General features: G+C 35.0%; 52 protein-coding genes (1 of these 52 running past the window's edge). 22 read left to right on the top strand and 30 right to left on the bottom strand.

All coding sequences use genetic code 11. The features are described from left to right. Positions 1 to 899: 899 nt before the first annotated feature. From EHC72_RS09410 to EHC72_RS09420, 3 genes are read right to left on the bottom strand one after another with little or no spacing between them, the layout of a single operon-like run. Entirely contained in the window at positions 900 to 1,793 is an 894-nt protein-coding gene (locus EHC72_RS09410) for a DUF6263 family protein (RefSeq protein WP_131537434.1), read from the bottom strand. A gap of 27 nt (positions 1,794 to 1,820) precedes the next feature. Continuing rightward, entirely contained in the window at positions 1,821 to 2,597 is a 777-nt protein-coding gene (locus EHC72_RS09415) for a M90 family metallopeptidase (RefSeq protein ID WP_131537435.1), read from the bottom strand. Positions 2,598 to 2,602: 5 nt separating this feature from the next. Further along, positions 2,603 to 3,628 carry a Gfo/Idh/MocA family oxidoreductase gene (locus EHC72_RS09420; RefSeq protein ID WP_131537436.1) on the bottom strand — a complete coding sequence of 342 codons (1,026 nt, stop codon included), beginning with the start codon at positions 3,626 to 3,628 and terminating at the stop codon, positions 2,603 to 2,605. 103 nt (positions 3,629 to 3,731) lie between these two features. On the opposite strand from EHC72_RS09420, the gene EHC72_RS09425 reads away from it, so the two are divergent. Continuing rightward, positions 3,732 to 4,076 carry a hypothetical protein gene (locus tag EHC72_RS09425; protein WP_131537437.1) on the top strand — a complete coding sequence of 115 codons (345 nt, stop codon included), beginning with the start codon at positions 3,732 to 3,734 and terminating at the stop codon, positions 4,074 to 4,076. Between the two features lie 76 nt (positions 4,077 to 4,152). On the opposite strand, the gene EHC72_RS09430 is transcribed toward EHC72_RS09425, so the two are convergent. From EHC72_RS09430 to EHC72_RS09445, 4 genes are all read right to left on the bottom strand, one after another. Then, positions 4,153 to 4,830 carry an OmpA family protein gene (locus EHC72_RS09430; RefSeq protein WP_170311721.1) on the bottom strand — a complete coding sequence of 226 codons (678 nt, stop codon included), beginning with the start codon at positions 4,828 to 4,830 and terminating at the stop codon, positions 4,153 to 4,155. 166 nt (positions 4,831 to 4,996) lie between these two features. Further along, positions 4,997 to 5,689 carry an ABC transporter ATP-binding protein gene (locus EHC72_RS09435; protein ID WP_131537439.1) on the bottom strand — a complete coding sequence of 231 codons (693 nt, stop codon included), beginning with the start codon at positions 5,687 to 5,689 and terminating at the stop codon, positions 4,997 to 4,999. 4 nt (positions 5,690 to 5,693) lie between these two features. After that, positions 5,694 to 7,166 carry a DUF5687 family protein gene (locus EHC72_RS09440; RefSeq protein WP_131537440.1) on the bottom strand — a complete coding sequence of 491 codons (1,473 nt, stop codon included), beginning with the start codon at positions 7,164 to 7,166 and terminating at the stop codon, positions 5,694 to 5,696. A gap of 124 nt (positions 7,167 to 7,290) precedes the next feature. After that, positions 7,291 to 8,571 carry a replication-associated recombination protein A gene (locus EHC72_RS09445; protein WP_131537441.1) on the bottom strand — a complete coding sequence of 427 codons (1,281 nt, stop codon included), beginning with the start codon at positions 8,569 to 8,571 and terminating at the stop codon, positions 7,291 to 7,293. A gap of 123 nt (positions 8,572 to 8,694) precedes the next feature. Between EHC72_RS09445 and EHC72_RS09450 the strand changes: the two genes are divergently transcribed. Then, on the top strand, positions 8,695 to 9,075 hold the full coding sequence (locus EHC72_RS09450) for a VOC family protein (RefSeq protein WP_131537442.1): 381 nt from the start codon (positions 8,695 to 8,697) through the stop codon (positions 9,073 to 9,075). Between the two features lie 72 nt (positions 9,076 to 9,147). Here EHC72_RS09450 and EHC72_RS09455 read toward each other — a convergent pair whose 3' ends face one another. The 6 genes from EHC72_RS09455 to EHC72_RS09480 all read right to left on the bottom strand — a co-directional run bounded on the left by EHC72_RS09455 (position 9,148) and on the right by EHC72_RS09480 (position 14,588). Further along, positions 9,148 to 9,933, bottom strand: coding sequence for a TerC family protein (locus EHC72_RS09455; protein WP_131537443.1), 786 nt, complete (start codon positions 9,931 to 9,933; stop codon positions 9,148 to 9,150). A 97-nt stretch (positions 9,934 to 10,030) separates the two neighbouring features. Then, a complete protein-coding gene (locus EHC72_RS09460; RefSeq protein WP_131537444.1) occupies positions 10,031 to 10,591 on the bottom strand; it encodes a TlpA family protein disulfide reductase in 561 nt (186 codons plus the stop codon). 70 nt (positions 10,592 to 10,661) lie between these two features. Then, the gene (locus EHC72_RS09465; protein ID WP_131537445.1) at positions 10,662 to 11,972 is read right to left on the bottom strand and encodes a gliding motility protein GldB-related protein; all 1,311 of its coding nucleotides are present in this window, start codon (positions 11,970 to 11,972) and stop codon (positions 10,662 to 10,664) included. Between the two features lie 109 nt (positions 11,973 to 12,081). Further along, positions 12,082 to 13,371 carry a hypothetical protein gene (locus EHC72_RS09470; protein ID WP_246029411.1) on the bottom strand — a complete coding sequence of 430 codons (1,290 nt, stop codon included), beginning with the start codon at positions 13,369 to 13,371 and terminating at the stop codon, positions 12,082 to 12,084. A 139-nt stretch (positions 13,372 to 13,510) separates the two neighbouring features. Next, positions 13,511 to 14,038, bottom strand: a complete 528-nt coding sequence (locus EHC72_RS09475; RefSeq protein ID WP_233166897.1) for a hypothetical protein — start codon at positions 14,036 to 14,038, stop codon at positions 13,511 to 13,513. After that, positions 14,031 to 14,588 carry an RNA polymerase sigma factor gene (locus tag EHC72_RS09480; RefSeq protein ID WP_211660302.1) on the bottom strand — a complete coding sequence of 186 codons (558 nt, stop codon included), beginning with the start codon at positions 14,586 to 14,588 and terminating at the stop codon, positions 14,031 to 14,033. The genes EHC72_RS09475 and EHC72_RS09480 overlap by 8 nt, the downstream gene beginning before the upstream one ends. A 173-nt stretch (positions 14,589 to 14,761) precedes the next feature. Here EHC72_RS09480 and EHC72_RS09485 point away from each other — a divergent pair, with 173 nt between their 5' ends. The 3 genes from EHC72_RS09485 (at position 14,762) to aspS (ending at position 17,500) form a co-directional block, all read left to right on the top strand. Further along, positions 14,762 to 15,166 carry a nuclear transport factor 2 family protein gene (locus EHC72_RS09485; protein ID WP_131537447.1) on the top strand — a complete coding sequence of 135 codons (405 nt, stop codon included), beginning with the start codon at positions 14,762 to 14,764 and terminating at the stop codon, positions 15,164 to 15,166. Beyond that, entirely contained in the window at positions 15,166 to 15,624 is a 459-nt protein-coding gene (locus EHC72_RS09490; protein ID WP_131537448.1) for a DUF4265 domain-containing protein, read from the top strand. The genes EHC72_RS09485 and EHC72_RS09490 overlap by 1 nt, the downstream gene beginning before the upstream one ends. A gap of 130 nt (positions 15,625 to 15,754) precedes the next feature. After that, the gene (gene aspS, locus EHC72_RS09495) at positions 15,755 to 17,500 is read left to right on the top strand and encodes an aspartate--tRNA ligase (protein WP_131537449.1); all 1,746 of its coding nucleotides are present in this window, start codon (positions 15,755 to 15,757) and stop codon (positions 17,498 to 17,500) included. A 147-nt stretch (positions 17,501 to 17,647) separates the two neighbouring features. On the opposite strand, the gene EHC72_RS09500 is transcribed toward aspS, so the two are convergent. The 9 genes from EHC72_RS09500 to EHC72_RS09540 all read right to left on the bottom strand — a co-directional run bounded on the left by EHC72_RS09500 (position 17,648) and on the right by EHC72_RS09540 (position 27,488). Further along, positions 17,648 to 19,072, bottom strand: coding sequence for a RagB/SusD family nutrient uptake outer membrane protein (locus tag EHC72_RS09500; protein ID WP_131537450.1), 1,425 nt, complete (start codon positions 19,070 to 19,072; stop codon positions 17,648 to 17,650). A gap of 21 nt (positions 19,073 to 19,093) precedes the next feature. Then, a complete protein-coding gene (locus EHC72_RS09505; RefSeq protein ID WP_131537451.1) occupies positions 19,094 to 22,078 on the bottom strand; it encodes a SusC/RagA family TonB-linked outer membrane protein in 2,985 nt (994 codons plus the stop codon). A gap of 319 nt (positions 22,079 to 22,397) precedes the next feature. Continuing rightward, positions 22,398 to 22,829 (bottom strand): hypothetical protein, encoded by a 432-nt coding sequence (locus EHC72_RS09510; RefSeq protein WP_131537452.1) that lies wholly within the window; start codon positions 22,827 to 22,829, stop codon positions 22,398 to 22,400. After that, the gene (locus tag EHC72_RS09515) at positions 22,816 to 23,199 is read right to left on the bottom strand and encodes a phage holin family protein (protein ID WP_131537453.1); all 384 of its coding nucleotides are present in this window, start codon (positions 23,197 to 23,199) and stop codon (positions 22,816 to 22,818) included. The genes EHC72_RS09510 and EHC72_RS09515 overlap by 14 nt, the downstream gene beginning before the upstream one ends. Before the next feature lie 51 nt (positions 23,200 to 23,250). Beyond that, a complete protein-coding gene (locus EHC72_RS09520; protein WP_131537454.1) occupies positions 23,251 to 23,517 on the bottom strand; it encodes a YtxH domain-containing protein in 267 nt (88 codons plus the stop codon). Between the two features lie 75 nt (positions 23,518 to 23,592). Further along, positions 23,593 to 24,642, bottom strand: coding sequence for an AI-2E family transporter (locus EHC72_RS09525; RefSeq protein ID WP_131537455.1), 1,050 nt, complete (start codon positions 24,640 to 24,642; stop codon positions 23,593 to 23,595). A 69-nt stretch (positions 24,643 to 24,711) separates the two neighbouring features. Next, entirely contained in the window at positions 24,712 to 26,124 is a 1,413-nt protein-coding gene (locus EHC72_RS09530; RefSeq protein WP_131537456.1) for a sigma-54-dependent transcriptional regulator, read from the bottom strand. A 162-nt stretch (positions 26,125 to 26,286) separates the two neighbouring features. Continuing rightward, on the bottom strand, positions 26,287 to 27,066 hold the full coding sequence (locus EHC72_RS09535) for an enoyl-CoA hydratase/isomerase family protein (protein WP_131537457.1): 780 nt from the start codon (positions 27,064 to 27,066) through the stop codon (positions 26,287 to 26,289). 2 nt (positions 27,067 to 27,068) lie between these two features. Further along, positions 27,069 to 27,488 carry a cobalamin B12-binding domain-containing protein gene (locus tag EHC72_RS09540; RefSeq protein WP_131537458.1) on the bottom strand — a complete coding sequence of 140 codons (420 nt, stop codon included), beginning with the start codon at positions 27,486 to 27,488 and terminating at the stop codon, positions 27,069 to 27,071. Between the two features lie 117 nt (positions 27,489 to 27,605). Between EHC72_RS09540 and EHC72_RS09545 the strand changes: the two genes are divergently transcribed. Then, entirely contained in the window at positions 27,606 to 29,264 is a 1,659-nt protein-coding gene (locus EHC72_RS09545; RefSeq protein WP_131537459.1) for a glutamine--tRNA ligase/YqeY domain fusion protein, read from the top strand. An 861-nt stretch (positions 29,265 to 30,125) separates the two neighbouring features. Here the strand turns inward: EHC72_RS09545 and EHC72_RS09550 are convergent. Continuing rightward, a complete protein-coding gene (locus tag EHC72_RS09550; protein WP_131537460.1) occupies positions 30,126 to 30,962 on the bottom strand; it encodes an N-acetylmuramoyl-L-alanine amidase in 837 nt (278 codons plus the stop codon). A 111-nt stretch (positions 30,963 to 31,073) separates the two neighbouring features. Between EHC72_RS09550 and EHC72_RS09555 the strand changes: the two genes are divergently transcribed. Both EHC72_RS09555 and EHC72_RS09560 read left to right on the top strand, forming a co-directional pair. Further along, a complete protein-coding gene (locus tag EHC72_RS09555; protein ID WP_131537461.1) occupies positions 31,074 to 32,753 on the top strand; it encodes a dipeptidyl-peptidase 3 family protein in 1,680 nt (559 codons plus the stop codon). A 261-nt stretch (positions 32,754 to 33,014) separates the two neighbouring features. Further along, positions 33,015 to 35,462 carry a TonB-dependent receptor domain-containing protein gene (locus EHC72_RS09560; protein WP_131537462.1) on the top strand — a complete coding sequence of 816 codons (2,448 nt, stop codon included), beginning with the start codon at positions 33,015 to 33,017 and terminating at the stop codon, positions 35,460 to 35,462. Between the two features lie 64 nt (positions 35,463 to 35,526). On the opposite strand, the gene amaB is transcribed toward EHC72_RS09560, so the two are convergent. Further along, positions 35,527 to 37,068 carry an L-piperidine-6-carboxylate dehydrogenase gene (gene amaB / locus EHC72_RS09565; protein ID WP_131537463.1) on the bottom strand — a complete coding sequence of 514 codons (1,542 nt, stop codon included), beginning with the start codon at positions 37,066 to 37,068 and terminating at the stop codon, positions 35,527 to 35,529. Between the two features lie 136 nt (positions 37,069 to 37,204). Here amaB and EHC72_RS09570 point away from each other — a divergent pair, with 136 nt between their 5' ends. Then, positions 37,205 to 39,712 carry a M1 family metallopeptidase gene (locus EHC72_RS09570; protein WP_131537464.1) on the top strand — a complete coding sequence of 836 codons (2,508 nt, stop codon included), beginning with the start codon at positions 37,205 to 37,207 and terminating at the stop codon, positions 39,710 to 39,712. A gap of 83 nt (positions 39,713 to 39,795) precedes the next feature. On the opposite strand, the gene EHC72_RS09575 is transcribed toward EHC72_RS09570, so the two are convergent. Further along, entirely contained in the window at positions 39,796 to 40,251 is a 456-nt protein-coding gene (locus tag EHC72_RS09575) for a nuclear transport factor 2 family protein (protein WP_131537465.1), read from the bottom strand. Positions 40,252 to 40,500: 249 nt separating this feature from the next. Between EHC72_RS09575 and EHC72_RS09580 the strand changes: the two genes are divergently transcribed. The 7 genes from EHC72_RS09580 (at position 40,501) to EHC72_RS09610 (ending at position 46,593) form a co-directional block, all read left to right on the top strand. Beyond that, positions 40,501 to 41,904, top strand: a complete 1,404-nt coding sequence (locus EHC72_RS09580; RefSeq protein ID WP_131537466.1) for a tetratricopeptide repeat protein — start codon at positions 40,501 to 40,503, stop codon at positions 41,902 to 41,904. A 60-nt stretch (positions 41,905 to 41,964) separates the two neighbouring features. Further along, the gene (locus EHC72_RS09585) at positions 41,965 to 42,732 is read left to right on the top strand and encodes a phosphosulfolactate synthase (RefSeq protein ID WP_131537467.1); all 768 of its coding nucleotides are present in this window, start codon (positions 41,965 to 41,967) and stop codon (positions 42,730 to 42,732) included. 93 nt (positions 42,733 to 42,825) lie between these two features. Then, positions 42,826 to 43,569, top strand: coding sequence for a shikimate dehydrogenase family protein (locus EHC72_RS09590; protein ID WP_131537468.1), 744 nt, complete (start codon positions 42,826 to 42,828; stop codon positions 43,567 to 43,569). Between the two features lie 71 nt (positions 43,570 to 43,640). Beyond that, positions 43,641 to 44,240 (top strand): gliding motility lipoprotein GldD, encoded by a 600-nt coding sequence (gldD, locus tag EHC72_RS09595; protein ID WP_131537469.1) that lies wholly within the window; start codon positions 43,641 to 43,643, stop codon positions 44,238 to 44,240. Between the two features lie 6 nt (positions 44,241 to 44,246). Beyond that, complete coding sequence (locus tag EHC72_RS09600; protein ID WP_131537470.1) at positions 44,247 to 44,885, top strand: MBL fold metallo-hydrolase; 639 nt, start codon at positions 44,247 to 44,249, stop codon at positions 44,883 to 44,885. Positions 44,886 to 44,971: 86 nt separating this feature from the next. Next, a complete protein-coding gene (locus tag EHC72_RS09605) occupies positions 44,972 to 46,207 on the top strand; it encodes an ABC transporter permease (protein WP_165585800.1) in 1,236 nt (411 codons plus the stop codon). A gap of 2 nt (positions 46,208 to 46,209) precedes the next feature. After that, entirely contained in the window at positions 46,210 to 46,593 is a 384-nt protein-coding gene (locus EHC72_RS09610) for a hypothetical protein (protein ID WP_131537471.1), read from the top strand. A 72-nt stretch (positions 46,594 to 46,665) separates the two neighbouring features. Here the strand turns inward: EHC72_RS09610 and EHC72_RS09615 are convergent, their stop codons facing one another. From EHC72_RS09615 to EHC72_RS09625, 3 genes are all read right to left on the bottom strand, one after another. Next, the gene (locus EHC72_RS09615) at positions 46,666 to 48,366 is read right to left on the bottom strand and encodes a sodium:solute symporter family transporter (protein WP_131537472.1); all 1,701 of its coding nucleotides are present in this window, start codon (positions 48,364 to 48,366) and stop codon (positions 46,666 to 46,668) included. 133 nt (positions 48,367 to 48,499) lie between these two features. Further along, positions 48,500 to 49,831, bottom strand: coding sequence for a xylose isomerase (gene xylA, locus EHC72_RS09620; protein ID WP_131537473.1), 1,332 nt, complete (start codon positions 49,829 to 49,831; stop codon positions 48,500 to 48,502). Between the two features lie 12 nt (positions 49,832 to 49,843). After that, complete coding sequence (locus EHC72_RS09625) at positions 49,844 to 51,325, bottom strand: xylulokinase (protein WP_131537585.1); 1,482 nt, start codon at positions 51,323 to 51,325, stop codon at positions 49,844 to 49,846. A 200-nt stretch (positions 51,326 to 51,525) separates the two neighbouring features. On the opposite strand from EHC72_RS09625, the gene EHC72_RS09630 reads away from it, so the two are divergent. From EHC72_RS09630 to EHC72_RS09650, 5 genes are all read left to right on the top strand, one after another. Then, a complete protein-coding gene (locus EHC72_RS09630; RefSeq protein WP_131537474.1) occupies positions 51,526 to 51,861 on the top strand; it encodes a tRNA-binding protein in 336 nt (111 codons plus the stop codon). A gap of 26 nt (positions 51,862 to 51,887) precedes the next feature. Continuing rightward, a complete protein-coding gene (locus EHC72_RS09635; RefSeq protein WP_131537475.1) occupies positions 51,888 to 52,355 on the top strand; it encodes a nucleoside deaminase in 468 nt (155 codons plus the stop codon). Positions 52,356 to 52,678: 323 nt separating this feature from the next. Next, positions 52,679 to 53,287, top strand: coding sequence for a superoxide dismutase (locus EHC72_RS09640; RefSeq protein ID WP_131537476.1), 609 nt, complete (start codon positions 52,679 to 52,681; stop codon positions 53,285 to 53,287). A gap of 100 nt (positions 53,288 to 53,387) precedes the next feature. Continuing rightward, entirely contained in the window at positions 53,388 to 53,840 is a 453-nt protein-coding gene (locus tag EHC72_RS09645; protein ID WP_131537477.1) for a hypothetical protein, read from the top strand. Positions 53,841 to 53,857: 17 nt separating this feature from the next. Further along, positions 53,858 to 54,115, top strand: coding sequence for a hypothetical protein (locus EHC72_RS09650; protein WP_131537478.1), 258 nt, complete (start codon positions 53,858 to 53,860; stop codon positions 54,113 to 54,115). Positions 54,116 to 55,029: 914 nt separating this feature from the next. Here EHC72_RS09650 and EHC72_RS09655 read toward each other — a convergent pair. Together EHC72_RS09655 and fcl are read right to left on the bottom strand one after the other, a co-directional pair. Beyond that, the gene (locus EHC72_RS09655) at positions 55,030 to 55,962 is read right to left on the bottom strand and encodes a hydrogen peroxide-inducible genes activator (protein WP_131537479.1); all 933 of its coding nucleotides are present in this window, start codon (positions 55,960 to 55,962) and stop codon (positions 55,030 to 55,032) included. Between the two features lie 121 nt (positions 55,963 to 56,083). Further along, entirely contained in the window at positions 56,084 to 57,010 is a 927-nt protein-coding gene (gene fcl / locus EHC72_RS09660) for a GDP-L-fucose synthase (RefSeq protein ID WP_131537480.1), read from the bottom strand. A gap of 141 nt (positions 57,011 to 57,151) precedes the next feature. Here fcl and trmB point away from each other — a divergent pair, with 141 nt between their 5' ends. Then, on the top strand, positions 57,152 to 57,671 hold the 5' portion of the coding sequence (gene trmB, locus EHC72_RS09665) for a tRNA (guanosine(46)-N7)-methyltransferase TrmB (protein WP_131537481.1). Its footprint extends 131 nt past the window's final position; 520 of the gene's 651 nt are visible here — the first part of the coding sequence; its start codon is at positions 57,152 to 57,154; its stop codon lies beyond the right edge, outside the window.

Raw genomic sequence — 57,671 nt, forward strand, 5'->3', positions numbered from 1 at the left:
AGCAGAGGTCTGTTACAGGTTTTAGATCTTAAATCTGGATATGAACATAGTTCACCTCTGCTTTTAAGGTTTTCTTTATCAAATTTAAATCTTTGATAATCTTTCTCAAACCTAAGGGATGTGAGTGAATGCCACCTATTTTTTATCGTGGCAGTAATGGGAGCGGGGGCTGATGTTTCTTAAGTATTACTGTCTGTTCTTTTCCAAATCAATTTACTTCAGTTTTAAGCAATAAGTAATTTCTGTAAAGCTAAGCCTGTGGTTCTTTTGAAACAGGGTTCCTGTTTTCCGCTGTATCCCCAATAGAAAAAATCGGGGGATGCCGCTACACCCAGGTTTAAAAACTTAGGTTAAACGCAGATTAAGGTTATATAACCCCAACATTGGCGTTGTATAACCCTTAATTATACGCTCCAGATATATGTCGCGGGGTTCCTAACTGATAATTATACGTTCAGGATACCAACGATAGGGTTGTATAACCCCAAAATATGCGTTTACAACCCCAAAATTGGGGTTATATACCCCGAATTATACGTTCCGAACCTTAGCGTTATGCTTATGTAACCCCAAATTATATATCCAGAACCTTAACCGAGTATTAAATTAACCTAACCAGGTAGTAAATTAAAAGAAGAGATATGCATTTAATAGCATCGGATTAGTTTAATAACCCAAATTATATGTGTACAACCTCAAATTAATTGTTAGATACCTATAATTATATATCTACAACCGTAACACAAGGGTTTTTCGAAAAGTAGCTTTAAAAAAGAGCAAAAAAATAGCCACGGAATCACGAAATGAACACGAAATATTTTCCGTGGTTTCAGTGTTTCCGTGGCAAACAATTGCTAACGCAAGCAACGATGTATTTCTACCTTCTAAAGCTTAAACTTTTAATTTAAAGCCTTACCAATAATTTTATTAATTCCTTGAATTTCGAAGTCAATATTCTGCCCCATAGTTTTAACAATACCAAACATTTCAATACGCAGGTGGCTGTTTAAAATCATTCCGGTTTTAACATCAAGCTGAACATCACCAGAATTTGTTCCTTTTAAATCAGTTTCCATATTATTTCCCATAGTTTCAAAATTACCTTTAGAAACCAAGGTGCCTTTAACATTTAATGTTGCTATGCCATTACTAACTTCTTTAAGCACATAAGTTGTATTGGTTTCAATGGGCATGCTCATTTGCATTTTGGTATCAACATTCCAGGAATCGCCAATTTTCACAGGTTTATCTGGGTAAAGTTTAAAAGATGATTCCATGGTTTGCTTCATGGCTTCGGCATTAAACTGCTTACTTAATGAAGTTTTAAGTTGTTTCAGCTGACTACTATCCGTCGTCATTTTAACAACCATTCCATCTAACATTTCACTAATTCCAGTAACTGATTTGATTTCACCGTTAGCGCCAAAAATCATATTAAAAGTAGCTCCCTTTAAGCCTGAAAATGGATTTTGCTTATCGGCATTATCTTGCTCAGAATCCATAACCATAGAATTGCCCATCGCTACAGATTTCATCGTAATGCGATTATAGATTACTTTAACATTTTTGTCGCCATTTTTACCGTCAGTAATATCAAATGTGTAATCGGTGCCAATGTTTTGAGTAAGATTTATTTCCTGTCCGCTTATTTTTTCTTTTATAATTTGATCGGATGTAATGTTATAATCATACTTTTTACCCACTGGGTAGTTTTGCTTAATTATATATGTTTTTTGAGCAAAGCTGCAGATCGAAATTAGCGAGCAGATTAAAGTAGCGGTTAAGAGTCTCATAGATTTTATTGATATTTATTTTATAATTTATGCAGCTGGGTTTTGAGCAAAAATGCGACTTAATTGCGCATATAAATCCGGATGTTTTTCTTTTAATAATTCTGGTTTTTCGAAAAAATATTCTGACACAACCGCAAAAAATTCTGCTTCATTTGTAATGGCGTAAGGATTAATATCCGATTTATTATCTTCTATTCGACCAATTTCTTCGTGTATCATTTTAATCCAGGGCAAGGTATATTCGTGTCCCATTAAATTCTCCGGAACGCCATCTGTTGCCCCATCAGATTTATCAAGCAAGTGCACAAACTCATGAATGGCGGTATTTTCTTTTCCTGCACTTTTAGAAAAACCATGTCTTAAAGCTGATTGTGATAAAATCATTTGCCCATTCATATACCCTGTTCCAACCATCCCCATTATATTTCTGTCGCCACCACCTTCAAATTGAAAATCCTTATTAAAAGTATCTGGGTAAAGCAAAACACTACTTAGGTTTTTATACTGCCAATCTTCGAAACCAAAAATTGGAATTACAGCGCTCGAAGCAATTAGAAGCTCATCTAAAGTAGTCATCTCAACACCAACACCTTCAATTTTAACTGAGCTAAAAAATGCTGCTACCTTTTGTTCAAACAGCAGCTTTTTTGTTGCATCTAATTTGTGGTAATAATCAACATAATCATCTAATATTTTTTTATCCGTTTCGGTTAAAGGCTCAATAGCTGGCTTTTTCTTGCGAAGAATAAAGTATAATGTAAGGATAAATATGGGTATGAGGTATGCAAATGGTAATGAATTCATATAATTTAACTTTCTAAAATCTCGAGTTGTGTTAATACATTTTCTCTTGTAACTGGATAAGGCTTGTTATGTACTAAAGCCTGATAAGCGGCTTCAAACAGAGGTAAATAACTGCCTGTTTCTGAAACAATAAGCTCATTCTTTTTATGGCCTCCTTCATCAATTGTTGTTAATAAACCGGCTTTATCCTCGGCTTCCTTACCATAAACATCATCGGTAATCTTTATTCCTGCTAACAGCTGTTCTTCCTGCACATCAGCACGTTGCTTAATGAAACTTCCATTTATACCGTGTAAAACAAATGCTGCCTGGGGATTAACAACCAGCATGCTTGAGGTTACAAATACATTTACACTTTGTGGATAGGTAAGCTGAATTGTAAAATAATCATCAACCAATGTATTTTCCCGATTTTTACTTAGTACTTTATGGAAGCTTAAAGGCTTGCCAAATAAACTAATTATCTGATCTAATAAATGAGGACCAAGATCGTACAATAAACCACTGGCTTCACCAGGATTTTCCTTAAATGCTTTGGGCCCAATTACATTTCTATATCTATCGTAGCGAAAATGTGCTTCGATTAACTTACCAAGCTTACCGCTATTAATTACTTTTTTCACGGCTGTAAAATCACTATCCCAACGGCGATTTTGATAGAATATAATTTGTTTGCCTACGCTATCTGCCAGATCAAAAAGTTCTTTTGCCTGAGCACTTGTTGCAGTAAATGGCTTTTCAACTAAAATATTTTTGCCTTTTTGCAGGGCTGCTTTTGAATGTTGGTAATGTAAATTATTTGGTGTATTGATAACAACCAATTCAATTTCATCATCATTTAGCAACTCATCAATATTGTTGTAACTGGTAATATTGGGGTAATCAAGCTGCGCTTTTTTATGGTTTCGTTCTACTACAGCTTTTAAATTAAAACCTGTATGTGCATTTAAAAAAGGGGCATGAAAAACCTTGCCACTCATGCCATATGCCAATAAACCTGCGTTAATTATTTTATTTGAATTTGTATCCATAACTAATAAATGTGATCAAAAATACAATTATGATTGATCTTTTATGTCAAACCATAAACCTTTTACCTTAACGTCTATTCCTTTTTAACGCTATCTTTGTTTCATGAAACCGTCGGAGATTAATGCAAAGTGGAAAGTTTTACAGGAGAAAATTTCTCAAGAATTTGATTCAGATTTTCCTGACTTAAAGGTAATGTTATTTTTAATTGGAGTACAAGAATTAGGTAAGGGACCGAAAAAATACAGCAAGCGCCAAAAAGAGGAATTAATGCACATTGCCACGTGCCGACTATTGAGTGAGATGGATTTTTATGAGCTGGAAGGTGTAGATCAGGATGGCTGGCCGCACTGGAAATTAATTAAAGCTATACCACCTTACACTATGTTGGAGCAAGAAATGCTAATGAAATCATTAGTAATTGGTTATTTCGCAGATATTTATTCGTAATAAAAAAGCCCTAATGCAAAAGCATTAGGGCTGAAGGTATGTTGATCTTCCTAGGTAGAAGTATAGATCCTTGAAATTATCCTTGTTTTTCTGCTGTTGCTTTTAATGCATCGTTTGCTACGATTACAATCTCAACACGACGGTTGGCAGCACGGCCAGCATCTGTATCGTTATCAGCAATTGGTTCAGCAAAACCTTTACCAATGGTTACTAACCTTGAAGCTGGCACACCTTGAGAAACTGCATAAGCTTTAACTGCCGCTGCTCTTCTTTCTGATAAACCCATGTTATAAACTTCAGTTCCTTTATTATCAGTATGTCCAATAATTTTAATATCAGTATCAGGATATTGGTTTAATGAAGCGGCTAAACTTTGTACGTTTGTTTTTGCTGCATCTTTTAAAGCTGTTTTATCGAAGTCGAATAAAATACCACTATCAAACTTTACAATGATACCTTCTCCTTCACGAATTACTTCTGCATTAGGAATTGCTTTTTGAATTTCCGCTGCTTGTCTATCCATTCTACGACCAATAAAAGCACCAGCTGTACCACCAATAGCACCACCAATTAAAGCACCAACGGCTGTGTTACCTGCTTTTTTACCAATTAAAGCACCAAGTACACCACCAGCTGCGGCACCAATACCTGCACCTTTTTGTGTTTTAGTTAAACTATCGCAACTTTGAAGTGCCATTGCACCAATTGCTAATCCTATACTTAGTGTTGCTACTCTTATTTTTGAAATACTCATAATAATCTAGATTAATAATTCTATTCGTTCCTTATTCAAACACGATGCCAAAAATAATTTCTAGCTGTATTTATTGGTTTTAGAGTGAAAAATAATCCCTAAAAACAAAAACAGGGCACTTGCTGCTGCATATGCCCTGTTTAAATGTATCATTCTTAGTACAATTTTATGCTGAGAAATAACTTTCTAATTCTTTAAGTGTATTCTCATCTGTTTTAAAATCTTTAATAACCTGTCCTTTTTCTACCAGGATAATTCGGCTACACACATCTGTAACATGATTTAAATCATGGCTGGAAATAAAAGTAGTCATATTGCCTGTATGTTCTTTCAGTAATTTCTTTAAACGGATTTGAGTAGTTGGATCTAAATTAGCAAAGGGCTCATCCAGAATTAATATTTCAGGATTTTGCATTAAAGCAGCAGCTATACCTACTTTGTTTTGGTTTCCTTTACTAAAATCACGAATATATTTGCCGCTATTTATAATCTCTCCATTAAAAAACTCAACATATTGTGTTAAATAATCGCTAACATCAGCAACACTTAAGTTATGTAAGCTACCAATAAAGGTAAAATATTCTTCGGGTGTAAGGTAATCTATCAAAAAACCTTCATCCAAAAATGATGCGGTATAGTTTTTCCATTCATCATTTTGCATTACATTTTTCCCTTTTGATAAAACTTCGCCTTGCGTTGGACGGATTAAATCAAGCAGCATTCGGAAAAATGTAGTTTTACCCGCTCCGTTATTTCCAACCAAGCCAACCGTTTCTCCAGCAGCAATTTGTAGATCTTGTATGTTTACAACGGTTTTATCGCCATAAACTTTCTGTAAATTTTTTACTTCTAAAATCATAATATTATTCTCTAAAGCCTTCGGCTATTTTATATCTTTTTAATTCGAATTGTTTTGTAATGAAATTTACCCAGAAGCCACGCATTAAAAGCATCGCCAAACCAAAAATAGAAACTGCAATTAAGCCCCAATATGGCTTATTAAGCATCCCAAATGGCACATAAATTAAAATTGGTGTAAGGGCATATGGAAACATTAAAAGCCATTGTGTAGCGCCAGTTCCTTGGTAATTAAAGCTTGCCGCTTTTTTAATATCAAGTCTTTTATAATTAAGGGTGGCCAAATAAAGTACCACAACTGTACCGAAACCAATGTTGTATAAATATGCAGCTACATGGAGCAACAACAACTTAGGACTTAAAAAGCCGTAAAAGCTTGCCAACACGGTAATAAACGTACAGGAAATTGTAAAGAGCAGGAATTTAGCTTTAATAAAATCTTTAAAGTTTATTTTGCTACTTAATAGGCCATCAAAGTGAGCACTTTGCCAAGCAAACATAAATTGGCCGTAAATGATAACTGAAATACCCGTCATAAAAATTGCTCCAAACATCATTTGTCCAAAAGCATCGCTATTAATTGCTTTTTCTTTATAGAAAATGAATCCGTAAAAGAGGAAGAAAAAACCTAAAATGACAGCAGAACGTGGGCGTTTATGGCGAAGAATTAATTTTAATTCAAGTGCGGCAAGTTCTCCAACTTTACCAAAGCGATTTAGAAAAGCATAATCTGTACTTACTTTTTTCTCTTGCTTACCACTTAACTCTTCTATATAAAGGTTGCGGCGTAAAAAATTAGAATTAAAGGTAAAGATACCAAAGGCGAGTAATGTAAAAGCAAAGCCCAGGTATGGGTGTGTTGCAATGATCCTGAAAACATAATCAGAACCTTTCATAATGGAAATTACCTTATAATATTCTAATCCGGCGAAGGCAGCAATAATTACTAAACCTACAAACGTATACATTACGTTGGTGATAGATTTGCGCTTAATATACAATACCAGATAGTTATTAAAAACCATGATGGAGAATATAGAAACAATGTACATTAAGGTTGTTAAAGCGCCATAAGTTGGTCCAATTTTAACAAAGCAGAAAGGTAGAAATATAAAGAATGGCCAAAGATTAAAGGCTGAAAATAGTGCTTTAACATTTAGAAACTTAATAATTTGGTTTCTGCCAATTTTAAGGTGCAGGTAAGGAATTATGCTTAGAGTGGGCAATTCCTGAAGCTGTAACCTCATAACAAAATCAAGAGCAAAGTAATAAAGGATAATTCCATTAAAACTGGTTATCGCATCCTGATTGGGGAATATTTTTGGGAGCAAAGGTGCCATTCCAAAACCAACGCCAGCGGCGATAGCCAGAAAATAAAGCATAAAAAAGCCCAAAACAATTTGGCCGGCAATATTGCCACCTTTGCTTCGGGAGCGCCAAAATGATTTCCATTGATGATCTAAAAAGGTACTGAGCATATTAGTTATTGGTTTGTTTGGTAAAATATTAAAAGCAATTATTTAATATTCGATTGATTAGTATGGGTAATGGGCAATATGTTACATCAATTGAAAAACTATTTTTATTTTTTCAAGTTAATCTTTAATAATTGTATTTATCCTTCCAGTTTTGTTTAAGCTTTTCTCTCAATTTTTCTTCGGCAGCATTTTTTCCAGGATCATAAAGTTTCGTTCCACTTAACTCTTCAGGGAAATATTCTTGTGGCGAAAAATTACCTTCATACCCATGAGAATACTGATAATCTTTACCGTAACCAATATTTTTCATCAGTTTAGTTGGGGCATTTCTAATGTGAAGAGGCACAGGTAAATTTCCTGTTTGTTTTACTAAAGCCTGAGCCTTATTAATGGCTTCGTAAGATGCATTACTTTTTGCTGAACTTGCTAAATAAGTTACGCATTGCGATAAAATAATTCTTGCTTCAGGGTACCCGATTACATTAACAGCTGTAAAACAGTTATTGGCGAGCAATAATGCATTAGGATTCGCATTTCCAATATCTTCAGAAGATAAAATCAATAATCTGCGGGCAATAAATAAAGGGTCTTCACCACCTTCAATCATTCTGGCAAGCCAATAAACCGCGGCATTGGGATCGCTACCACGAATAGATTTTATAAAAGCAGAAATAATATCATAATGTTGCTCGCCAGCTTTATCATACAGCGCCAGGTTTTGCTGTGCGTGTGCTAAAACATTGTCGTTAGTAAGTGTGATTTTATTCCCACCGATACCATTAATTGCAATTTCCAAAACATTAAGCAATTTCCGTGCATCACCTCCTGAAAGGCGAATTAATGCTTCATGCTCTTTTATGGTAATTTTCTTTTCCGCTAAAATTTGGTCTTTCTTAATCGCAGTTTGCAATAAACCCGCAAGTTCTTCTTCCGTTAGGGATTTTAAAATATAAACCTGACACCTGGAAAGTAAAGCGGAGATAACTTCGAAGGAAGGATTTTCTGTTGTAGCACCAATAAGCGTTACTAAACCTCGCTCTACAGCGCCAAGTAAACTATCTTGCTGTGATTTACTGAAGCGATGAATCTCATCGATAAACAAAATCGGCAGGCCCAAAAAGCTATCTTTAAGTTGTGCAGCTCTATCAATAACCTCCCTAATATCTTTCACGCCGCTATTAATGGCACTTAAATTGAAAAAAGGGCGATCCAAGGCTTGAGAAATAATATATGCCAGTGTGGTTTTACCTACACCTGGAGGGCCCCAAAAAATCATTGATGGAAGTTGACCGCTTTCTATTGCCTTACGCAAAACTGCACCCACACCCACCAAATGTTGCTGACCTACATATTGATCGAGGTTTTGAGGGCGCATTCTTTCGGCTAACGGCGGTAAATTTTGCATAATGGTAAAGATATAAAATTCAGTTAATTTGTTACGGGGATTAAGGCCTTGAAACAAGACAATTACGTTAACTTTAACGTACTACCAAAAACAAAGTTTACACCATATTAGTTCTATTTTATTATGGAAGTTAAAAATTTAGATCATCTTGTACTTACCGTTGCGAACGTAGAAAGTACCTGTAGATTTTACAATAATGCTTTAGGCATGGAAATCATTGAATTTGGTGATGCCAGAAGGGCTTTAAAATTTGGCAACCAGAAAATCAATTTACACCAGTTTGGGAATGAATTTGAACCCAAGGCTTTTAAACCCACACCTGGCAGTGCCGATTTATGTTTTATTACAGATTTACCAATTGCGACAGTAATGGAAGAGTTGAAAGCTAAGTGTGTAGAAATAGAGGAAGGCCCGATGGAGCGGACGGGTGCCAATGGCAAAATTATTTCTGTTTACTTACGGGATCCTGATTTGAATTTAATCGAAATCAGTAATTACTTATAAAAATTAATTGATAAAAAAATGTGCTTATCCATTACAGACAAGCACATTTTTACTTTCGACTTTTTACAAAGCCTATTTTTTATCTTCTATTTTAGGGTCATTTAATTCTACAATGCGTCCTTTTTGCTGGCGCTTTCTAAAGATCATATTTAAAACTTCTACACCAACTGAGAAAGCCATACCGAAATATATGTAGTTTTTAAGGTGCATTTCGTGTGCTGCTTTGGCATCCCAACCTTCGATAACAAGGCTTAAACCAATCATAACTAAAAATGATAGAGCCAACATTTTTAACGTTGGGTGTTTGTGAATAAAGCCTGCAATTTTAGGGCTAAACGTAAACATAATAATCATCGCAATCACTACTGCAATAATCATAACTTCTACATGTTTTGCTGTACCACCTGCCGTAATGATGCTATCAAAAGAGAAAACGGCATCAATTAACATGATTTGAAAAATAGCCTGACCGAAACTTAATGGTTTTTTATTTTCTGCATTTAACGCTGGATCTTCGCCTTCTAGTTTGTGGTGAATTTCCATTACCGATTTATAGATCAGAAATAAACCACCCAATAACATTACGATACTGGCTAAATCAAATCCTTTACCAAACCACGATTCAGGGATAATATATTTTCCTTTTTGAGATAGTAACCAACTTAATCCAAAAAGCATTAAGCAGCGAGAAATAATACCTGTAACCATCCAAACGATACGGGCCGTTTTTTGCGATTTCTCTTGAACTCGGTTTAAAATAATGCTCACAAAAATCACATTATCAATACCGAGCACAATTTCTAAAAGTGTTAGTGTAAAGAGTGATATCCAGGCCTCAGGGCTTGTTAATAGTTCCATAAATTTATTTATCTGATAAGGCGAAGATATAAAAAAGCAGATTGATTTATGAACAGATTTTCAAGGATTTAGTTTGCTTGTGATTAAATTATAATTGCTATTTAGCTGTTTTGGCAAGTTCAGCTTGTAGTTTTTCTTCTAGCAAAACTGATTTGACTTTAAATGCTGGCATATCATCAGAGAAGGAAATATTTGCCGTTGCATAAATAATTTTCCCATCCTTACCGATTAAGATATTGGAAGGAAAACCATGATTAATATTCAGTTTTCTTATTTCATCCATGCTTAAAGAAACAATTTCATATTTATAACCACTTTTATTTTGAAATTTCCTGGCTGTGTTTGGTAAATCGTAGGTAATGCCTATAAAACGAATCCCTTTTGCAGCGTAGCGCTCAACTAATTTATTCAATTCGGGCATTTCTTCAATACAAGGTGGGCACTTTTCAAACCAAAAGTTAATTAGTACAATCTGATTTTTTAATGCAGAACTGTTAAAAGACTTTTTATTAACAGTTAAACCTTTAAAATCTGGCAAGGTTTTTCCTTGGAGTTCTTCAAAAAAAGTTTCCTGCGTTGCCCACTTTACAGGTTCATCCTGTGCCTGCACATAAAATGATAAACCTGCGAGGAGCAATAAAAGTAAATAAGTTTTCATAACGGACTATAAAGATAAAAAAAGCCTCGTCAAAAATTGGCGAGGCTTAATATTTGTAGTTTTTATCTTTTTACTTGGTTTTGAAGTTAACTGGATACTCCACAAGTGGAAAACCTTCTTCCGACTGAAAGCTTCGATCGGTAATTATAAAATCATAAGATTTTCCTGGTTTCAGGTCAATTTTGATGGTAAATGTCATTCTGTCTTCAGAGAAACCAACAACCTTACTCAACGGAAAAGTCTCTTTGCCACCTGGCCCATAATTTATGGAATACAATTTTTTCATTGGTTTTGAAAAATGAAACTGCATTTCTTTCAAATCAGGATCAACCGTTGTGTCTCCGCTAGCAAATGGACTAATTTTGGTAACAACGGGTCTTTTACTTTCGTAAGCTTTTATTATTTCTTCCTTATTAAATCCTTCTTCAAAGTAATTTGTCTTTTTCAGAAAATTTTCAACCGCAACATCATCGCCATAATCCAACTCAATTAATTCTTTAATTGCGGCTTTTTTATCTTTAGTTTGATTATAATACGTTTTACATATAGAATAACCCATATAATAACCTAAATCGGCAATACCAAAATTATTTGAGGAGCCATTGTAAAGCCAATCGCCATAATTACTTAAAAACATTTGGGCTTTAAATTTTTGTTTCAGTTCAGTTTCGTTCTTTTTACCATAAGCCATATAAGGCATTCCGGGTACTTTTCCTGTAATTAATTCGGCAACAAAATCTGCTGTACCTTCAAAAATAGTTTGTCCTAATAAATTATTTCCAGATCTTTTTTCTTGCGTGTGCACATATTCATGCATATTCAACAATACAATATCCTTAAAAGGGTTAGTGCCAAAATAGGTGGTGAGCCAGGTTTTGATATTCTTTGGCAATTCAGAAATGTCAACATCAGGATCGCCTGTTGCTAATTCTGCTCCAATTAATACTTTATCCCCTTGGGTGGTACCTCCAGAACGCATAGCGCCAATACAAAAGTAAATATTAGCAGGTTTTAGTTCAGGATAAAGCTGTTTAAACTTTTTAATGTATGGATCAAATTGTTTACTTAAGCTCTTAACCTGATACGTTTTTTGCCTTATGGATGCCCAATATTTGGGATAACTACGAATACATTTTAACCACGCAGCTGTAGTGTAACCTTTTGCTTCCATAAAAGCCTTTAACCCCGGCGTTCCTTTATCTACATATTGGCGTTGTAAAATATCGAGTTGTTTTAAACTATCATTAGTGGTTTTTAGTTGATCAAAAGCCAACCAAAAGTTATCAATATCGGTTGTAATAATGGTTTGTTTCGATTTTTGCGCATAGGTAATCGAAATCATTAGTAAACTAAAAATTAGTAAAGTGAAGAGTCGTCGCATAATTATGTTTAGGTTTAGTTGAGGTAATTATGATCTATTGAAGATAAATTTTAATCATAAAAAAGTCCTGACTATAAAGTCAAGACTTAACTTGTTTGGTTTTAATTTTTTATTTAAAGACGATAGAACCGTATTCAGATTTTATGGTAACGGTTGATGAGCCACCAGAACCGATTTTACCTGCATATCTTTTCACTTCATCATCATCGCCTGCTGATCTTGCAGTAACATTTGATCCATACTTAAATCCTGCATAAGAGGTAGTAATATTAAAGTTAGCATTATAATTATTGCTAAATCCTAAACCAACACTCACATATTCACCATTAAAGGTAAATGTTTTACAGGCTGGGGTAATTTCAGTCACACTTAAGTGGTTATAATCCATATCTAGGTTGGCATCTCCATTTAAGGTGCCGAGCGTAACGTTTGTATATTCTGTTTTTAAGGTAAGTTTACCTACACTACCAATAGAAAGGCTACCATAACCTTGCTTAACAACCGTATTACCTTTAACACCACTGATATTTACTTTTGCATATTCAGTATTCAATAATAAGTTACCACCAATATTGCCTACGGTTAAGCCACCACCATATTCTACTTTAAGATCGGCAGATTTTCTGATTGTATTTACCGTTACGGCAACATATTGTGCATCTAAATCCAAAGTGCCAACAGCACCAATGGTTACACCGCCACCATATTCGTGTTTTACAACAGCAGCATTTAAATCCTGAATATTAGCCTTGCCGTATTGTACGTTTATATAGTTGTTGCTGTTGCTTAAATTTCCGGCAGTAAGGTTACCATATTGCACTTTTAAAGAGGTTGGACCTGAGAAGTTACCTAAATCTACATTCCCATATTGTTGCTGAACAGTTAGGGCATTGTTTGCAGGCATATAAACAACATAGTTTACTTTAATTTCTCTGCGCCATGTGGTAACGCCATTTCTAACGCCTCTACCATAACGCCCGTTTCTATCGCCCATTATTGTTTTAACGGAAATTAAATCGCCACTTTTAACGGCATCAATGCTAACTTCATCCAACAATTTCTGCACATCGCTACTCGAATTGCTATACGCTTTAATGTCTACATCTACGCGAAATTCTTTTTTATCCCAGGTTTTAATAACGATAGAACCGTACTGATTATTCAAACTAATTTTATCGCCACCATCAACATTGAAGCTTTTACTAAATGCTTTCGTTTTTTCGGCATCGCCGCCAGCCTGTGTATCCTGATCCACTACTGTAGATGTGTTTACAGATGCTGAAGTAACCGTATTTACGGCATAACTTTCTGGTACAATGCTTGAAACACTTACCTGTTGTGCATTCGTTTTTACGGCGATGAAAGCCATAATGGCTAAAAATATTTTAATTGTTTTCATGTTTCTAATTGTTAAACATTTAAAAACTCAAACCTGCCGGCTGGCTTAAGTTTATAAATTAGTGAGCGTATTTATTAGCAGATAATGTATTCAGGTATCAAGATTTTACCATCACTATCTTTTGCATCTACTATAAAAATTAAATTTGATTTACTTTTTTGTAATCATCAACCTGATTAATAATCATCAACTGTTGTTTTAATAATTGCAGCTGAAGCTCGCGGTTTTTTACCATTGCCTTAACAACAAAAAGTTGGTTTGGCGTGGTTGGTAATTCAGCTTTTAATCGTTCGTAATCTTCATCAAGCTTTTTTAAATCGCTGGTAAATTTTTTATATAAATCAGGGTTTGCTGAGGCGAAAATTGCCAAACTATCGCGTTTTTCGGTAATTAAACCTGCAAAATGAATCTCTTTTTTTGCAATGGCAGCATTAACATCAGCAATTTCTATATCGCGATTTGTTGTTCTTCCTACGTATAGCCAGGTTAAACTTAAAACGATTACTATAGATGCCGCCGCACTGATCCACAGATACAGGTTTATTGGCTTTTTTTTCTTTTTGCTATCCAGCTCCTGTTCTATCTTTGCCCAAAGACCTGCTGATGGCTCAAGCACATCAAATGATCTACGGTTCTCTTTAACAAAGGTTTCTAATCTATTATTCATCTCTCATCCCTTTCGATTCTAAAATACTTTTTAACTTTTTCTTGGCTCGCATGTATTGGGTACGACTTGTGTTTTCACTTATTTTTAAAATATGCGATATTTCTTCATGGTCGTAACCTTCCAGCAAATACAAACTTAATACCACTCTATATCCATCTGGCAGTTCGGTAATGGCTTTTCTAATTTCATCTGCCTGCAATTTAATATCGTAATCATCGGCACTTAATTCATCTGGCACCTCAGCAATTTCATCTGTACCTACAAATTCAAATTTGCGTTTGCGTAGGTAATTGATGGATTTATTAATTACAATTTGCTTCAGCCACAATCCAAAAGTAGTTTCTTGCCTAAAATCAACAATTCTGGTAAATGCATCTAAAAAAGCCTCCTGTAAAACATCTTCAGCCTCTTCTTCATAATTTAAAATGCGCAGCGCCACATTATACATCGCCTTGGCATACAGTTTATACAATTCAAACTGCGCTGCCCGACTGCCCTGCATGCACTCTTTCACTAATTGAAGGTTCTTATCGAAGTATACGGCTTCCAAAATTTTGTTGATTCTGTTTATAAGACATAGGGAAAATTAAAACGTTGCATCAAGGTATAAAAAAATTTATTAATTGCTTTAGGCTAAGCTTTATCGGCAATAGTTTTGTGGAAAATCATCTTCTTAATCATCGTAAATTTGAAATCACTGAAACAAACAATTAACTTCATGCCATGGAAACCGATTTAATCATAAAAGTAATAGACGAAGCGCACAAAAACATCAACGAGGCGTTGATAAATAAATCTGCAGCGGCGTATTTGGGTTATTTTGATGAGAATTTAAGATATGTGGAGGCCAATGGCGAAATTCTAAATAAAAAGCAATTGGGTGCAGAAATTGATCGATATTTCAACAAAACTAATAAAATCGACACCACTCATTATCGCATTAAATTTTCATTTGAAGAAGGTACTTTTACAGAAAAAATTGCTAGAAAATCGGTTATTCAAGTGAAAAAGCTTTTGTTCTTTTCTAAAAAACAAACTATCCAAACAGAAGAAATTTATCACTGGAAAAATATTAATGGTAATTGGAAAATTATCAGTGTCGAAATCCCACTAGAAGAAAAGTATTAATGGAAGACGTTAGAATACTTTTTAAATTTTATAGTGACGCCCTGGAGGATTGGACAGTAGAGAGCTTGTGGGCACGAGTTTTTGACAAACAAAACGGATATTATATAATAAATAACATTCCTTTTTACGCACCCTTTTCTTTCGGCGACATCGTATCCGCAGCATATGATGAAAATGAGGAAATGCTAACTTATCAGAAAACTATTAAATATTCAGGTAACTCGACCATTCAGATTATTATGATGAAAAAAGATGTTCATATAAATGAAATTAGAGAAATTTTTAATCAATTAAGTTGCGAAACCGAGAAGTTTAGCGCTGGTTATTTTGTAATAAATGTTCCAAATGGCGTAAATTATAAAGCAATCAAAGCCAAATTAACAGAATTGGAAGATCAGGAAGTTATTGCCTACGCAGAATTATGCTTAGATGATCAACACAACACCCAAACCTCTTAATTCTGGAATCTTCAACTTAAAATTATATTATATTCTTTATTGGTGCTTCCTATTAAAATTTCCTTAAATCTTCATTCCTAAACTTTAAAACAAAATCGGTATTTTTGCCGCTCAAATTAGAATTATAATTATGTTAAGAACAGTAACTTGTGGTGCATTAAGCCTTCAAAATTTAGGCGAAAGTGTAACCCTATGTGGTTGGGTACAAAAATCAAGAGATTTAGGCGGCATGACATTTATAGACATCCGCGATCGTTATGGTATTACTCAGTTGGTTTTTAACATGGATGATAACCGTGAGCTTTGCGAACAGGCCCGTACTTTAGGTCGTGAGTTTGTAATTAAAGCCGTTGGTACCGTTGTAGAAAGAAGCAACAAAAACCCAAAAATGTCCACAGGTGATGTAGAGATCAAAATTACCGCTTTAGAAATTTTAAATCCGGCAAAATTACCCCCATTCCTTATTGATGATGAAACGGATGGTGGTGATGAATTGCGCATGAAATATCGTTACCTGGATTTACGTCGTAATCCGGTTCGTAATAACTTGGTTTTACGTCATAAAATGGCTCAATCGGTTCGTCGTTATTTAGATGCCTTAGATTTTATTGAGGTAGAAACACCAGTTTTAATTAAATCCACACCAGAAGGTGCAAGAGATTTTGTGGTACCTAGCCGTATGAATGCAGGTGAGTTTTATGCCTTACCACAGTCGCCGCAAACTTTCAAACAGTTGTTAATGGTTTCGGGTTTTGATAGATATTTCCAAATTGTTAAATGTTTCAGAGATGAAGATTTACGGGCAGATCGTCAGCCAGAATTTACGCAAATTGACTGTGAAATGTCGTTCATTGAGCAAGAAGACATTTTAAATACTTTCGAAGGTTTAATTCGTACCCTATTTAAAGAAGTTCGCAATTACGACTTACCGGAAGTACCTCGCATGCAATATGCAGATGCGATGCGTTTATATGGTTCTGATAAGCCAGATACTCGTTTTGCCATGCAATTTGTTGAGCTTAATGATTTGGTAAAAGGAAAAGGATTCCCTGTATTTGATAATGCCGAATTGGTTGTTGGTATTAACGCAAAAGGTGCAGCAAGCTACACACGTAAGCAATTAGATGAGTTAACAGATTTTATTAAACGCCCACAAATTGGTGCAACAGGATTAATCTATGCTCGCCACAATGAAGACGGAACCATTAAATCTTCTGTAGATAAATTCTTCAACGAAGAAGATTTAAAGCAATGGAGCGAGGCATTCGAGACTGAAAAAGGGGATTTACTTTTAATTTTAGCAGGCACAACTGATAAAGTACGTAAACAGTTAAATGAGCTTCGTTTAGAAATGGGTAACCGCTTAGGCTTGCGTGATAAAAATACATTTTCTGCTCTTTGGGTTTTAGATTTTCCACTTTTAGAATGGGATGAAGAAACTGAACGTTATCATGCCATGCACCACCCATTTACCTCGCCAAAACCTGAGGATATTGCTATGCTCGACACTAATCCTGGTGAAGTGCGTGCAAATGCCTATGATATGGTAATAAATGGAACTGAAATTGGTGGTGGTTCTATTCGTATTCACGATAGAGAATTACAGGCTTTAATGTTTAAGCATTTAGGTTTTAGCACAGAAGAAGCTCAAAAACAATTTGGTTTCTTAATGGATGCTTTCGAATTTGGTGCACCTCCCCATGGTGGTATTGCCTTTGGTTTCGATCGTTTAACATCAATTTTTGCCGGTTTAGATTCAATCCGCGATGTTATTGCGTTCCCTAAAAACAATTCAGGTCGTGATGTTATGATTGATAGTCCGAGCACAATTGATGATAAACAGTTAAAAGAGCTTAAAATTAAAACAGATTTATAGCTGGTTATCTTTTTGATATAATTAAAATCCTGATTTGCTAAAAACAAATCAGGATTTTTTTTTATGATGTATGAACCTAATAATTCATATCAACAAAAAAGGTTCTGTAAAATTTACAGAACCTTTTTTGTTATTGAAAGCTAAATATTAATAACCAGGGTTATTTGGTTTAATATTTGGATTAGCATCCACCTCTCTTTGAGGAATTGGATAAAGTTGTTTATTATCTGTTACGGCAATATTTGTACTTGCGTTATTGCTCAATGCGCCGCTAATTTGTGGACGTGCTATAGGCAAGCCATTTCTGAAATTATCTGGCCATTGAAAACCTTCAAATGCAAACTCAAGATTTTTCTCTGCCAATACATTTGCTAAAGTTGGAGTTCCAGTGTATGCAGCTAAACCTCTCATAGTACGTACTGCAGATAAATCACTTGCAGGTGTAGCACCTGTTGACGTTCCTAATTTAACATTCGCTTCTGCACGAATAAAATACATTTCAGATAAACGTAAAAGCTTAGGGCTGTATAAGCCTGGTATGTTATCTTGTTTATAAAACTTAGTTGTAATATAGTTTCCAGCGGTTGCATCAACTTTAATTACTTGTGTTTTACGAACATCAGCATCATCATAGCTATTTCTGAAAGCTGGGTTAACACGGATATCACCATAACCACCTAATTCTTTAACGTACAATTGACCATAGTTATCTGAACCTAAATCTTGAAACTGAGATATTTTCGCAGTGAAAATTTCTTCACCCTGACCTGGGTTAGCCCAAAAAATAGTACCAGCATAACTAGATGCAGTAGTCATTGTATACCCTGCCCCAATTACATTGGTTGCCTCAGTAATTGCTAAAGCATTGCTAGCAGCATCACCTTTATACAAGTATACACGAGCCAATAAAGCAGAAGCAGCAAATCTGGAAGCTCTAAATTTATCCGTTAAGTCTGTTGGTAGAGCTGGTTTAGCTTCAGTAAGATCCTTAATAATTTGAGCATAAACTTCGGCAACAGTATTTCTCTTAGGTTGAGTAATACTAGAAGTTAAAACGATAGGTACGCTTAAAGAACTTCCGTTACCAACGTAATATGGCTGACCAAAAACACGCGTCAAATCAAAATAAGCCATTGCTCTAACAAATTTTGCTTCAGCAATTAAACGAGCAACTTCAGTTGCATCACCATCTTTTACAACACTTGATCTTATAATTACATTATTTGCTCTTACAATAGCTTTGTATAAAGTATTCCAAGTTTCTGATACATCTGCATCAGCAACAGTGAAATTATATTGATAAGCAGGTCTTAAACGGTTTGAGTTAGAAGCAGCAATAAACATATTTGAACCTCTTAACTCAAGCATAGTAGGATAGTTTCTTCCGTACCAGTTTAAATCAGTTAATGAATTATAACAACCCATGGTAGCCGCCTGCAAAGTTTGGAAATCAGTAATGGCAGTTTCATCAAGTAATGAACCATCTGGTTGTTGATTAAGCTCTTTCTTACAAGAGCTCATGAACGCACTTCCTATAAGAAGAAAAAGTGCTACGATATATATTTTTTTCATGATTTTCTTATTTATAGGGCCTTAAAATGTTGCATTTATACCGAAAGTATAGATTTTTCCTACTGGATATTTAAAGAACTCTGATCCTGTTGCATCAACTTCAGGATCTATACCAGTGTAACCAGTCCAAGTTAATAAGTTATCTCCTTGACCAAAGAATGTTACTTTCTTAATTCCAGTTTTACCTAAAATACTTGTTGGCAGTGAATATGAAAGTTTAACATTTTTCAAACGTAAATAATCTCCTTTTTCAAGGTATCTTGAAGAAGCAGATGATTCATTTTTATTTCCTCCAGCGATTGGTTTTGGTCTAGAAACGACATCGCCTGGCTTTTGCCAGAAATCTTCGCCTGCTTGTACAGAGTGATTAAATCCACTGTTAATATAAGCAGTATTTTCTACGTAGCTACGTGTTTGGTTATAAATTTTATTACCAGTAGCTCCGTAAAACAAGAATGATAAGTCAAATTGTTTATAGCTAATTTCGTTGGTTAAACCGAAAGTATATTTTGGTAAAGCCTGGCCAATAATTCTACGTTCAGCTAAGTTATAATTATTTGTAGTAGTACCATCTGCTTTATACCAAAGTGGATCTCCATTTGCAGGATCAACACCAGCCCACTCTCTCATATACCATGAACCAACAGGCAAACCAACTCTTGTAATGTTCAAACCACTTACTAAATCCTGACCGTCTTTAGTTTCGTTAACTTTGTTTTTGCTAAATGAAACGTTGAAATTAGTTTTCCATTTTACCTCTCCATCTAAATTAATTGTGTTCAACCCAAATTCAAAACCTTTATTTTGAACCTGACCTATGTTAACAGGCATTGTTGTAAATCCACTAGTTGAAGATATTGGTAAAGAAAATAACTGTTGGTTTGTTTTTTTGCTATAATAATCAGCTTCTACAGTAATTCTGTTGTTTAAAAATCCTAGTTCTAAACCTAAGTCAAAACTGCTAGTTTTTTCCCAACGTAAGTCATCATTACCTAATTGTGTTGGAACTAAACCTGGGTTATCATTATAATTAACAGGACTCCACAAAGTATAAGACACAAAATCAAGTAATCCATTTAAATTTCCTGAAGTACCATAACTCGCACGAAGTTTAGCATTAGAAAAAATCTTTTGATCTTTCATAAAGTCTTCACTGATAATTCTCCATGCACCACCTACAGCGTAAAAAGTTTCTGCTTTATTGTTTTTAAAGTTAGAAGCTTCATCACGGCGTAAACTTACATTCAAGTTATATTTAGATTTGTAAGAGTAAGTAGCGTTACCAATGTAAGATAGAATTGCTTGTGTTGAAGAAGTACCACCCACACTAACTGGTAAAATAGCAGCATTTAAAGATCTGAAACGATCGTTTGCGATAATTGATTTTCCGTTAGCATTAATACCTGCATTTTCTTTGAAAGAATACTCAAGCATTGCTAAATAAGTTAATGAATGATCCGAAGAAGGTGCGTAGCTACCAGATAATGATGTTTGAGTAGTATATAATTTGTTTTCGTTTGCCGAATCAAATAGAGAACCGTTCTGTCCTAAACCATCCGAAGTACGTGCATCTTGGTAAACTTTTTGCTTAGCACTAATCCAATCCACTGACAAGTTTTCTGATAGTTTTAACCAATCAAAGATTTTTAAATCTCCATATAAACGACCTAAAGTCCTGAAATTTTTATTGCTATTGAAGTTATACTGAGTATTGTATAAAAAGTTATCACCTGTTAAACCATACCAGCCAGATTCTCTACCTGTATATAACGAACCATCAGCCTTGTAAGGCGATTGGATAGGAGCGGTGGCAATATAACCTAAAATTGGGCTACCATAACGACTACCATCAGCAGATGTTAAACCATCAGAATATGTTAAGTTTAAGTTTAAGCCTACAGTTAATCTATCACTTACCTTTGAATCGATGTTAGAAAGTAAAGAATATTTTTTTAAACCTGATCCAATTAATGTTCCGTCAAGTTTGGCGATACCACTAGAAAAGTAATACTTAGTAATATCATTTCCACCACGTGCAGAAACATCAAAATTTGACGAAGTCCCTGTTCTGAAAGCCGCGTCCATCCAGTTAAAATCACTATTGCCACCAGCAGCAGTTAAGTAATCAGGAATATCAGCTGCTGCCACGCCTGCATTAAGTAATCCAGTAGTTTCGTATTTTAGAAACTGATCAGCATTCATTAATTTAAAATCACCAAAGTTTGCTTTAGTTTTTCCATATTGAGCTCTTACATTAATTTCAGGAGCTCCTGTTTTACCTTTTTTTGTTGTAATTACAATTACCCCGTTTGCACCACGTGCACCATATAAAGCAATTGCCGATGCATCTTTTAATACATCTAAACTTTCTATATCATTAGGGTTTAAATTTGTTAAGATATCAGTTGCAGTAACCTGAGTACCTTGGTTAAAGTCACCTCTAGCAACAACAACTCCATCAATTACATATAATGGACTGTTACCAGATGAGATAGAGTTTATACCACGAATACGAACTGACTGAACAGCACCTGGTTGACCAGAACCTGTTGTTACAACAACACCTGTTACACGACCTTTTAAAAGTTCGTTTGGATCGGCAACCGGAGTATCTTTAAATTGTTCCGCAGAAACTTTAGAGATAGCACTTGTAGCATCTTTTTTGTTTTGAACCGTATAACCAGTTACCACAACTTCATTTAAAGCTTTGGCATCAGAAACTAATACTACATTAATTACACCAGCACCCATTACGGCTTTAGTTTGCTGTGCATAACCAATGTAAGAGAATTCTAAAATAGAAGAAGAAGAGGGTACACTGATAGTAAATTTACCGTTCCCATCAGTACTAGTACCGATTTGCGTGCCTTTTACTTTTACATTTACACCAGGGATTGGCAGTTTGTCATCCTGTGAAGTAACCGTACCTGTGATTGTCCTGTCCTGCGCCATTGCGGTAAAAGCAATAAACATCAGAATGAACAAACTTTGTAGAAGTTTTTTCATTGAAATTTAAGTTAGTAGATTAATGTTTTATTAATTAAAGAATAAATATAGGCTGTCCATTAATTTTATTAACGAAATTTAACATTTGAGAAAAATATTATGTCTTTCAAATGACACAAGAAACGTATGATTATAGAATCATTATACCACTAATTAACCTATATCTCATTGATAGATAAATGGTAAGAATCTAAATTGGGGCCCAAGCTATTCAAATAAAATATTAGCCGTTTTTTCGTAACAAATTACACACACAACTGTGACATTATATTTCAAGAGGAAACAAAAAAGCCCTAACATAATGCTAGGGCTTTTCAATTTAATAAGTTTCACTATCTGGCGGAATGCCGTAATCAATAAACTTCTTGTCTTTCTTTTTCTTGCCAAACCAACCTTTAACTGAATTAAAGATGGCTGATAAATGTTCAGCATCTAATGATTTTCCAAGTTTACCTGATACAAGACCAACAGCGGCTTTTGTTAAAAGGCCTGAGCCCCTAAAAATCGTCTTATTCATAAACATCGGCAGCAATAATGACATTATTGTTCCGCTGATGTTAAATTTGTCATCAACCTTAAATAGATTACTTGGGGTAGCGTATTTTTTTATAAGAGAACCTAAAGTAAATCTATTAATAAAAGCTTTGCCATCCGATTTTAGCATGCTTTGCTTTAAAGTATATTCTACTTTAAGTTCAAGTTTCTTTGCCTGAAGATCTTCCAGATTTCTGATGGTTTTATAACTTCTCATCTTCATCCTCCTCTTTATCAGCCAATTTATCGAAGTACTTTCTGATGGCTACATTGATAATGGCTTTCTCAATATATTTATCCTTAGTAAGATAAACGATTATAGCCAGTGCAATATAAATTAAAGATACACAACCAAAACCACCGGCATAACTGTGTAAAACCGACGATAGGTATAAGGCTAGCGTTACAGAACCAAATAAAAATGCAAGGATAAAACACACAATAACTGCCGTGCTTGTAACCAAGTCTGCAAATACTTTCGAAGCTTTTTCTACAAGATACAGTCTTGTATACTCAATTCTTGCCTCTACATAGCCTTTGGCATCTTCTACCAGATCTTCAATACCTTTCTCTTTATTTTCTTGCATAGTTTAGATGTATTTAAACCGGGCAGTTATACCCGGTTTATATTTTATAGATTAAGCGTGCTCTACATCATCGCTATATTCTTCTTCAACACTTCTCAATTTAGTTTTTATTGAGCTAACTACCTTATCTTTTAAGTTAGATAGGTTATTGATTTCATCAGCTGCTTTATCTTTAATAGAATCTCCTAGATCTTTTAATGATTGGCTTAATTTATCGCGTGTTTCTTCACCTTTATCTGGCGCAAATAAGATACCTAGAGCAGCACCGGCTGCTAAACCAGCTAAAAGAGCAACTACAACTTTTGAGTTATCATTCATAATAATGTATTTTAAGGGTTAACAATTCATGTACAATATACTTATTACTATATTATTTTATTGTTAAGCTATAATTTATAACTCATTTAGCTCATTATTTGTTTTAATTCTTTCTAATCTTTCTGATGCCAGCGTACTGGTTTCATAAATTTTAACGAGCAATATAAAATAAGATAGTAACAGAGGACCAAAAACTAGTCCTAATATACCAAACAATGGTATACCAATAATTACGCCAATTACAGTTATTATGGGATGAATGTTACCAACTTTTTTCGCAATTATAAATCTTAGTACGTTATCGATATTAATAATCACCACAAAACCAAAAATGAGCATTGCCCAACCTTCGAAATTATGTCCGTTAGCAATTTGCAAAATGGCAGCTGGCACAAATACCACCGGTGGGCCCAAAACTGGCACAAAAGATATAAATGTAGTAACTACGCCCCAAAATACGGCATCTTCATATCCTAGCACATAAAATGACAGGCTGACTAATGAGCCTTGCACCAAACAAATAAGCCCCTGCCCAAGTACGTTTGCATAAGTGGTATTGCGCATTTCATCTCCAAAACGTAAAGCATTCTGCTCTCTTAACGGTGCATACTTTATTAATGATCTTTCAAACTTTTTACGCTCAATAAGCATAAAGTAGAGTAAAAAATACATCACCAATAAACTCAAAATAATATTTACTGCACTAGATATTAAAGATGGAAAAAGCTGGGTAGCCCAGTTTCCCAATCTATTTAATCCTTCCTGAATAAGATCTTGATTAATTTTAAACGGAATTAAATGCTGAAGTTTAATCAGAATATTTTTAAAAAAAACTTCGTTGTTTCTTAATTCAGAAATTTTACTAATTACCATGCTGCTTAAGCCATAAAATGGAAGAATTATAACCACTACACTAATAGCAATTAATGTTATGGCTGCAAGTCTTCTATTCCAGTTCTTTTTTTCTGCAAGATAGATGTAAGCAGGGCGCATTATGGTGTAAAGTACAAGTGTACTCAATATTGCACTGAATATACTTTGCAAAGAATATGCAATTAATATTCCAAGTGCTATTATAATAACTAGGTTTATATTATTGCGCTGCTTATAAGAGAATACCGACATAATTAATTTGGGATGATTTGGTATTCTTTAAAATGCTAAAACAGGTAATTTTGTTTTATTCAAGGCTATTTATTCTATGTCTTCTATTTTAATCCCTTTAATTTTATTGTAGAGTGTTTTTCTATCGATTTTTAAAATTTTAGCGGCTTTCGTTTTATTGAAGTTAACTTCCTTAAGCACACTCAAAATAGTATCATATTCTGCTTCTTGGGCGGCATTCTTTAAATCTTTAGGTTTATCAGCAGATTTAACTTTTGTTTGAACAAGTTTTTTGTCGGCCTCATAAAACTTAGCATTATTAGCCAACTCGAGCGGCAATACATCAACCTGAATGATGTTTGTATCTGTTAATAGTGCAACACGCCGTATTACATTTTTAAGCTCTCTAACGTTACCTGGCCAGCTATAGTTTAAAAAACAATTTTTTACACCTTCAGAAAAACCTTTAATGTTTTTATTTAATTCCTGATTTGCTATAGCGAGAAATTTATCCGCAAAAATAAGAATATCGTTTCCGCGTTTTTTTAACGATGGCAAATGAATAGAAAATTCATTAAAGCGGTGGTATAAATCTTCTCTAAAAGTTCCTTTGAGGATATTCTCTGCCAAATTTTCGTTCGTTGCCACGATAATACGCACATCAAGATCGATTTCTTTTGTACTACCTATACGTTTAACCTTACGCTCTTGTACAGTTCTCAACAGTGTTGCCTGGATTTCATAAGACAGATTTCCAATTTCATCTAAAAATAATGTGCCACCATTTGCTTGTTCAAAGTGACCTATTTTAGTATACAATGCACCTGTAAATGAGCCTTTTTCATGACCAAAAAATTCACTTCCTGCAAGTTCTTTTGTTAAGGATCCACAATCCATAGCAACAAAAGGCTTATCTTTTCTTAAACTATTTAAGTGGATGGTTTTGGCTACAGCCTCTTTACCAGTTCCGCTTTTTCCAGTTAAAATAATACTATAGGATGTGGGGGCAATTAATTGAATTTGCTTTAATAAGTTTGCTGATACTTCACTTTTACCATCAATATATTCGGTATTGTTTATGTATTCGGGATCGCTATTATTATTTGTTTGACTAGAACTTTTGGTTTCATTAAGTGCTCTTTGTGTTTCAAGCGCCTTGTTAATGGTATTCAGTATCTCGTCAGGATATAGTGGCTTGGTAATATAATCATAGGCACCAAGCTTAATTAGCTCTACCGCTAATTTAATATCCGAATAACCAGTTATAATAATTACACCTGTTGTTGGGTAGTTATCCTTAATTTTTATAAGAATTTCCTTGCCATCAGTATCGTCTAATCGATAGTCGCAAAGAACCAGATCGAATGTTTCTTTTGTTAAAATCTCCAACGCAGAACTACCTGTTATTGCATTGGAAACTTCAAATCCATTTCTCGCTAAAAATTTTGAAAGTAAAAGTCCAATATTTACCTCATCATCTATTATCAGTATCTTTTTTTTCATTAGGAGGAGACCTTCTTTTATAATCTAAAAAGGCTTTAGTTATATAAATTACTCTATATAGGCCAAAAGTTAGCTTTTAGATTTGACTGCACATAATTACTTAAAAAAAATGGTAGTGGGAAATTTTCTCTACACAAAAAATCGAACTAATCAGACAAAAATTCAATTTCCTGTAAAAACCGCCTTTCTTTTCTCTACAAAGGCAGTAACACCTTCTTTAAAATCTTCTGTCTCAAAACATTTACCAAACTCTGAAATTTCTATTTGATAGCCATCGTTTCCATTTACAGATGAAATTATAGATTTTATTGCAGCAGCAACAGCAAGTGGTGCTCTTTGTTTTATAACGTTTAAAATTTCTTCTGCTTTACCAATTAAATCTGCTTGAGGTACAACATAATTTACCAAGCCAATTTTTTCCGCGTCTATAGCGGTAATCATGTTTGCAGTGGTAATCATTTCTATTGCCTTTCCTTTTCCTACCAATTGAGTTAACCGTTGGGTGCCGCCGTAACCTGGTATTAAGCCTAAAGTTACCTCAGGCAAGCCAAGCTTAGCATTATCAGATGCGATACGCATATGGCAGGCCATTGCTAATTCTAATCCACCGCCCAGTGCAAAACCATTTATGGCTGCAATAAATGGTTTTGGAGAATTTTCTATTGCATTAAATACTGCGTTTTGTCCCCGTTGGGCTAATTCTTCACCTTGTTGCCCCGTATAATCAGAAAACTCTTTAATATCGGCACCAGCTACGAAAGCTTTTTCTCCTGCACCGGTTAAAATTACACCTCTTACCTTATCTGTTTTACCGGCAAAAGTAATCGCTTCTGCAAGCTCAGCTAAGGTTTCTCTATTGAGTGCATTTAATGCTTTTTCACGGTTTATGGTGATGTATAAAATGCCTTCTTTAATTTCTGATAATAAATTCTGATATGCCATAATTAAAAATTTCTATGCTCAGTAACCCAATTTTGTATGTACTCTACAATACTCGCCATTGTTGTTCCCGGAGGAAATAGTTCTCCCACTCCAAGATCTGCAAGTTTAACTCTATCTGCCTCGGGTATAATTCCACCGCCTGTTAAAAGAACGTCGTCCAGCTTCTTTTCTTTCATAAAGTGAATAATTTTAGGAAAAACGGTCATATGCGCACCAGATAGTATTGAAATTCCAATTGCATCTACATCTTCCTGCAAGGCCGTATTTACCACCATTTCTGGCGTTTGCCTTAATCCGGTATAAATTACTTCCATACCAGCATCCCTAAGGGAAGTAGCGATTACTTTAGCACCACGATCATGACCATCAAGACCAACTTTTGCTACCAAAACGCGTATTGGGCGGTTTAATATTTTGCTCATATTGAATATTAAGTTAGTGTAAATGTATATATTTTGATTCTGAAATTAATCATTAACTAAAACAAGAAGAAATACGCTCAATCTTTTTAACTTTGCATCCTTAATTTACAGGTTTTTATGAGTGAAGAAAAGTCATTGAACTTTATAGAAGAGATTGTTGAGAACGACTTAAATAGTGGTAAGTATAAAACATTGGTTACGCGTTTCCCGCCTGAGCCTAACGGTTATTTACACATCGGCCACGCTAAAGCTATATGCTTAAACTTTGGTTTAACACAAAAATATGGCGGTTATACTAACTTACGCTTTGATGATACCAACCCGGTAACTGAAAAAACTGAATACGTTAACAGTCAGCAGGAAGATATAAAATGGCTTGGATTTAGCTGGAAAAACGAATTATATGCATCAAATTATTTTGATGAATTATATGCTTTTGCCGTAAAACTGATTGAGAAAGGCTTAGCTTATGTTGACGAGAGCAGTGCTGATGAAATTGCAGCTTTAAAAGGTACACCAACCGAGCCAGGAAAAGATAGTCCTTACCGCAGCCGCAGTATTGAAGAAAACCTTGACCTTTTTACCAGAATGAAAAATGGTGAATTTGGTGACGGTGCATATATTTTAAGGGCTAAAATTGATATGGAAAGCCCGAACATGCTAATGCGTGATCCTATTATTTATCGTATTAAACATGCAGAACATCACCGTACAGGCAATAAATGGTGCATTTATCCAATGTATGATTTTGCGCACGGGCAGAGCGATAGTATAGAAAATATTACGCATTCTATTTGTACTTTGGAATATGTTTCGCACCGCGAATTGTATGATTGGTTTATAGAGAAACTGGAGATTTTCCCGTCAAAACAGTATGAGTTTGCCCGTTTAAACCTTACTTCAACAGTAATGAGTAAGCGCAAGCTGCTTCAACTGGTAAACGAAAACCTAGTAAATGGATGGGATGATCCACGCATGCCTACAATTTCTGGTTTACGCAGACGTGGTTTTACACCAAAGAGTATTCGCGAATTTTGCGAGCGTATTGGTATTGCGAAACGTGAAAACTTAATTGAATTAAGCTTACTTGAATTTTGTATTCGCGAGGATTTAAATAAAACGGCTAGCCGTGTAATGGCAGTTTTAGATCCTATTAAACTGGTTATTACAAACTATCCGGAAGGACAAAGTGAAGATTTAATTGGCGAAAACAACCCGGAAGCAGAAGATGGTGGTGGCACCCGCGTAATTCCTTTCAGCAATGAATTATGGATTGAGCGTGAGGATTTCATGGAAGTTCCTGCAAAAAAATGGTTCCGTTTGGCTCCAGGTGCAATGGTACGTTTAAAGTTTGCTTATATTGTTAAGTGCGAAGATTTTATAAAAGACGAGAATGGCAATGTAACCGAAATTCGTTGTACTTATTTCCCTGATTCGAAAAGTGGAAATGATAATAGTGGTTTAAATGTTAAAGGTACTATCCATTGGGTGAGTGCTGCACATGCAAAAACTGCTGAAATCCGTTTATATGATCGCTTGTTTACTTCTGAAACGCCTGACGCTGAAGAAGGAGATTTTAAAGATTATTTAAATCCTGAAAGTTTAACGGTTTTACCGAACGCTTATATAGAGCCGGCCCTGGCTGATGCAGATTTAGATGGCCGTTATCAGTTTATCCGTAAAGGTTATTTCTGCTTAGATAAAGAATCTACTGCTGATAAATTGGTATTTAACAGAACGGTTACCCTGAAAGATACTTTTAAGAAACCTAATTAAGGGCATTTCTTTAAGGCATATGCCACGGAAACACTGAAACCACGGAAAATATTTCGTGTTAATTTCGTGATTCCGTGGCTATTTTTTTGCTCTTTTTTGGAGCTACTTTTCGAAAAACCCTTGTGCTAAGGTTGCAGATATATAATTATGGGTGTTTAACCATTAATTTGAGGTTGTATAGGTATAATTTGATTTATTAAACTAATCCGAAGCTGTTAAATACATATCACTTCTTTTAATTTACTACTCGGTTGAGTTAATTTACTACTCGGTTGGGGTTCTGGATATATAATTTGGGGTTACACAAGCATAACGCTAAGGTTCGGAACGTATAATTCGGGGTCCATAACCCCAATTTTGGGGTTATAAGCGTATATTTTTGGGTTATACAACCCTATCGTTGGTATCCTGAACGTATAATTATCAGTTAGGAACCCCGCGACATATATCTGGAGGGTATAATTAAGGGTTATACAACGCCAATGTTGGGGTTATATAACCTTAATCTGCGTTTAACCTAAGTTTTTAAACCTGGGTGTAGCGGCATCCCCGATTTTTCTATCGGGATATAGCGGAAAACAGGAATCATGTTTCAAAAGAACCACAGGCTTTGCTTTACAAATAATTAATGTGTTTGATTTGGAAATGAACGGACAGCATTAACTGGCAATTGCAGTCTCTATGCTACCGCAAGCGTCTTGCTTGTAGCCGCATGCTAATTAAATTATAACCTTTTACCAGTTCAGGCACCTGTAATTATGGCTCATTGCTTTAAATCTATTATGGCATGTTACTACTACCTTTGTTTGTTGCCTACCTGATTGCCACATGCGAAACGCTTGCGGTAGCGTTGGATTGTTTTTAATACTTTGTATAAACATTATACAATACTAAAATATCAACTGGCGTAAGTTTTGGCGTTAAATCACTCTGTATAAAGTGGCGTTTAAAGGCAGTAATAGCTGCACCCAAATCGCTAGTATCATAACCAATAAGTTTAAGGGCATTTGTGGTATCAAAATCAGCTGGTGGATTTTTCAATACATCATCATACCAATATCCAAAACCTTTATCGGCAAGTTTTTTCCAAGGAAAATTATTAGGATCTGGTTTACGTTTTGGCGCAATATCTGCATGGCCAATAAAGTTAGCTGTAGGAATATTGTATTTCTTTTTTAGTGTAGCTAAAAGTTTAAGAAGGCTGTTAATTTGTGCATCCGTCCAAATATCGGTTGTACCATTATTATCCATTTCTATCCCTATAGATGAAGAATTTAAATCGGTATCTTTTCCCCATTTGCTAATGCCTGCATGGTTTGCTCTTAAATAATCATTAACCATTTGTACCACTTTACCATCACGCCCTACCACATAATGGGCACTGGTACCGGTTCTGGCAATGGTAAAGGTTTTTATGGTTTGCGCTAAACTATCTTGAGCAGTATGATGAATAATTACAAAATTGGGCTTACGGATTCCAAAATTAACGGAACCTATCCATTGCTGGTTGCTCGCCATTAACGAATCGTACAACTGCCCAACGGGTGGAGTTGCAGTAATAATTTTAGCAAAATCTTTAGTTTTTTCTTTATAAACCTTTTCTGATGCTGCATATTTACTTGTGGTACAGGCCGAAAGTAATGCAATGCTACCGATTGAAAAATAAGACAGAAGTTTTGATGAAATTATAGTTGCCATAGTCGCAATATTAAAAAATGATTTACAAAGTTAGGCTAAACTTCATCCTTTCCATCAAACTTTATACAAAGCTTTCAAATTTTACTAATTTAGCGGCGATATATTTTAAGAATGAAAAATTTATACAAACCAACCATAATTTTATCGGCATTAGCCATCTCTGCGAGTCTTTTTTCGGCCTGCACAAGCAATACAAAATCTACGGATAATAAAGGTGGAACTGAACAAAGAGATAGTTTGGTTGATTATGTAGCGCATCGTTTACCCATTTACGAAAGGGTTAAATTAACCACCAACATTAACCAATTAAGTGTTAACGACCGTAAAATGTTGCCTTTATTGATTCAGGCTGCAGAAATTATGGACGAACTTTATTGGAAACAGGCTTATCCGCAACGCGATAGTTTACTTGCGACCATTAAGGATGAAAAAACCCGCGATTTTGTAAACATTAATTATGGCCCATGGGATAGATTAAACAATGATAAACCCTTTGTTACAGGTGTTGGTGTTAAGCCAGAGGGTGCTTCTTTTTATCCATATGGAATGAGCAAGGAGGCGATTGAAAAATCTGATTTGGCGGATAAATTTGGTGCTTATTCTGTTGTTAAAAAAGATAGCACAGGCAAATTAAGCACGGTTCCTTACCATATTCTTTTTGCATCTGAATTACAAAAAGCTTCTTCTTTGCTAAAACAAGCCGCATTAATTACAGAAGATGCTGGATTAAAAAAATACTTAAACCTTAGGGCTGATGCCTTGGTAACCGATAATTTTACTGCAAGTGATTATGCTTGGTTGGACATGAAAACCAATGGATTGGATATTATTATTGGCCCAATAGAAAACTATGAAGATAAACTGTTTAATGCCCGCACCAGTTATGAGGCTTATGTTTTAATTAAAGATAAAGAGTGGAGCAAACGTTTGGCAAAATATGTTAAAATGCTTCCTGATTTACAAAAAGGATTACCTGTTGCTGCAAAATATAAAACAGAAACACCAGGTACAGATTCTGAATTAAATGCCTACGATGTTGTTTATTATGCCGGAGATTGCAATGCGGGTTCTAAAACTATTGCCGTAAACTTACCTAATGATGAAAAGATTCAGCAGGAAAAAGGTACTCGTCGTTCTCAGCTTAAAAATGCAATGAAAGCCAAGTTTGATAAGATTCTTGTACCTATTGCTAAAGAATTAATTGATGCCGACCAACAACAGTACATTAAATTTGATGCATTTTTTGCCAATGTAATGTTTCATGAAGTAGCTCATGGCTTAGGTATTAAAAAAACCGTTACTGGAAAAGGCTTTGTTCGTGAGGCCTTAAAAGAGCAATTTAGCTGGCTTGAAGAAGGTAAAGCAGATATTTTAGGCTTATATATGGTAACTGGCTTACTTAAAAAAGGTGAGTTAACTGGTGATATTAAGGATTATTATACCACATTTATGGCTGGCATACTTCGTTCGGTACGCTTTGGCGTATCAGAGGCGCATGGTAAAGCCAATATGCAATGCTTTAATTATTTTAAAGAAAAAGGTGCTTTTGAACGTACCGCCAAAGGGACATATAAAGTAAACTTTGATAAGTTTGCTACCGCAATGAATGATTTAAGTGCCTTTATAATCACTCTACAAGGAAATGGCGACAAAGCTGCTGTTGAAAAAACTCAAAAAACAATGGCTATGGTTCCTGCAGAATTACAAACTGATTTAGATCGCTTAACTAAGAAAAATATTCCGGTTGATGTTGTGTTTGAGCAAGGTGTAGATGTACTGGGTGTAAAATAATTTCAAATTTATTTAGGGTAAAAGCCCGGCTAACTGTATATAGTTAGTCGGGCTTTTACTTTTTATGATGATTTGGCTTTTTATATTTTTTAAAAAAACTTGTAACCTTTTAAAAAAGCCACCGTCTTAATAATAACTAAAACAAAAGGGAGAGTTTTCATTTCCCGAAATAAACTTTAAATAGGTCGGCAAATTAAACTTGCGTAGTTAACCCTGCGCTGAACTGTTTTTGCTATAATATTAAACTAACGAAGATCCTCAATGAAAATTTTTTACAAACTAATATTAACTACACTTACCGTTTTTGGTGTTAACTGCGCTTACGCACAAACGGGTACTAAATCAAATGTTACTGGTGTAATTTTAGATGAACATAATAAACCTGCGGATTATGTTACAGTGGTTCTTTTTAAGGCTGCAGATTCTAGCATTGTTAAAACTGCATTTACAGATCAAACCGGAAATTTTAGCTTTTTAGTTGCTGCCAAAGGCGATTACTATTATAAAGCGAGCATGATGGGGTATAAAACCCTTAAAAGTAAAACGATAAAACTATCAGATGTAGATCAGAAAGTAGATTTTGGATCAGCTCAATTAGTTTCTACTACTCAAAACCTAAAAGAAGTTACTGTTGCCTTTACAAAGCCTTTGATAGAGCGCAAAACAGACAAATTAGTTATGAATGTTGAGAACAGTAGTATCGCTACGGGCTCTACCGCATTAGAACTTTTACAAAAAGCACCAGGCGTTTCGGTAGATCAGAACGATAATATTTCTATGCAGGGCAAACAAGGTGTTTTAATTATGCTTGATGGTAAACAAACGTATATGAGCAGCGCTGATGTAGCAAATTTACTCCGCAATATGCAAAGTTCGCAAATAGAAACCATAGAGTTAATTACCAATCCATCATCAAAATATGATGCAGCAGGTAACTCTGGAATTATTAACATTAAAACGAAAAAGAATAAAAGTGCTGGTACAAACGGCAGCATTAATGTAGGCGCTGGGCATGGTAAAAACTTTAGAGGAAACGCTGGAATAGATTTAAACCACCGCGATAAAAAGTTTAATCTATATGGTAATTACAATTATTTCTACAACAAAAATAGTCGCAACATATATATAGATCGTATTTCAAATGGCCTAAATGGCAGTCCTGACACCTATTTTTCTCAGGGGGGCGGTAATCTGCGTCATAACAATAGCAATGGTTATAAGGCAGGTTTGGATATATTTTTAAATAAAAATAATACGCTTGGCTTTTTAGTTAACGGTTACTCAAATAACAGTAACCAGGACGAACAGAACAGAACTTTAATTGGCCCATCTTATACCAAATTAGATTCTATAACTACATCTACCAGTTATACCAAAAACAGTTATAAAAACATTGCTTACAACATTAACTACAAATCTACTTTAGATACCGCAGGACAAGAAATTACTTTTGATGCAGATTATTCAAAATATAAAGGTAACAGCGATATTAACTATATAAACAACTATTATTTTGCTACTGGCGAAATGATAAGACCTACATTTTTTACCAGAAATGCTACCCCGACTAATATTAAAATTAAAGCACTTAAAGCAGATTACACTTTGCCTTTAAATAAGACAATGAAATTTGAAGCTGGATTAAAAAGCAGTTGGGTTACTACTGATAATAATTTTTCAGCAGAGCAGCTTGTAAACGATTTTTGGAAGAACGACGTAAGTAGAAGCAATCAATTTATTTATGATGAGAATGTTAATGCCGCATACGTTAATTTAAACAAACAGTTTAAATCTACAAGTGTACAATTGGGTTTAAGGGCTGAACAAACTAATTCAAAAGGGAACTCCATAACAGAGAACAAAATTGTAAAAAGAAATTATCTTGATTTCTTCCCAAGTGTATTTATAAACCAAACCTTGGATAAAAACAATGATTTAGGACTTTCTTACAGTCGTAGAATTGACAGACCGAGCTATGACGATTTAAATCCTTTTATTTACTTTTTAGATCAATACACATATCAAAAGGGTAATCCATTTTTAAACCCTCAGTACACAAATAATTTTGAAGTAAACTATACTTTTATGAAAAAGTATATCGCTTCTTTAAGTTACAGTAGAACAAATGATTTAATTACTGAAGCTATTCTTCCGGATGAAGAACGAAAAGCACTTTTTCAAACCAATGCAAATTTGGCAAAGCAAGAAGTTTGGGGCTTAAACATAAATGTGCCAGTACAAATATTTAAATGGTGGCAAACTAATAACAACCTAAATGTTTTTAACCTTAAATATAATTCTCCACTTGCCGGAAGAGAGATAAACACAAATAAAACATCTTTTCAGTTTAAATCACAACAAACATTTACCATTATTAAAAGCTTTACCGGAGAGATTAATGCCAGTTACGAATCGCCTTTGGATGCTGGAACAATTGCAATTAAAGAGCGCTACGGGTTTGATATTGGTTTGAGCAAATCGTTTATGGAGAAAAAGATGAACCTTAAATTCTCACTAAGTGATGTTTTACACACGCAAAGATTTAATGCAACAAGTACTTATCCAAACTTGTTTTATACTATCCGCCAAGATTACGACAGTAGAGTTGCACGGATAAGCTTTACTTACCGTTTCGGGCAAAATGAAATTAAACCAGCCAGAAGAAGAAGCACAGGATTAGAATCTGAGCAAGGAAGGATGAAAAATTAAGTTTTAAACCAAAACAAAGGTCTGGCTACAATAGTAATCAGACCTTTGTTTATTTAAGCCGATATTATAAATCGAATTTTATTCCTTGTGCCAAAGGCAAAGTATTTGAATAGTTAATGGTATTTGTTTGTCTGCGCATGTAAGCTCTCCACGCATCTGATCCACTTTCTCTACCACCTCCAGTTTCTTTCTCGCCACCAAAAGCGCCACCAATTTCGGCACCTGATGTACCAATATTTACGTTAGCTATACCACAATCAGAACCCTGTGCAGATAGAAACTGTTCTGCCTCTCGCAAATTTAGGGTCATTATTGCAGATGATAATCCTTGTGGCACACCATTTTGCAAGGCAATAGCTTCATCTAAGGTTTTATATTTAATCAGGTATAAAATAGGTGCAAAAGTTTCGTGCTGTACAATTTTATAATCGTTCTTTACTTCGGCAATGCAAGGTTTTACATAGCAACCACTGCTATAGGTATCGCCAGATAAAACGCCACCCTCTACAACAAAATTCCCGCCTTCAGCTTTACATTTCTCTATAGAATCCAGATAAGCCGCAACAGCATCAGTATCAATAAGTGGCCCTACATGATTGTTTTGATCTAATGGATCGCCAATTCTAATTTGTCCGTATGCCTTAACCAGTTTCTCCTTAAAAGCATCATATACACTTCCTTGAATAATTAATCGCCTGGTAGAAGTACAACGTTGACCGGCTGTGCCTACTGCGCCAAAAACAGCACCAATTAAGCTCATATCCAAATCAGCATGTTCAGAAATAATGATTGCATTATTTCCACCCAACTCCAATAAGCTTTTGCCTAATCGGGCGCCAACCGCAGCTGCAACCGCTTTACCCATACGAGTAGATCCTGTAGCAGAAACTAAAGGTACACGACTATCATTTGTCATTAATTCACCAACCTCACGATCACCAATAATTAAACTCGAAACACCTTCTGGGATGCTATTTTCTTTTAAAACTTTGGCTAAAATATACTGGCAAGCAATTCCTGTTAAAGGAGTTTTTTCTGAAGGTTTCCAAATACAAACATTGCCACAAACTAAAGCTAATGCAGCGTTCCAGCTCCAAACGGCAACAGGAAAATTGAAGGCCGAAATAATACCCACAATACCCAGTGGGTGCCATTGCTCGTACATTCTGTGGCTTGGGCGTTCGCTATGCATGGTTAAACCATATAACTGGCGTGATAAGCCTACTGCAAAATCGCAGATATCAATCATTTCCTGCACCTCACCAAAGCCTTCTTGCAAGCTTTTCCCCATCTCATAAGATACTAAAGTGCCTAAAGCCTCCTTATTTGATCTAAGGGCATCACCAAGTTGCCTTACAATATCTCCTCTTTTTGGTGCTGGAATAGTACGCCAATAAACAAATGCCTCTTGCGCTTTAGCAACAACGGCTTCATAATCTGCTGGTGCAGCAATTTTTGCCGTTGCAATTAATTTACCATCAACAGGAGAAAAACTTTCTACAGATTTTGAATTTGATGCGCCACCCCAATCACTGCCTGTACTAAAAGCAGCATTTTCGGCCTGGATACCTAACTTGTTTAAAATTGATTTAATATCTGCTTGCATAATTTTTATATATGTGGTTTATACAAAAAAACAAAAAATTAATAGAACCCCATCCATATTAAATTTTTAGTTTCTGATAAATTGTAACTTTGAGTGGTTCTCCTTATCCAATAAACATTTAAATAAATAATAAGATATGAAAAAGCATTTTATGCTGTACGGCTTAATTGCCCTCAGTTTATCATATGCTACGGGCTTGCAAGCACAAACACAGCCCAATGCAAAAGATAATTTAAAAATTTATCGGGTTACTGCAACCAAAGTAAATGATTTGGTACATACTAAACTTGATGTATCTTTTGATTATGCAAAACGGTATTTATATGGCAAGGAATGGGTTACTTTGAAGCCCCATTTTTATGCAACGGATTCTTTAACGCTTGATGCGCAAGGCATGGATATTAAAGAAGTTTCTTTAGTTGGCCTAAAAGGGAATATGCCTTTAAAATATGTTTACAATGATAACAAGTTGTACATTACTTTAAATAAAAAGTATACTAATACCGAAAAATATACCGTTTACATTGCTTACACAGCAAAGCCTGATGAGCTTAAAGTAAAAGGTAGCGCTGCAATTACGGATGCAAAAGGATTGTACTTTATTAATCCAGATGGTAATGAAAAAAATAAGCCTACACAAATTTGGACGCAGGGTGAAACTGAATCTTCATCGGCTTGGTTTCCAACAATAGATAAACCAGATCAAAAAACAACGGCAGAAATTTCGATGACGGTACAATCGAAATACGTAACACTATCCAACGGTAAATTAGTTACGCAAAAAGCAAATGCTAATGGAACCCGTACTGATACCTGGAAAATGGATTTACCACACTCACCTTATTTGTTTATGATGGCTGTTGGCGATTTCAAAATCACTAAAGACACTTGGAAAGGAAAAGAAGTTAACTATTATCTGGAGCCAAAATATGCGCCTTACGCAAAACAGATTTTTGGCAAAACACCAGATATGATGCAGTTTTACAGCACAACTTTAGGACTGGATTACCCGTGGAATAAATATTCGCAAATTGTTGCACGTGATTATGTTTCTGGTGCAATGGAAAATACTACCGCAACTTTGCACGGCGAACATGTTCAAAAAACAGACCGCGAATTATTGGATGGAAACGAAGAAGGTACTATCGCTCACGAGCTTTTTCACCAATGGTTTGGTGATTATGTTACGGCAGAATCCTGGTCTAATTTAACCATGAACGAATCTTTTGCAACCTTTGGCGAGGTAATTTGGCATGGGCACGATGCTGGGAAAGATGCTGAAGATCAATCACGCTATGAGAAATTGCAATCTTATTTAGGCTCAACAGAAAATGGCGAAAGCCCAGTTTTAGCTCGTTTCCATTACAACGATAAAGAAGATATGTTTGATAACATCAGCTATGCTAAAGGATCAATCATTTTATATGCACTTAAAAACCAAATGGGTGATGCTGCATTCTTTAAATCTTTAAACCGTTATTTAACTACAAACGCATTCAAAAATGGAGAAACACATCAATTGCGTTTAGCTATGGAAGATGTAACAGGCAAGGATTGGAGCCCATATTTTAATCAATGGTATTATAATGGAGGCCACCCGATTTTAAATGTTGAATATGGTTATGATAACGGTAAAGCAACAATAAAAGTTAAACAAGCTCAGGATAGCTCCGTTCAGGTTTTTAGTTTGCCTTTAAAAGTTGATATTTATGCTGGTGGCAAAAAAATAAGTAAAGATATTTTGATTGATAGCCGCGAGCAAAACTTCAGTTTTGATGTAAGCACTAAGCCTGATTTAATTGACCTTGACGTTGATAAAATCCTTGTTGGAGAAATTAAAGACAATAAAACTGCTGAAAATTATTACTTCCAATATAAAAATGCACCAAGCTATGCCAACAGAATAAAAGCTTTAGGCTTTGCAATGAAAAGTAAAGATGCTAAAGCACAAGAGGTGTTGCTAAGCGGATTGAAAGATCAGGCTGCAAACCTACGCGTACTTAGTATTCGTGGTCTTAACCTGGCAGATGCACAAGTGAAAAATTCTGCTTTACCAATCTTACTTCAATTGGCAAAAACCGATAAAAATACAGATGCAAGATCTGCTGCAATTGCAAAATTAGCTGCAACAGGTGATGTAACTTATAAAACTTTGTTAACGGATGGGCTTAAAGATAAATCGTACAAAGTAATTGCTGCTTCAATTAGCGGTTTGGCTAAACTTGCACCACAAGAAAGCATTGCTGCTTTGGCACAGATGGATCAGGATACTAAAGATCATATTGCACCATCAATTGCTGCCGTATATGTTGGCGATCCTGTTGATGCACACCAGCCATTTTTCGAAAACATTATGGCTACAGGAGATAGAAATAAGGTTTATGCTACAATTGGTGCTTATTTCCAGTACCTTTCAAGAAACACAAACCCAGCGGTAACAGAAAAAGGAATCAAAAACATAAGCGATGCGATTGATCGTTTAAAACTATCAGGTGGTTTATCAAAACAACTAGCAACCGCTTATGATTCTACTGTTCAAGCAAAAACGAAACAGGCTGCCGCAGCAACTGGAGATGCAAAAGCAAACCTGGAAAAACAAGCAGATTTATTTAAAAAAGCTGCTACAGATTTAAACAATAAATAATTTCAAATAAATTTGTCCCATTGAGCCTGCTGAAATACTTCAGTCAAAGTCTTCGGCAGGCTCATAATGGCAAATAAATAACGCTAATTACAGCTATCTTTTCTTCTGGTATCAATTACATAAACAATTTGCCAGCCTTCTTCTCCCTTTACTAATTGAAAAGAATTAACGCCGCAATGGCTAAACTTATCGTCTACGTAAAACTTATAATCCGTCCATACGCTAGCCAAAGAACCATCAATTAATATCTTCGTAAAAACGATTCTTTCATCGTACTTTCCCTTATGCGGTGTACCTATAATTTTTAAAAAAGCATTCACAGATTCTGTCCTAACCAAAACTTTTCCATCTTTATTAACAATTGTTTGCATTAGGCTTTCCTTTGCAAAAGCACTTCGAGCAACAGTACTATCACCAGTTCTCATCCCGGTAAAGAGTTTGTTAACAACGCTTTTAACTAAGTCTTGCTCGGTAGATTGGGCAAATAATTTGGAGGCAAAAAGTACCAAAAACAAGGCAAAAATGACTAATCTTTTCATGACTTCTTAATTACTGATTTTAGAATAAATTTATGTTACTTTTGTAAAAGTAGGGAAATGGAACCGCGATGCTGCAAAAATCATTTGATTATTCACACATCTTAATCACAATCAATACAGTTTATATTCAGGTATTTACATCTGCCGTGAAGGCTAATGTTAGTAATTATTTTTAAAACGAATAATTAAATATTGTAAACTTATAATGTTGTTTTTCTGCAATTGGCACGGTTCTTTAATGATAACGATATGGAAGAAGAATTCTTTTTTGAATCCAACGAAGATGCGCAACGTTCGGTAGAGCGTTACGAAGAAATGATCCGAAATAAGGACCAGTATTTTTTTGATGCGCATGCTTTTGAATATATAGTAGATTTTTACATTGAGAAAAACGATCCAGTTAAAGCTTTACAGGTAGTTGATTACGCCGTAAGCCAGCATCCGTATGCAACTGTTTTCTTAATTAAGCAGGCTCACCTTTATATTTTAACCAATAACCACGAACAGGCATTTATGGCTTTGCAAAAAGCTGAATTGCTTGAACCATCAGAACCTGATATTTATTTGCTGCGTGGTAATATTTTTCAAAATACCGAACGTTATGCCGAAGCGCTTGAAAATTATGAAAAAGCACTTGGTCTTGCCGAAAGTACAGACGAAATTTTATTGCAAATGGCTTATGTTTACCAAAGCATGTCTGATTATGAAAGTGCTATAACTTACATTAAACTAAGTTTAGAACAGAATATGGAAAATCAGGACGGTTTATATGAGCTGGCCTTTTGTTATGATGTTTTAGATAAACAAGAAGAAAGCATTAAATTTTATCAGCAATATATTGATACTGATCCATATTCTTATGCCGCATGGTATAATTTAGGCAACAGCTACCATAAACTTAGTCTGTGGGAAAAAGCAATTGATGCTTATGATTACGCCATTTTGATTAAAGAAGATTTTAGCTCAGCTTATTTTAACAAAGGTAATGCATTGGTTCAGCTAGATAAATATGATGAAGCCATTACGGTTTATAAACATACTTTTGAGTACGAGCAACCAAATGCCGATACCTATTGCGCCATTGGAGAGTGTTACGAGAAATTGGAGCAAATGGACGAAGCCCGTTCTTACTACAAGAAATCGGTTAAAATGGACCCTAAAATGGCCGATGCCTGGTTTGGTATTGGTGTTACCTTAAACCACGAAGAACGCTATTTCGAATCTTTACATTTTTATAAAAAAGCAATAGAACTGGAAGCCGAAAATCCTGATTTTTGGTTTGCCATGGCTGATGCCTACTATAAACTTGGGCAAATTGAAGAATCTATCATCGCTTATGAAAAAGTGTTAGAATATAATCCACTTGATATTGAAGCATGGCTTGATTTTAGTACTGTTTTATACGAGCAAGGCAAACTGCGTGAAGCATCAGAAACCATGTCTGAAGCTATAAAAAACAACCCTGAAGCCGCAGAATTATACTACCGTATGGTGGCTTATCTTTTTGCTTTAGGTAATTATAGCGATGCCCTTGAGTACCTGGAAACAGCTTTAACCACCGACCCGGAAAAACATTATATTTTATTTGAATATTTGCCACAATTGCAAGATAACAGTGCAATTTTGAACGTTATAAACCGATATATCCGCTAATAAGCATGTTAAAAAAAATTGACAATTAATCTCGATTTTTTTTTCACTTTTGTACACTATATGAATTACCCATTATTAAACGTCCCTGAACGTCCAACAAAACCACGCCAAAAAGGCCTAACAATGGTTATGGATAAGGGATTAAGCCTGCGCCAGGTAGAAGATTTTATCGAAGTTGCTGGTGTACATACAGATATTGTTAAACTGGGCTGGGCTACATCTCATGTTACCCCAAACCTTAAAGAGAAATTAGCTTTATATAAAAGCGCAGGAATACCCACTTATTTTGGAGGTACATTATTCGAAGCATTTATTATCCGTAATCAGTTTGACGATTATCAACGTGTTTTAGACCAATATGGAATGGAATATGCAGAAGTATCTGACGGTTCTATTATTATTGAGCACGATCTTAAATGTGAATTTATTAGCAAACTTGCCAAACAGGTAACTGTAATTTCAGAAGTTGGAAGTAAAGATGCTGCCAAAATATTTGCGCCATACAAATGGATTAAATTAATGAAAGCTGAAATGGAAGCCGGTTCGTGGAAAGTAATTGCCGAAGCCCGAGAAGGTGGAAATGTTGGTATTTATAGAGGTAGCGGAGAGGTTAGAGAGGGATTAGTGGATGAGATTTTAACACAAATCCCTGAAGAAAGCATCATTTGGGAAGCCCCTCAAAAAGAACAACAAGTTTGGTTTATTAAACTTATCGGCACAAACGTAAACCTAGGCAACATTGCACCAGCAGAAGTTATTCCTTTAGAAACTATCCGTTTGGGGTTACGCGGAGATACATTTGACCATTTCCTTAACTTAGGAAAATAATAGTACTACCCGTCATTGCAAGGAACGAAGCAATCATAAGTATTGTCTTTAAAGAAATTGCTTCGCTCTTTGTAATAACGAAATTTTTACGACATGAAAACCTACGGTTTAATCGGATATCCGCTTTCACATTCCTTCTCAAAAAAATATTTTACCGAAAAGTTTTTAAACGAAGGCCTTAACGATCATCAATACGAGCTTTACCCGATAGAAAATATCAATTCTATTACCGATTTATTAGCAAATGACCCTACACTTTGTGGATTAAACGTAACCATTCCGCACAAGGTAAATGTAATGCCTTTTTTAAACGAAGTAGATGCAGTTGCTGAAGAAATTGGTGCAGTGAATTGTATCTGCATTAAAAACCACGATGGAGAAACTTATCTTAAAGGCCACAATACCGATGCCTACGGCTTTGAAGAATCTTTAAAATCTCTGCTCGAAACACATCACAACAAAGCATTAGTTTTTGGTGATGGCGGTGCTACAAAAGCTATAAAATATGTGTTGAATAAATTAAACATAGAGTTTATTACGGTTGTACGGAGAGCACTTCCAGGTACAATTTTATATCAGGATTTAACGCCAGAGATTATAAAATCTCATACTTTATTGATTAACACAACCCCTTTGGGCATGTCGCCAAATGTAGATACTTATCCAGAAATAGATTATTCATTATTAAGCCCAAAACATTTAGCTTACGATATCGTATACAATCCATTAGAAACTGCTTTTTTAGGCAAGGCAGCGGCTCAAGGTGCTAAAATTAAAAATGGATTAGAGATGTTGTATCATCAAGCAGAAAAGGCTTGGGAAATTTGGAGTAGTTAAACTTATATTTATTCTTTAATAACTACATTACAGCTTCAAAAATCTGTTAACAGTCTATAATTCGATAAAGTATGATTAAAATAATTAAAATAAGAGATCTATTTTTTCCCTCAATCATACTTCTTCTATTTTTGGGTTCGTGCCAAAATAATTCTTATTCGCCAAAACCAAAGGCATATTTTAGAATTGTATACCCTGAAAAGAAATATCAGCAATTTAATTCCACCGCACCTTACACTTTTGATTACCCGGTATATGCTGCGATGGAAAATGACAAAAGTAAAAACGCCGAAAAATATTGGTATAATTTACATTTTAAGCAATTTAATGGCTTTTTACACCTTACTTATTATGATGTAGCAAACAAAGCAGCATATGATGAAATGGTAGAAGATGCAAGAAAACTAGCCTTTAAACACACCATTAAAGCACGTGCTATTGATCAGAAAATGATCAATTACCCTGAAAATAAAGTGTACGGAATTTATTATGCCATAGAAGGTAATACAGCTTCATCTGTTCAGTTTTTTTTAACAGATAGTGCCAAACATTACTTTAGAGGTGCCCTATATTTTAATGAACGCCCACAATATGATTCGATTGAACCGGTTGTTAAATTTATTAAAAAGGATATTGATAAAATGATTTCTACGTTTAGGTGGAAGAATTAAGCAATTATGATTAGTATTAAAATATTTACGTTTAACGCTTACAGCGAAAATACTTATGTTTTATATGATGAAACGAAAGAATGTGTTATCATTGATCCTGGTATGTATGATGGAGCCGAACAAAACGAATTGGCAACATTTATTAAAGCTGAAGCCCTTAAACCTGTTTTATTATTAAATACGCATTGCCATTTAGATCATATATTTGGCAACAAATTTGTTTTTGATACTTGGGGATTAAAGCCTCAGTTTCATCCTGGAGAATTACCTATTTTACAAGCAGTACCTGGCTATGCACCACAAATGGGCTTTACCCGTTACGAGCTTTCTCCTGAACCAGATACCTTTTTATCAGAAAAAGGAACAATTAGCTTTGGCAACAGCACATTACAACTTATTTTTGTACCCGGCCATTCGCCTGCACACCTTTGCTTTTACAACAAGGCCGACCGCTTTTTAATTGGTGGCGATGTGTTGTTTTACGGAAGTATTGGTCGTACTGATTTGCCTGGAGGAAATCATCAGCAACTTATTCAAAACATTAAAGAAAAACTTTTTGTGCTGCCTGACGATTGCAAAGTATATCCTGGACATGGCCCTGCAACAACCATAGGATTTGAAAAACAACATAATCCATTTTTTTAGCCGGATTAAAGGTTTATAATTGTGAATAGGTTTACTCCCTAAGCCTTTTACCTTTAAACCCTCAACCTTTTATTTATCTTTACCCCGTGAATACGCCATTATACATAGCCAAAAGGTATTTGCTTGCAAAGAAATCAACCAATGCAATCAACTTGATATCAGGCATATCAATGGTTGGGGTAATGGTTGGTAGTGCAGCACTGCTAATTATTCTTTCCGTATTTAATGGTTTTGAAACGGTTGTATTGAATATGTTTAATACAATTACCCCTCAAATTGCTATAACACCGGCAAAAGGCAAAACGTTTAATCCCAACACAGCCTATTTCAGTCAGCTTAGAAACCATAAAGATGTTTACTCCTTTACAGAAGTTTTGCAAGAAAACGCCTTGTTAAAATACAATAGTAAACAAGCTGTTGGTATGGTAAAAGGAGTAAGTTTTGATTACCTTAAAAATGATAAGCTTGATAGCACCATTAAGGAAGGGCGATTTGTTTTACATAACCAAAGTGGATTTAATGCTGTAATCGGATCTGCATTGCAAAGTTATTTAGCTGTTAATACTGTTGATCCATTTACAGAGTTAGAAATTTATTCACCCAAAAAAAATATATCAGCAAGCAACATTAATCCAGCAGATGATTTTATTATAAAAAGCATTCGGGTAAGTGGTGTTTTTGAGGTACAACAAGAGTTTGATAATGGCATTATCGTTCCACTTGAGTTTGCCCGAGAACTTTTAGGCGAAGAAAAAGATGTTTCAGCAATAGAAATAAATCTCCAGCCGGGTACAAATGTAGATCAGTTTCAAGAAGAAGTGGCTTCAAAAATCGGTAAAAATTTTGATGTCAGAAATCGGGCAGAGCAAAACCGATCACTTTATCATATTCTTAATACCGAAAAATGGGCAATTTATGTTATCCTTACTTTTATATTAATTATTGCTATATTTAATATAATAGGGTCGTTAACCATGCTGGTGATAGATAAGCTTAAGGATATTGCCATTTTGAGCAGTTTGGGTGCGGAAAAAAGATTAATTAAAAGAATTTTCCTTTTTGAAGGAATGATGATAACCATGTCTGGCTGTATATTTGGTTTAGTTATCGGATTAATTTTCTGCCTTTTCCAACACTATACAGGTATTATAAAAATGGGGGCAGAAGAAAACACAACATTAGTAAGTGCCTATCCTATAGCATTAAAATGGAAAGATTTTGTTTTAGTGTTTGTTACTGTAGGTATTTTTTCATTTTTGGCATCTGCTTTGTCAGCTAATTTAAGCGTAAAGAAGATTGGCCAAATTAATCAAACTATTTAACCATGAAATTATTTAAACAAGCAACTGTATTTGTTATGCTTATTGGTGTGGCTGTTACCGCTTGTAATAGAACAGATAAATCAGCTACAGGAAAAAGTAATATTAAAACCGTTAAAGGCCTTTATACTTTTGGCCCTGAAATGAAATCTTTTACATTGTGTGAAGATGGCCGCGAATATTGGGTTGCAGACAGTGTTAAAAACCTGGAACTTTCTTACAGCAATTTAAATTTCGAAAAGCCTTACGAGCCCGTTTATGTAGAGCTACAGGGCTATTTTGCTAAATCGGATACTGCAACCGTTTCTGATGATTTTGATTCTACCTTGGTTGTAACCAAAGTGCTTAAAATTAGCAAGGAAATTCCTGATGGACCTTGTTCTCAATAAAAATTGTTCTTTATAAAAAAAGTCCCGATTTTGATCGGGACTTTTTTATTTTGTAATTAACTCAATTACCCCTTACCAGTAAATAGTGTAAAGCGCAGTAATTAAGATAATGATGATTAGCGCACCAATGGTAAAACCAGGTGTGGTTTTGAACATTTTCTTATCAATTTCAAGCCCTTTAGGAATAACACCTCTTCTGTTTTCAATATTTGTGATAATACTCATTCCTATAATACATAACACAAAAACAAATCCCATTCTATCTATAAAAGGAATTTCATAAACACCATTATTATCAAAGTTTGGTTGGTAGAAACCATAAGGAGTTAAAAATTTAAGATCAACCCACATTGGTAAAAATTTAAGAATTACAGAGAAAATGAAACCCCCAATAGTTGCAAATAAGGCTGCATTAGAAGTTGTTCTTTTCCAGAAAAAACCTAAAATAAACATTGCGAAAATCCCAGGAGAAACAAAACCAGTATATTCTTGAATATAATTAAACCCTTGTTTTCCTTCGCCCATTAATTGTTCACCAATAATTAATGATAAAATCACGGCTAAGAAAACAGAAACAATTACAGTAATTTTTCCAACGTTTACCATATTTGATTCAGACGCATTCGAATTAATAGCCTTTTTATAAATATCAAGCGTAAAAATAGTTGCGATACTATTGGCCTTACCTGCAAGTGAGGCAACAATTGCAGCTGTTAATGCGGCAAAAGCTAATCCTTTAAAACCAATTGGAAGCAAGTTTAATAAGTTTGGATATGCTTTATTTACATCTACAATTCCTTTTGAATCCAGCATTTCTGTGTGAAACATGCCGTATTTAGTATAAAGTACATAAGCAGCAATACCAGGAAGAACCACGATAACGGGCATTAATAGTTTCAAAAACGCAGCAAATAAAATACCGCTTCGTGCTGTTTTTAAATCTGCACCTAACGCTCTTTGGGTAATGTATTGGTTACAGCCCCAGTAGTTTAGGTTCACAATCCACATACCGCCAATTAGAACTGATAAGCCTGGTAAGCTGATGTAGTTACGGTTTTCCTTATTAAATATCATATGGAAATGATCGTTGGCTTCGCTTTTTAATAAACTTAAACCACTCAGCACTCCTGTTTGACCGGATTTCTCTGCAAGTAAATTAAGTGCGATATAAGTAGCAACCAAACCGCCCAAAACAAGGAAAAAAACCTGAATAACATCTGTATAACCAATTACTTTCATGCCGCCCAGCGTAATAAAAATTGCAAAAACAGCCAAGAGCACAATACATGCAACAATACTTAAACCAGAGATGTTGCTAATTGCCAGGGCACCTAAATAAAGTATCGACATTAGGTTTACTACAATATACAGCATTAGCCAAAATATCGCCATAATCATTGCTACGGTACCATTGTAGCGTTGATTAAGAAATTGTGGCATGGTAGATATCTTATTTTTAAGATATACGGGAATAAAAAATACGGCAACAACAATTAAAGTTGCAGCAGCCATCCATTCGTAAGTTGCAATTGCAATTCCAAGCTTAAAGCCTGAGCCACTCATCCCAATAAACTGTTCGGCAGAAATATTGGAAGCGATTAACGATGCGCCAATGGCCCACCATGTTAAGGAACCTTCGGCCAAAAAATAGTCTTTTGAGCCTGTAGATTCAGATTTCTTTTTTTTGTAAATGTAAAAGCCATAGGCTGCCACAATAACGAAGTAGATTAAGAATACAATGTAATCCTTTATATCAAGGAGGTTGTGTTTCATTTTTTGGTTAGGAGTTATTTGGTTTCGAATTCTAAATGTAATAAATTCATAAAATAATATTCGTTTTTAACATAAAATTTATGCTATAAAACGAATATTAAATGTCTTCTATCCCATTAGGCAGTTTTTATAGTTAGATATATCTGTTTACAATATTCTCCAGATACTCTTGTTTTCCACTTATTACTTCAGGTTCACCATTTTCTGCAGCATAGTTTCTTAAATCTTCCAAGCTTAACTTGCCTTCTTCAAACTCAGCTCCTTTTCCACTATCGAATGATGCGTATCTGTTCGATCTGATTTTCTTGTAATCAGATTTCTGAAGAATTGCATCTGCAGTAATTAAAGCACGTGCAAAAATATCCATACCACCAATGTGTGCATAAAACAAATCTTTAGGATCAGTAGAATTACGACGGATTTTAGCATCAAAATTCACACCTCCACCTTGTAAGCCGCCACCTTCTAAAATAATCAACATCGCTTCAGTTAATTCATTAATATCATTTGGAAATTGATCCGTATCCCATCCATTTTGATAATCGCCACGATTTGCATCGATTGAACCCAATAAACCACTATCTACAGCAACCTGTAATTCGTGTTGAAAAGTATGCCCAGCCAATGTTGCATGGTTTACTTCTAGGTTTAATTTAAAATCACCAAGCAAATTGTATTGTTGTAAAAATCCTTTAACCGTTGCGGCATCATAATCGTACTGATGTTTAGACGGTTCGCAGGGTTTTGGCTCTATAAAAAAGGTCCCTTTAAATCCTTGCTTTCTGGCATAATCCTTTGCAGTATGTAAAAACTTAGCTAAATGCTCTTGCTCGCGCTTCATATTGGTATTTAGCAAAGTCATATAGCCTTCTCTACCGCCCCAGAAAACATAATTTTCGCCATCTAAAGCAATTGTTGCATCCAAAGCCGCTTTCACCTGTGCAGCGCCATGCGCCAATACATTAAAATCAGGATTGGTTGCTGCACCATTCATATATCTTTTATGACTAAATAGATTTGCTGTTCCCCAAAGTAATTTTACGCCGCTATCAGCTTGTTTTTGCTTGGCATATTCTACCAAAGTTTGCAATCGTCGTTCATTTTCAGCAACATTATCGCCATAATCCACTACATCAACATCATGAAAGCAATAATAAGGCAATTGCATTTTGGTTATAAATTCAAAGGCAGCATCCATTTTATCTTTTGCTCTTTCAATAACGTCTTTTTTTTCATCCCATGGAAACATGTGGGTTGCACCACCAAAAGGATCGCCACCGTTGCCATTAAACGAATGCCAATAAGCACATGCAAACTTAAAATGTGCTGCCATAGTTTTGCCAGCGACTATTTTATTAGCATCGTACCATCTAAATGCTAAAGGATTATCGCTTTGTAAGCCTTCAAATTGAATTTGATCAATATCTTTAAAAAAGGTTGTTGCTCCTGTTACTACTTTTGTCATGCTGTTGTGATTCTATTTATTTAAGGTTCTGTTTAAAATTTCTTTCCAGTTTTGATAAACCTGCTCGTAGGTTTCTTGATTTTGTGGTTCTAAATATTTTTTAATCTCATGATCTGTAAAAGCATCTTCTGCACTATTAAAAATTTTAGCGCCAATGCCAGCACCAAGTGCTGCACCCACACTTCCATCATTTTCATGCAACTCCAGCGGAATACCGGTAACATCAACAAAGGTTTGTGCAAATACATCACTTAAAAAAAGATTGGCTCTGCCTGCACGAATCACTTTTGGTTTCATTCCATTTTCTCGCATTATGTCCAATCCATATCTAAAAGCAAATGCAATACCCTCTTGTACCGCTCTAAAAATATCAGCTTGTTTATGCGTATTTAAATCTATCCCAATGAGTTGGGCACCTGTATATTGGTTATTTAGCATCCGCTCTGCTCCATTTCCGAAAGGCAAAACCATTAGTCCTTTACTGCCTATGGGAGATTTTGAGACCAATTGATTTAATTCTGAATACGAAGTTTTAGGTGCAAATTGATCTTTTGCCCATCGATACATGCTTCCAGTGCCGTTAATACATAATAAAACGCCTGTATGTTTTTTCTCTTTAGAATAGGTTACATGCGCAAAGGTGTTAACTCTCGATTGGGGGTCGTAAGTCAATTCATCGCTAACGCCATAAATTACACCTGATGTACCTGCTGTGGCTGCAACTTCTCCAGGCTTTAGCACATTTAAAGATAAAGCGTTATTGGGTTGATCGCCAGCTTTATAAGAAACCGGAATACCTGCCGATAGCCCCAATAAACGAGCAATACCTGCTTTTAAGTACCCATGTTCGGAGAATAGCGGCCTCACCTCAGGAATAAGACTTCTGCTTAAACCATAGTAATTCATCACATCTGCGGAAAGTTCGTCATTCTTAAAATCCCAAAAAATACCTTCAGATAAGGATGAAATGCTAGAGGTAATTTCTCCTGTAAGTTTCATGGCAATAAAATCACCTGGAAGCATTATTTTATCAATGCGACTATAAATACTGGGTTCATTATTTTTAACCCATGCCAATTTGGATGCTGTAAAATTACCTGGCGAATTAAGCAAATGTTGTAAACATTCTTTTTGCCCTATTGTATTAAATGCTGTATTGCCTAAATCAACAGCACGGCTATCACACCAAATAATGCTATCACGCAGTACATTTTGATCTCGATCTACTACAACCAATCCATGCATTTGATAGGCAATTCCAATAGCCTTTATATCTTTTGGATTAAATAAATTGCTTGTATTTAATTTTAATATGGCTTGTTGTGTATTGTGCCACCAATCTGAAGGGGATTGCTCAGCCCAACCGGCTTGAATAGATTTTATTTCAGTTTCTTCTTCAGGAAATTGAACTGAGGCCACACTTTTACGTGTTTCCGCATTAACAACTGAAACTTTTATAGACGAGGTGCCTATATCAATACCTAATAAATACATGGGCATTAAAGGATTTTATATTTGGTTATGCAAACGGTTGCATAAATATAGATGTTAAATATTTAATTGCAAATTTTTTGTTAACTATTTGAATATGGATGCATTAGTAACGCTTAAAGAAGAACGATGCACTTGAAGGCTAAAAAATCAATTTTATCTATTAATTTATATTTTTGTAATCGACTAATTAAATATCATTTATGGAAGCAATTAACTGGGCAGATTTTGAAAAAGTAGAATTACGTGCCGGAACAATATTAGAAGTTTTTGATTTTCCTGAAGCCCGGAAGCCTGCGTACAAATTAAAAGTTGATTTTGGTGAGTTTGGGATTAAAACGAGCAGCGCACAAATTACAAAGCATTACACCAAAGAAGAATTGCCAGGGAAACAAATAATTGGTATTATTAATTTCCCTAAAAAGCAAATTGGCAAATTTATGTCGGAGTTTTTAGTAACTGGTTTTGCCGATGAAAATGGAGATATTGTTTTAACCAGTTTAAGGGGAGAAGTTCCTAACGGAAGTAAAATGATTTAAGATTTTTCTATTCCTATCTTTGCACTATGAGTTTTTATAATTTCGAAAATAACAATCAAGACGAAGAGGATATTCACTACATGAAATTTGCACTAGCGGAAGCACAAAAAGCTTTTGCTGAAGATGAGATTCCTATAGGCGCCATTGTAGTTTGTAAAAACCGAATTGTTGGTAGAGGTTATAATTTAACGGAGCGTTTTAATGATGTTACCGCACATGCAGAAATGCAAGCTTTTACATCAGCAGCACAAACTGTTGGCGGTAAATACCTAACAGATTGCACTTTGTACGTAACCATAGAGCCTTGCGTGATGTGCGCTGGCGCAAGTTACTGGACCCAAATAAGCAGGATTGTTTATGGTGCCCGGGAAGAAAAACGTGGTTTCTTATCAAAAAACGCTGATATTTTACATCCTAAAACACAACTAAAGGGTGGTATTTTAGCGGATGAATGTGCTACTTTGATGAAAAGTTTTTTTGCAAGAAAGCGTTAATAAACGTTTGATTAATAGAGCCTAAAGCTAGTTTATCATTATTAAATAAACCCGACAGAAACGGCAGCTCCCGATTCTTTTATCGGGACTATAGTGAATGGCGGGGCTGAAAAAGCCAGCAATTGCTAACGATCATTTCCAAAACCACTTATTTTTAAAACACTGTTGAGTACATAATCTTTGTTGAAAGTGATTGGTTACAGAAACTAAGCACTTAAGCATGAGCAAAAAACACAATGATGATAATAACATGAACAAATCTTAACCTTTGAATGTTATATTTGCTACAAGAAACATTTTTAAATCTTTAAACATAAAACATTATGGCTTTTGAATTACCTGCGTTACATTACGCAACCGATGCATTAGAACCGCATATTGATAAAACTACCATGGAAATCCACCATGATAAACACCATCAAGCTTACGTAACTAATTTAAACAAAGCTGTTGAAGGTAAGCCTGAGGCAAGTTTAAGCATCGAGGAAATTGTAAAAAACATTTCTAAATATCCTGCAGCTGTTAGAAACAATGGTGGCGGTCATTATAATCACTCTTTATTTTGGAATGTTTTAGGTCCAAACAAAGGTGGCGAGCCTACTGGCGATTTAGCTAAAGCAATTAACGAAGCTTTTGGTTCATTTGCTGAGTTAAAAACTAAATTACAAGATGCTGGTGCAACTCGTTTTGGTTCTGGATGGGCTTGGTTATCTGTTGGTGCTGATAAAAAACTTCAGGTTTCTTCTACTCCAAACCAAGACAATCCATTAATGGATGTTGCTGAAGTAAAAGGTACTCCAATTTTCGGTATCGATGTTTGGGAGCATGCTTATTACTTAAAATATCAAAACAAACGCCCTGATTATTTAGCTGCAATTTGGAATGTAGTAAACTGGGATGCTGTTGCTGAGCTTTACAAAAAAGCATTGTAATACAACTCATTATATTTAAAAAAGCCTCGTTAAGAATATTAACGGGGCTTTCTTATTTTAAGATTAATTGATAACTTCGTGTTTTATTAAATTATCAAAGATGAAGAGGTTTATATTTCTATTATTTATCGTGGTTGGAATCAGCAATATCTCAAGGGCACAACAGAATAAAATGCCTACGCCTTCAGAAATTGCTCAAAAGAATGTAGAAGATTTAGATAAAAGGCTTAAACTAAATGGCACTCAAAAAAGCGTAATTTATAGCTTTACATATAATCAGGCAAAAGAGCAGGCAGATTTAATAAAAAGACAACAGGCAGGTAATTCTCGTGAAGAAGATGTAGATAAATTTTATAAACTACAGAACGAAACTTCTAAAAATATCCGTAACGTTTTAAGACCAGAGCAACAGCCTGAATATGATAAAATTATTGAGGAGCGTTTAAGCGGAAAGGCAAATAAAAGCAAAAAGAAGAAAAAAGGTGAGGAGGAAGAAGTAGAAAGTGATATTAAAGGACTTCTTTCTGGACCAAAACCAGAGAAGCAGAACTAAGTTAACTTTAAGTATAGATGCCTGAAATAATTCTTGGATCTTTAGTTCTGGCTTTATTATTATCTCCACAACTATTGGCAGGTTTTTTAGCCAGAAGAACAGGGAGAAATTTTTGGTTTTGGTTTTTAATATCTTTTCTTATTCCAATTGTATCGCTTATTATTCTAATCTTTTTAGAAGATAAGAACCCTACAACTGAAGGATATAAACTTGCAGATCATTTACAGGATCGGGATTTAAAAGCCAATTCAGCAAAACAATCAGATAAAATATAAGTTATTGTTGCAACAATAATTATCATTTGGTGTTATCACCAATCACTTAAAAATTCATCAATAAAACTTTGCTAAGGAATTAAATAATCGCAGATACTAATGTGGTACGGTAATAACACCAACCACAGGTTTAATCTTATCCTTTGTTTCTAAACCTGACTTGAGTAAATGCCACCGATTCTTTATCGGGGCAGCAACGGGAGCAGGACTGCAATTGCTAAGTAATGCTGTCCGTTCATTTCCAAATCAAACACATTAATTATTTGTAAAGCAAGGCCTGTGGTTCTTTTGAAACATGATTCCTGTTTTCCGCTATATCCCGATAGAAAAATCGGGGATGCCGCTACACCCAGGTTTAAAAACTTAGGTTAAACGCAGATTAAGGTTATATAACCCCAAAATTGGCGTTGTATAACCCTTAATTATACCCTCCAGATATATGTCGCGGGGTTCCTAACTGATAATTATACGTTCAGGAGACCAACGATACGGTTGTATAACCCAAAAATATACGCTTACAACCCCAAAATTGGGGTTATATACCCCGAATTATACGTTCCGAACCTTAGCGTTATGCTTGTGTAACCCCAAATTATATATCCAGAACCCCAACCGAGTAGTAAATTAACTCAACCGAGTAGTAAATTAAAAGAAGTGATATGTATTTAACAGCTTCGGATTAGTTTAATAAATCAAATTATACCTATACAACCTCAAATTAATGGTTAAACACCCATAATTATATATCTGCAACCTTAGCACAAGGGTTCTTCGAAAAGTAGCTTCAAAAAAGAGCAAAAAAATAGCCACGGAATCACGAAATTAACACGAAATATTTTCCGTGGTTTCAGTGTTTCCGAGGCATATAGCTTAAAGAAATCGCAATGGCGACCGCCTCTAATAATATACAGAAACTAAATCCCCACAATATCTTTCTTTTTACGCTGTTTCATTGCCTTTGGAATTATCTCTAAAATTTCATCCTTCAAGGCATTTAGCATGCGCTTTTTAATGAAGTTTTTATGTGTAACCAAGCTAATCTCTCTTACTGGCTCAGGAGATTTGAAATGACGGATTTTGCTGGTTTGTTTAGTGCTTAATTCTGCAATGGCCAATTCGGGCAGCAATGTTGCGCCACCATTTAAATCCACCATTCTAACAAGTGTTTCTACACTTCCAGTATTATATTCTAAACCTTGTAATCTATTATTTTTTGTTGATCGGCAAATATTTAAAACCTGATTACGCATACAATGTCCTTCATTTAAAAGCCAAATATTCTCATCATTTAAATCCTCGGCATCAACTGCCTTCTTTTTATATAGCTTACTATTTTTACTGATATAGCTTACAAAGTTTTCGTAATAAAGAGGTAGTTCAGTAATGTTAGCATCAGTTAAAGGCGTAGCTAAAATACCGCAATCTAATACGCCAGTTTTAAGGTGATGAATAATATCTTCGGTCGTATATTCCCAAATCAACAATTTTAAATCTGGGTATTTCTCTAACATTGCCGAAATTACTTCGGGTAATAAATATGGCGCTACCGTTGGAATTACTCCAATTCTTAATTCACCTAAAACATCTTGCTGTTGACTGCTAATTAATTCTTTAATCTTCCCGCTCTCTTGTAAAATTATCCTGGCTTGGGCTATAACCTGAGCTCCAATTTCTGTTGGTGTAACGGGCTGCTTACTCCTATCGAATATTTTAACACTAATTAATTCTTCCAGCTTTTGAACTTGCATACTTAGCGTTGGCTGGGTTACAAAACATTTATCAGCAGCAGTTACAAAACTTCTGTAAGTATCTACTGCAACAATATATTCAAGCTGAACTAAAGTCATATAGTTAAAATTTATTAATTACTTCAAATATATCGATTTTAATTATGATAAATTGAATGAGATAATGCCAAGTTTCATAAAATATACAATCATTTTATCACTCACTCATTCCATCATTATTTTAATATCTGCTTTCAAAATCTTGGTAAGCTAAAGCAATTCCTTCAGGGAGTTCTATTTTATGCTTCCAGCCTAAAGCATGTAATTTACTTACATCCATCAATTTACGGGGCGTACCATCTGGTTTAGTGGCATCAAAAACTAATTTACCTTCAAAACCTAAAACATCCTTAATTAATAAGGCTAAATCTTTAATCGTTAAATCATGGCCGGTGCCAATATTGATTAGATTTGGCTCATTATAGTTCTGCATTAAAAAATAACAGGCATCAGCTAAATCATCGGCAAATAAAAATTCACGCATAGGTGAGCCTGATCCCCAAACCACGATTTCTTGATCACCATTAATCTTTGCTTCATGCACCTTACGAATTAACGCAGGTAAAACATGAGAATTTTGCGGATGATAATTATCATTATAACCATAAAGGTTTGTTGGCATTACCGAAATAAAATTACAGCCATATTGGGCACGATACGCATCGCACATTTTAATACCTGCAATTTTAGCAATAGCGTAAGGTTCGTTAGTTTCCTCTAAAGTTCCTGTTAAAAGGTAATCTTCCTTTAAGGGTTGAGCAGCCATTTTAGGGTAAATACAACTCGAGCCTAAAAACATTAGTTTTGTTACCTCATTTACATAAGCACTATGAATAACATTATTTTGAATGGCTAAATTTTCATAAAGGAAATCAGCCCGGTAAGTATTATTGGCAACAATACCACCAACTTTTGCCGCAGCTAAAAAAACATATTCAGGTTTTTCAGCTGCAAAAAAATCTGCTACAGCTTGCTGATTGCGAAGATCAAGCTCAGCCGATGTTCTTGTTAACAAATTAGTAAATCCTTCTTTTTGTAGTTTACGATAAATAGCAGAACCTACCATTCCGCGGTGACCTGCAACGTATATTTTAGCCGATTTTTCCAAAACTTATTCTTTTTAATGCACGCAAAAATACAAAATAACCACCAACAGATGGCTTTGCGCATTGGCAAATAAATTATACCCACAGTGCTTTTTGTAATTAAGTAAGCAATTAATATTAAATTTGCAGCTTAAATTTTAATAGTGGGTAAAGATAAACTTAGACGTTTTGCCGAAATAGAAACATTTGCAAACGTATATCAATTAGATCAAGGAAAGGTTTTAAAAGGCAACTGGGCAAAAGATCATTTTAAAAATAGCAATCCAATTGTATTGGAACTTGCTTGTGGTAAAGGCGAATATTCGGTTAACCTGGCATCCTTATTTCCTGAAAAAAACTTTATAGGTGTGGATTATAAAGGCAATAGAATTTGGAGAGGTGCAAAAACTGCCCTTGAGGACGGAATCAATAATGTTGCTTTTTTACGCATTCAGATAGAGAATTTATTGGATTATTTTGAAGCTGGTGAGATTGACGAAATTTGGATTACATTTCCTGATCCGCAGCCTCAGGATAGCAGAGAGAAAAAGCGCCTTACTTTCCCTGCATTTTTAGATCGTTATAAAGTTATTTTAAAACCAGGTGGAAAGGTAAATCTAAAAACTGATAATGATGGTTTATATGCTTACACTTGCGAGAAAGTTAATGAGCTATGCTTACCTG

The organism is Pedobacter nototheniae, assembly GCF_004335085.1.
Taxonomy (GTDB): domain Bacteria; phylum Bacteroidota; class Bacteroidia; order Sphingobacteriales; family Sphingobacteriaceae; genus Pedobacter; species Pedobacter nototheniae.

Bases quoted from the DNA above. Each gene is read 5' to 3' on its own strand.
- EHC72_RS09410 (WP_131537434.1), bottom strand. From the start codon at position 1,793: ATGAGACTCTTAACCGCTACTTTAATCTGCTCGCTAATTTCGATCTGC.
- EHC72_RS09415 (WP_131537435.1), bottom strand. From the start codon at position 2,597: ATGAATTCATTACCATTTGCATACCTCATACCCATATTTATCCTTACA.
- EHC72_RS09420 (WP_131537436.1), bottom strand. From the start codon at position 3,628: ATGGATACAAATTCAAATAAAATAATTAACGCAGGTTTATTGGCATAT.
- EHC72_RS09425 (WP_131537437.1), top strand. From the start codon at position 3,732: ATGAAACCGTCGGAGATTAATGCAAAGTGGAAAGTTTTACAGGAGAAA.
- EHC72_RS09430 (WP_170311721.1), bottom strand. From the start codon at position 4,830: ATGAGTATTTCAAAAATAAGAGTAGCAACACTAAGTATAGGATTAGCA.
- EHC72_RS09435 (WP_131537439.1), bottom strand. From the start codon at position 5,689: ATGATTTTAGAAGTAAAAAATTTACAGAAAGTTTATGGCGATAAAACC.
- EHC72_RS09440 (WP_131537440.1), bottom strand. From the start codon at position 7,166: ATGCTCAGTACCTTTTTAGATCATCAATGGAAATCATTTTGGCGCTCC.
- EHC72_RS09445 (WP_131537441.1), bottom strand. From the start codon at position 8,571: ATGCAAAATTTACCGCCGTTAGCCGAAAGAATGCGCCCTCAAAACCTC.
- EHC72_RS09450 (WP_131537442.1), top strand. From the start codon at position 8,695: ATGGAAGTTAAAAATTTAGATCATCTTGTACTTACCGTTGCGAACGTA.
- EHC72_RS09455 (WP_131537443.1), bottom strand. From the start codon at position 9,933: ATGGAACTATTAACAAGCCCTGAGGCCTGGATATCACTCTTTACACTA.
- EHC72_RS09460 (WP_131537444.1), bottom strand. From the start codon at position 10,591: ATGAAAACTTATTTACTTTTATTGCTCCTCGCAGGTTTATCATTTTAT.
- EHC72_RS09465 (WP_131537445.1), bottom strand. From the start codon at position 11,972: ATGCGACGACTCTTCACTTTACTAATTTTTAGTTTACTAATGATTTCG.
- EHC72_RS09470 (WP_246029411.1), bottom strand. From the start codon at position 13,371: ATGAAAACAATTAAAATATTTTTAGCCATTATGGCTTTCATCGCCGTA.
- EHC72_RS09475 (WP_233166897.1), bottom strand. From the start codon at position 14,038: ATGAATAATAGATTAGAAACCTTTGTTAAAGAGAACCGTAGATCATTT.
- EHC72_RS09485 (WP_131537447.1), top strand. From the start codon at position 14,762: ATGGAAACCGATTTAATCATAAAAGTAATAGACGAAGCGCACAAAAAC.
- EHC72_RS09490 (WP_131537448.1), top strand. From the start codon at position 15,166: ATGGAAGACGTTAGAATACTTTTTAAATTTTATAGTGACGCCCTGGAG.
- aspS (WP_131537449.1), top strand. From the start codon at position 15,755: ATGTTAAGAACAGTAACTTGTGGTGCATTAAGCCTTCAAAATTTAGGC.
- EHC72_RS09500 (WP_131537450.1), bottom strand. From the start codon at position 19,072: ATGAAAAAAATATATATCGTAGCACTTTTTCTTCTTATAGGAAGTGCG.
- EHC72_RS09505 (WP_131537451.1), bottom strand. From the start codon at position 22,078: ATGAAAAAACTTCTACAAAGTTTGTTCATTCTGATGTTTATTGCTTTT.
- EHC72_RS09510 (WP_131537452.1), bottom strand. From the start codon at position 22,829: ATGAGAAGTTATAAAACCATCAGAAATCTGGAAGATCTTCAGGCAAAG.
- EHC72_RS09515 (WP_131537453.1), bottom strand. From the start codon at position 23,199: ATGCAAGAAAATAAAGAGAAAGGTATTGAAGATCTGGTAGAAGATGCC.
- EHC72_RS09520 (WP_131537454.1), bottom strand. From the start codon at position 23,517: ATGAATGATAACTCAAAAGTTGTAGTTGCTCTTTTAGCTGGTTTAGCA.
- EHC72_RS09525 (WP_131537455.1), bottom strand. From the start codon at position 24,642: ATGTCGGTATTCTCTTATAAGCAGCGCAATAATATAAACCTAGTTATT.
- EHC72_RS09530 (WP_131537456.1), bottom strand. From the start codon at position 26,124: ATGAAAAAAAAGATACTGATAATAGATGATGAGGTAAATATTGGACTT.
- EHC72_RS09535 (WP_131537457.1), bottom strand. From the start codon at position 27,066: ATGGCATATCAGAATTTATTATCAGAAATTAAAGAAGGCATTTTATAC.
- EHC72_RS09540 (WP_131537458.1), bottom strand. From the start codon at position 27,488: ATGAGCAAAATATTAAACCGCCCAATACGCGTTTTGGTAGCAAAAGTT.
- EHC72_RS09545 (WP_131537459.1), top strand. From the start codon at position 27,606: ATGAGTGAAGAAAAGTCATTGAACTTTATAGAAGAGATTGTTGAGAAC.
- EHC72_RS09550 (WP_131537460.1), bottom strand. From the start codon at position 30,962: ATGGCAACTATAATTTCATCAAAACTTCTGTCTTATTTTTCAATCGGT.
- EHC72_RS09555 (WP_131537461.1), top strand. From the start codon at position 31,074: ATGAAAAATTTATACAAACCAACCATAATTTTATCGGCATTAGCCATC.
- EHC72_RS09560 (WP_131537462.1), top strand. From the start codon at position 33,015: ATGAAAATTTTTTACAAACTAATATTAACTACACTTACCGTTTTTGGT.
- amaB (WP_131537463.1), bottom strand. From the start codon at position 37,068: ATGCAAGCAGATATTAAATCAATTTTAAACAAGTTAGGTATCCAGGCC.
- EHC72_RS09570 (WP_131537464.1), top strand. From the start codon at position 37,205: ATGAAAAAGCATTTTATGCTGTACGGCTTAATTGCCCTCAGTTTATCA.
- EHC72_RS09575 (WP_131537465.1), bottom strand. From the start codon at position 40,251: ATGAAAAGATTAGTCATTTTTGCCTTGTTTTTGGTACTTTTTGCCTCC.
- EHC72_RS09580 (WP_131537466.1), top strand. From the start codon at position 40,501: ATGGAAGAAGAATTCTTTTTTGAATCCAACGAAGATGCGCAACGTTCG.
- EHC72_RS09585 (WP_131537467.1), top strand. From the start codon at position 41,965: ATGAATTACCCATTATTAAACGTCCCTGAACGTCCAACAAAACCACGC.
- EHC72_RS09590 (WP_131537468.1), top strand. From the start codon at position 42,826: ATGAAAACCTACGGTTTAATCGGATATCCGCTTTCACATTCCTTCTCA.
- gldD (WP_131537469.1), top strand. From the start codon at position 43,641: ATGATTAAAATAATTAAAATAAGAGATCTATTTTTTCCCTCAATCATA.
- EHC72_RS09600 (WP_131537470.1), top strand. From the start codon at position 44,247: ATGATTAGTATTAAAATATTTACGTTTAACGCTTACAGCGAAAATACT.
- EHC72_RS09610 (WP_131537471.1), top strand. From the start codon at position 46,210: ATGAAATTATTTAAACAAGCAACTGTATTTGTTATGCTTATTGGTGTG.
- EHC72_RS09615 (WP_131537472.1), bottom strand. From the start codon at position 48,366: ATGAAACACAACCTCCTTGATATAAAGGATTACATTGTATTCTTAATC.
- xylA (WP_131537473.1), bottom strand. From the start codon at position 49,831: ATGACAAAAGTAGTAACAGGAGCAACAACCTTTTTTAAAGATATTGAT.
- EHC72_RS09625 (WP_131537585.1), bottom strand. From the start codon at position 51,325: ATGTATTTATTAGGTATTGATATAGGCACCTCGTCTATAAAAGTTTCA.
- EHC72_RS09630 (WP_131537474.1), top strand. From the start codon at position 51,526: ATGGAAGCAATTAACTGGGCAGATTTTGAAAAAGTAGAATTACGTGCC.
- EHC72_RS09635 (WP_131537475.1), top strand. From the start codon at position 51,888: ATGAGTTTTTATAATTTCGAAAATAACAATCAAGACGAAGAGGATATT.
- EHC72_RS09640 (WP_131537476.1), top strand. From the start codon at position 52,679: ATGGCTTTTGAATTACCTGCGTTACATTACGCAACCGATGCATTAGAA.
- EHC72_RS09645 (WP_131537477.1), top strand. From the start codon at position 53,388: ATGAAGAGGTTTATATTTCTATTATTTATCGTGGTTGGAATCAGCAAT.
- EHC72_RS09650 (WP_131537478.1), top strand. From the start codon at position 53,858: ATGCCTGAAATAATTCTTGGATCTTTAGTTCTGGCTTTATTATTATCT.
- EHC72_RS09655 (WP_131537479.1), bottom strand. From the start codon at position 55,962: ATGACTTTAGTTCAGCTTGAATATATTGTTGCAGTAGATACTTACAGA.